Source organism: Bacteroides sp. NSJ-48 (genome assembly GCF_014287405.1).
GTDB lineage: Bacteria > Bacteroidota > Bacteroidia > Bacteroidales > Bacteroidaceae > Bacteroides > Bacteroides stercoris.
Window position 1 is genome coordinate 1 of record NZ_JACOOD010000020.1, and the last position, 57671, is coordinate 57671.

The 57671-nt window shown below is 47.2% G+C and carries 46 protein-coding genes and 1 pseudogene (1 of these 47 running past the window's edge); 16 read left to right on the forward strand and 31 right to left on the reverse strand.

Annotated elements, in window-relative coordinates:
* Positions 1-104: pseudogene (locus tag H8S52_RS10940) on the reverse strand (DDE transposase); the annotation flags it as partial.
* A gap of 58 nt (positions 105-162) precedes the next feature.
* On the reverse strand, positions 163-504 hold the full coding sequence (locus H8S52_RS10945) for a hypothetical protein (protein WP_151878731.1): 342 nt from the start codon (positions 502-504) through the stop codon (positions 163-165).
* Positions 505-830: 326 nt separating this feature from the next.
* Here H8S52_RS10945 and kduI point away from each other — a divergent pair, with 326 nt between their 5' ends.
* From kduI to H8S52_RS10960, 3 genes are all read left to right on the forward strand, one after another.
* Positions 831-1673, forward strand: coding sequence for a 5-dehydro-4-deoxy-D-glucuronate isomerase (gene kduI / locus H8S52_RS10950; RefSeq protein WP_005655670.1), 843 nt, complete (start codon positions 831-833; stop codon positions 1671-1673).
* A 33-nt stretch (positions 1674-1706) separates the two neighbouring features.
* A complete protein-coding gene (locus tag H8S52_RS10955) occupies positions 1707-2510 on the forward strand; it encodes a gluconate 5-dehydrogenase (RefSeq protein ID WP_005655668.1) in 804 nt (267 codons plus the stop codon).
* Positions 2511-2653: 143 nt separating this feature from the next.
* Positions 2654-3886: a DUF4861 domain-containing protein gene (locus tag H8S52_RS10960; protein ID WP_186909820.1), complete on the forward strand. Its 1233-nt coding sequence runs from the start codon at positions 2654-2656 to the stop codon at positions 3884-3886.
* An 80-nt stretch (positions 3887-3966) separates the two neighbouring features.
* Here H8S52_RS10960 and H8S52_RS10965 read toward each other — a convergent pair whose 3' ends face one another.
* The 11 genes from H8S52_RS10965 to H8S52_RS11015 form a co-directional block, all read right to left on the reverse strand.
* Positions 3967-4581, reverse strand: a complete 615-nt coding sequence (locus tag H8S52_RS10965; RefSeq protein ID WP_117667069.1) for a polysaccharide deacetylase family protein — start codon at positions 4579-4581, stop codon at positions 3967-3969.
* 115 nt (positions 4582-4696) lie between these two features.
* Positions 4697-8062: a DUF2723 domain-containing protein gene (locus H8S52_RS10970; protein WP_186909821.1), complete on the reverse strand. Its 3366-nt coding sequence runs from the start codon at positions 8060-8062 to the stop codon at positions 4697-4699.
* 429 nt (positions 8063-8491) lie between these two features.
* The gene (locus H8S52_RS10975) at positions 8492-9253 is read right to left on the reverse strand and encodes a metal ABC transporter ATP-binding protein (protein WP_005655658.1); all 762 of its coding nucleotides are present in this window, start codon (positions 9251-9253) and stop codon (positions 8492-8494) included.
* A gap of 4 nt (positions 9254-9257) precedes the next feature.
* Entirely contained in the window at positions 9258-10166 is a 909-nt protein-coding gene (locus H8S52_RS10980; RefSeq protein WP_186909822.1) for a metal ABC transporter solute-binding protein, Zn/Mn family, read from the reverse strand.
* Positions 10167-10237: 71 nt separating this feature from the next.
* Positions 10238-10945 carry a tRNA (5-methylaminomethyl-2-thiouridine)(34)-methyltransferase MnmD gene (gene mnmD / locus H8S52_RS10985; protein WP_117941563.1) on the reverse strand — a complete coding sequence of 236 codons (708 nt, stop codon included), beginning with the start codon at positions 10943-10945 and terminating at the stop codon, positions 10238-10240.
* 33 nt (positions 10946-10978) lie between these two features.
* On the reverse strand, positions 10979-11458 hold the full coding sequence (locus tag H8S52_RS10990; protein WP_186909823.1) for a YqaA family protein: 480 nt from the start codon (positions 11456-11458) through the stop codon (positions 10979-10981).
* A complete protein-coding gene (locus H8S52_RS10995; protein WP_186909824.1) occupies positions 11443-12438 on the reverse strand; it encodes a hypothetical protein in 996 nt (331 codons plus the stop codon). Before H8S52_RS10995 ends, H8S52_RS10990 begins: the two co-directional genes overlap by 16 nt.
* Before the next feature lie 6 nt (positions 12439-12444).
* A complete protein-coding gene (gene purD, locus H8S52_RS11000; protein ID WP_186909825.1) occupies positions 12445-13719 on the reverse strand; it encodes a phosphoribosylamine--glycine ligase in 1275 nt (424 codons plus the stop codon).
* A 44-nt stretch (positions 13720-13763) separates the two neighbouring features.
* Positions 13764-15956: a S9 family peptidase gene (locus H8S52_RS11005; protein ID WP_186909826.1), complete on the reverse strand. Its 2193-nt coding sequence runs from the start codon at positions 15954-15956 to the stop codon at positions 13764-13766.
* Positions 15957-15976: 20 nt separating this feature from the next.
* Positions 15977-17422, reverse strand: coding sequence for a class I SAM-dependent RNA methyltransferase (locus tag H8S52_RS11010; RefSeq protein WP_005655642.1), 1446 nt, complete (start codon positions 17420-17422; stop codon positions 15977-15979).
* Positions 17423-17523: 101 nt separating this feature from the next.
* Complete coding sequence (locus tag H8S52_RS11015) at positions 17524-18423, reverse strand: serine O-acetyltransferase (RefSeq protein WP_005655640.1); 900 nt, start codon at positions 18421-18423, stop codon at positions 17524-17526.
* A 158-nt stretch (positions 18424-18581) separates the two neighbouring features.
* On the opposite strand from H8S52_RS11015, the gene cysK reads away from it, so the two are divergent.
* Positions 18582-19529: a cysteine synthase A gene (gene cysK / locus H8S52_RS11020; RefSeq protein WP_117667057.1), complete on the forward strand. Its 948-nt coding sequence runs from the start codon at positions 18582-18584 to the stop codon at positions 19527-19529.
* A 126-nt stretch (positions 19530-19655) separates the two neighbouring features.
* On the opposite strand, the gene H8S52_RS11025 is transcribed toward cysK, so the two are convergent.
* Positions 19656-20135, reverse strand: a complete 480-nt coding sequence (locus H8S52_RS11025; RefSeq protein WP_022104258.1) for a pyridoxamine 5'-phosphate oxidase family protein — start codon at positions 20133-20135, stop codon at positions 19656-19658.
* 43 nt (positions 20136-20178) lie between these two features.
* Positions 20179-22338: a ribonuclease R gene (rnr, locus tag H8S52_RS11030; RefSeq protein ID WP_117941561.1), complete on the reverse strand. Its 2160-nt coding sequence runs from the start codon at positions 22336-22338 to the stop codon at positions 20179-20181.
* Between the two features lie 158 nt (positions 22339-22496).
* Between rnr and H8S52_RS11035 the strand changes: the two genes are divergently transcribed.
* The 3 genes from H8S52_RS11035 (at position 22497) to H8S52_RS11045 (ending at position 25462) form a co-directional block, all read left to right on the forward strand.
* On the forward strand, positions 22497-23411 hold the full coding sequence (locus H8S52_RS11035; protein WP_005655632.1) for a cation diffusion facilitator family transporter: 915 nt from the start codon (positions 22497-22499) through the stop codon (positions 23409-23411).
* Positions 23412-23498: 87 nt separating this feature from the next.
* Positions 23499-24506, forward strand: coding sequence for an NAD(P)-dependent oxidoreductase (locus H8S52_RS11040; protein WP_117941560.1), 1008 nt, complete (start codon positions 23499-23501; stop codon positions 24504-24506).
* Positions 24497-25462, forward strand: a complete 966-nt coding sequence (locus H8S52_RS11045) for a phosphatase PAP2 family protein (RefSeq protein ID WP_117941559.1) — start codon at positions 24497-24499, stop codon at positions 25460-25462. Before H8S52_RS11040 ends, H8S52_RS11045 begins: the two co-directional genes overlap by 10 nt.
* Before the next feature lie 119 nt (positions 25463-25581).
* On the opposite strand, the gene dusB is transcribed toward H8S52_RS11045, so the two are convergent.
* Entirely contained in the window at positions 25582-26559 is a 978-nt protein-coding gene (gene dusB, locus H8S52_RS11050; protein WP_005655626.1) for a tRNA dihydrouridine synthase DusB, read from the reverse strand.
* Positions 26560-26701: 142 nt separating this feature from the next.
* Here dusB and H8S52_RS11055 point away from each other — a divergent pair, with 142 nt between their 5' ends.
* The 8 genes from H8S52_RS11055 to H8S52_RS11090 all read left to right on the forward strand — a co-directional run bounded on the left by H8S52_RS11055 (position 26702) and on the right by H8S52_RS11090 (position 34433).
* Positions 26702-27166: a DUF2059 domain-containing protein gene (locus H8S52_RS11055; protein ID WP_117856766.1), complete on the forward strand. Its 465-nt coding sequence runs from the start codon at positions 26702-26704 to the stop codon at positions 27164-27166.
* Positions 27167-27190: 24 nt separating this feature from the next.
* Positions 27191-28483 (forward strand): peptidase U32 family protein, encoded by a 1293-nt coding sequence (locus tag H8S52_RS11060; RefSeq protein ID WP_022104263.1) that lies wholly within the window; start codon positions 27191-27193, stop codon positions 28481-28483.
* A 37-nt stretch (positions 28484-28520) separates the two neighbouring features.
* Positions 28521-28928 (forward strand): thioesterase family protein, encoded by a 408-nt coding sequence (locus H8S52_RS11065; protein WP_005655620.1) that lies wholly within the window; start codon positions 28521-28523, stop codon positions 28926-28928.
* Positions 28921-30039 (forward strand): DNA-processing protein DprA, encoded by a 1119-nt coding sequence (dprA, locus tag H8S52_RS11070; RefSeq protein ID WP_118086468.1) that lies wholly within the window; start codon positions 28921-28923, stop codon positions 30037-30039. The genes H8S52_RS11065 and dprA overlap by 8 nt, the downstream gene beginning before the upstream one ends.
* Positions 30040-30445: 406 nt before the next feature.
* Positions 30446-31411 carry a DUF3575 domain-containing protein gene (locus H8S52_RS11075; protein ID WP_117941556.1) on the forward strand — a complete coding sequence of 322 codons (966 nt, stop codon included), beginning with the start codon at positions 30446-30448 and terminating at the stop codon, positions 31409-31411.
* Entirely contained in the window at positions 31408-32373 is a 966-nt protein-coding gene (locus tag H8S52_RS11080; protein ID WP_016660910.1) for a DUF5119 domain-containing protein, read from the forward strand. The genes H8S52_RS11075 and H8S52_RS11080 overlap by 4 nt, the downstream gene beginning before the upstream one ends.
* A 43-nt stretch (positions 32374-32416) precedes the next feature.
* Positions 32417-33397: a fimbrillin family protein gene (locus H8S52_RS11085; RefSeq protein ID WP_022104268.1), complete on the forward strand. Its 981-nt coding sequence runs from the start codon at positions 32417-32419 to the stop codon at positions 33395-33397.
* Between the two features lie 145 nt (positions 33398-33542).
* Positions 33543-34433: a helix-turn-helix transcriptional regulator gene (locus H8S52_RS11090; RefSeq protein ID WP_117907077.1), complete on the forward strand. Its 891-nt coding sequence runs from the start codon at positions 33543-33545 to the stop codon at positions 34431-34433.
* A 113-nt stretch (positions 34434-34546) separates the two neighbouring features.
* On the opposite strand, the gene H8S52_RS11095 is transcribed toward H8S52_RS11090, so the two are convergent.
* From H8S52_RS11095 to H8S52_RS11110, 4 genes are all read right to left on the reverse strand, one after another.
* Positions 34547-35302, reverse strand: coding sequence for a succinate dehydrogenase/fumarate reductase iron-sulfur subunit (locus H8S52_RS11095; protein ID WP_005655609.1), 756 nt, complete (start codon positions 35300-35302; stop codon positions 34547-34549).
* A 33-nt stretch (positions 35303-35335) separates the two neighbouring features.
* Entirely contained in the window at positions 35336-37282 is a 1947-nt protein-coding gene (locus H8S52_RS11100) for a fumarate reductase/succinate dehydrogenase flavoprotein subunit (protein WP_022103336.1), read from the reverse strand.
* Positions 37283-37317: 35 nt separating this feature from the next.
* On the reverse strand, positions 37318-38022 hold the full coding sequence (locus tag H8S52_RS11105) for a succinate dehydrogenase/fumarate reductase cytochrome b subunit (RefSeq protein WP_005655606.1): 705 nt from the start codon (positions 38020-38022) through the stop codon (positions 37318-37320).
* A 162-nt stretch (positions 38023-38184) separates the two neighbouring features.
* Positions 38185-39087, reverse strand: a complete 903-nt coding sequence (locus H8S52_RS11110; protein ID WP_181978813.1) for an AraC family transcriptional regulator — start codon at positions 39085-39087, stop codon at positions 38185-38187.
* 113 nt (positions 39088-39200) lie between these two features.
* Here H8S52_RS11110 and H8S52_RS11115 point away from each other — a divergent pair, with 113 nt between their 5' ends.
* Positions 39201-39803: a phosphatase PAP2 family protein gene (locus H8S52_RS11115; protein ID WP_022103335.1), complete on the forward strand. Its 603-nt coding sequence runs from the start codon at positions 39201-39203 to the stop codon at positions 39801-39803.
* 5 nt (positions 39804-39808) lie between these two features.
* Here the strand turns inward: H8S52_RS11115 and H8S52_RS11120 are convergent, their stop codons facing one another.
* The 11 genes from H8S52_RS11120 to H8S52_RS11170 all read right to left on the reverse strand — a co-directional run.
* Positions 39809-41425 (reverse strand): S41 family peptidase, encoded by a 1617-nt coding sequence (locus tag H8S52_RS11120; RefSeq protein WP_186909827.1) that lies wholly within the window; start codon positions 41423-41425, stop codon positions 39809-39811.
* Between the two features lie 22 nt (positions 41426-41447).
* Entirely contained in the window at positions 41448-41915 is a 468-nt protein-coding gene (coaD, locus tag H8S52_RS11125) for a pantetheine-phosphate adenylyltransferase (RefSeq protein ID WP_005655597.1), read from the reverse strand.
* A complete protein-coding gene (locus H8S52_RS11130) occupies positions 41912-43816 on the reverse strand; it encodes a DNA topoisomerase IV subunit B (protein WP_016660905.1) in 1905 nt (634 codons plus the stop codon). The genes coaD and H8S52_RS11130 overlap by 4 nt, the downstream gene beginning before the upstream one ends.
* 474 nt (positions 43817-44290) lie before the next feature.
* Complete coding sequence (locus H8S52_RS11135) at positions 44291-45424, reverse strand: hypothetical protein (protein ID WP_005655592.1); 1134 nt, start codon at positions 45422-45424, stop codon at positions 44291-44293.
* Positions 45425-45481: 57 nt separating this feature from the next.
* Positions 45482-46444 (reverse strand): calcium/sodium antiporter, encoded by a 963-nt coding sequence (locus H8S52_RS11140; protein WP_005655591.1) that lies wholly within the window; start codon positions 46442-46444, stop codon positions 45482-45484.
* A gap of 281 nt (positions 46445-46725) precedes the next feature.
* Positions 46726-47658, reverse strand: a complete 933-nt coding sequence (locus H8S52_RS11145) for a metallophosphoesterase (protein WP_117742391.1) — start codon at positions 47656-47658, stop codon at positions 46726-46728.
* 102 nt (positions 47659-47760) lie between these two features.
* Positions 47761-50529 (reverse strand): TonB-dependent receptor, encoded by a 2769-nt coding sequence (locus H8S52_RS11150; protein WP_186909828.1) that lies wholly within the window; start codon positions 50527-50529, stop codon positions 47761-47763.
* A 206-nt stretch (positions 50530-50735) separates the two neighbouring features.
* The gene (locus tag H8S52_RS11155) at positions 50736-51944 is read right to left on the reverse strand and encodes an SAM-dependent methyltransferase (protein ID WP_186909829.1); all 1209 of its coding nucleotides are present in this window, start codon (positions 51942-51944) and stop codon (positions 50736-50738) included.
* A 106-nt stretch (positions 51945-52050) separates the two neighbouring features.
* The gene (locus tag H8S52_RS11160) at positions 52051-54951 is read right to left on the reverse strand and encodes a chondroitinase family polysaccharide lyase (RefSeq protein ID WP_186909830.1); all 2901 of its coding nucleotides are present in this window, start codon (positions 54949-54951) and stop codon (positions 52051-52053) included.
* Positions 54952-55127: 176 nt separating this feature from the next.
* Positions 55128-56726, reverse strand: a complete 1599-nt coding sequence (locus H8S52_RS11165) for a RagB/SusD family nutrient uptake outer membrane protein (protein WP_186909831.1) — start codon at positions 56724-56726, stop codon at positions 55128-55130.
* A 24-nt stretch (positions 56727-56750) separates the two neighbouring features.
* A protein-coding gene (locus tag H8S52_RS11170) for a TonB-dependent receptor (protein ID WP_186909832.1) crosses the window boundary here: on the reverse strand, positions 56751-57671 show its 3' portion. Its footprint extends 2223 nt past the window's final position; only the last 921 of its 3144 coding nucleotides appear in the window; the start codon falls outside the window, past its right edge — the gene reads right to left on this strand; its stop codon occupies positions 56751-56753.

Genomic DNA, 57671 nt, shown 5'->3' on the forward strand with positions numbered 1-57671 from the left:
AGATAAGCACCGATATTCTTTTCGAATAGTAGCCAATCCTCTGCATGAACAAGTTGGTCCCAATGGAGATAACCACTTAGATGGTTACGGTATTGACGCTCCAATAAATCCCCGTCAACCCCATATAAAACACCTAAGAGCTTGCAACTGATCGGATAGCTATCAATATAGTTCTTTTAAAAAAGACGCAAAATCTTGCGTCATACGAGTACCTTCAGCCACCATACGCCAGTTACGAGAGATATACTCATTATGCTTCTTTAAGAGCCAGCGACGACGACGAATATTAAGGAAGACCTTCTTGCCACGAAGAGGAAAATCCTGAACAATAATAGGATCATAAAAGCCTTTACTCTCAGTATCCTGATCTGTATACTTCTCAGGGACGATATTTTTCTCCTCAAGGTAGATCACAACTTCATTTACGCTTTCCTTCACATCAACAAGATCAAAGTAATCTAAAGTGCCTTCAGGAAGAAGAAGGCGATAACCGTTTAACTCCATAAGCTATGAATTGGGAGACAAAGATAACAATTTATAAATTTACCCCTCAGGTTTTTACATTGACCCTTTGTCTATTCTATGGCACGGGTTTGCCATGCGGATGGCACGGTCTGTAACTATAGGATTCTCTTTTACTTTTTCTTTTGATTTATTCATTCAATATTAGGACATTTCTGATGATTTTTCCTTTCTTTGTACAATATTGATAGATAATTAGGACAAAAAAGCAATGTTTTGCCGTTTTCTTTTGCTACATTTGCAATCGTGTACGTAAACGACGTACCGCTGGCTGTTAATTTTGAAAATTAAAGAAAGGTAATATAATCATGAGAACGAACTATGAGATCCGCTACGCCGCGCATCCGGAAGATGCGAAAAGTTATGATACGAAAAGAATTCGTCGTGATTTCCTTATAGAGAAAGTATTCTCCCCGAACGAAGTGAATATGGTATATTCCATGTACGACCGTATGGTGGTAGGTGGTGCCATGCCGGTGGGTGAGGTGTTGCAACTGGAGGCTATCGACCCGTTGAAAGCCCCTTATTTCCTGACCCGCCGCGAGATGGGTATTTTCAATGTAGGCGGACCGGGCGTGGTCAGAGCCGGCGATGCCGTGTTTGAAATGGATTATAAAGAAGCCCTCTACCTGGGTTCGGGCGACCGTGAAGTTACTTTTGAGAGCAAGGATGAGGCTCATCCGGCCAAGTTCTATTTTAATTCCGTAACGGCTCATCGCAACTATCCCGACAAGAAAGTGACGAAGAGAGATGCAGTAGTGGCTGAGATGGGTTCTTTGGAAGGCTCCAACCACCGTAATATCAACAAGATGCTGGTAAATCAGGTGTTGCCGACCTGTCAATTGCAAATGGGCATGACGGAACTTGCCCCGGGCAGTGTCTGGAATACAATGCCGGCACACGTCCACAGCCGCCGTATGGAAGCTTATTTTTACTTTGAGATTCCGGAAGACCATGCTATCTGCCACTTTATGGGCGAGGTGGACGAAACCCGTCATGTGTGGATGAAGGGCGACCAGGCTGTCCTTTCTCCCGAATGGTCTATCCACTCTGCCGCAGCTACGCACAATTATACCTTTATATGGGGTATGGGCGGCGAGAATCTGGATTACGGCGACCAGGATTTTTCCTTGATTACCGATTTGAAATAACACTATTTTTTCAACCTAAAATAAATAAACATCATGAATCAGTATTTGAATTTTTCTCTGGAAGGTAAAGTAGCCCTCGTAACAGGTGCTTCTTACGGTATCGGTTTTGCCATTGCTTCGGCTTTTGCAGAACAAGGTGCGAAAATCTGTTTCAACGACATCAACCAGGAACTGGTAGACAAAGGTATGGCTGCTTATGCCGAAAAGGGTATCAAGGCACATGGTTATGTATGCGACGTAACCGATGAACCGGCTGTTCAGGCTATGGTGGCTACTATCGAAAAAGAAGTGGGCTCTGTTGATATTCTGGTTAACAACGCAGGTATCATCCGCCGTATCCCTATGCACGAAATGGAAGCTGCCGATTTCCGTCGCGTTATCGATATCGACCTGAATGCTCCGTTCATCGTTTCTAAGGCTGTTCTGCCTGCAATGATGAAGAAGGGTCACGGTAAGATCATCAACATCTGCTCCATGATGTCCGAACTGGGTCGTGAGACTGTATCTGCATACGCTGCCGCTAAGGGTGGTTTGAAGATGCTGACTCGTAACATCTGCTCCGAATACGGTGGATACAACATCCAATGTAATGGTATCGGCCCGGGTTACATCGCTACTCCGCAGACTGCTCCGTTGCGTGAAAAACAAGCTGACGGCAGCCGTCACCCGTTCGATTCATTCATTTGCGCTAAGACTCCGGCCGGTCGTTGGTTGGATCCGCAAGAACTCACAGGTCCTGCTGTGTTCTTGGCATCTGAGGCTTCCAACGCAGTGAACGGACATATTCTGTACGTTGACGGCGGTATCTTGGCTTACATCGGAAAACAACCGAAATAACAGGTAATAAGGTAGTGAGGCGGTAAGTGATAGAGGATATTGCTTTACCGCCTTATTTTTTATAATAAGGTTGCTTTATCACCTGCTGCATTATTGCATTACCATCCTGTTACATTACCACTTTATCACATTATTTATTCACTATGAAGAAACTTCTTTTATTAGGTATGACGGCCTTGTTTTGCTTCGCTTGCAACGACAGCAGGACGGTGACCGTTACGGTAACCAATCCGTTGGCCATGGAGCGCTCCAATGAAATGGTAGAGGTGTCTATGGAAACTGTTACAGACCGCCTGGGCTTGGCGGACACGGCACAGATTGTAGTATTGAATGCCGACGGGCAGCAAGTGCCTTATCAGATTACGTACGACGGCAAGGTTATATTCCCGGCTGCGATAGCTGCTGGCGGCACCGCTACGTACACCATACAGACCGGTACGCCTGAGGCTTTTGATGTAAAGGCCTGCGGCAGATGCTATCCCGAACGTATGGATGATATGGCTTGGGAGAATGATTTGGTGGCTTTCCGCGCTTACGGTCCTGCTTTGCAGGCTAAAGAAGAGCGTGGTTTCGGTTATGACCTGTTTACGAAGTATAACACTACCGAACCGATGCTGGAGGCCATGTACGCCAAAGAACTGAACAAGGAAACGCTTGCCAAGATTGCCGAACTGAAAAAGACCGATCCGAAGGCTGCTGCCGAGTTAAGCCGCGAGCGTTCTTACCACATCGACCACGGTTACGGGATGGACTGCTATGCAGTAGGCCCTACATTGGGAGCCGGTGTAGCCGCGCTGATGGTAAACGATACGATTATCTATCCGTGGTGCTATAAGAACCAGGAGATTTTGGATAACGGCCCGTTACGCTTTACGGTGAAGCTGGAGTTTACTCCGCTGACTGTAAAGGGAGATTCGACCGTGGTAGAAACGCGTCTGATTACACTTGATGCAGGCTCACATTTGAACAAGACTGCCGTATCGTACAGCAATCTGAAAGAAACATTGCCTATCGTTGCAGGCATCGTATTGCATGAACCCGATGGAGCAGTCGTTGCCGATGCTGCTAACGGTTACATTACTTATGTAGACCCTACGACCGGTCCCGATAACGGTAAAATCTTTATGGGTGCTGCGGTTCCCGCTGTTGTCAAAGATGCGAAAACCGTGCTTTTCTCTGAAAAGGAGAAGAAAGAACGCAACAATGCCGACGGTCATGTGCTTGCTGTAAGCGACTACGAACCGGGTTCGGAATATGTATATTATTGGGGATTTGCATGGGATAAGGCAGATATCAAGACTGCCGATGCCTGGAACCGGTATATGGCTGATTTCGCCCAAAAAGTGCGTAATCCGCTGACGGTAAAAGTAAACTAAAAACATTGAGAGTTGAAAGTCAGGCTGCGCAATTGTGCTGCATGAAAACTTTCAACTCTCAACTTTATAACTCTATAATTCTATAACAGTCTGAACTCGTATCCTTCTTCTTTCAGAAATTCTATTGCCCGTGGCAGTGCATATTGCAGGTTGCCGTTGTTCCAGGACTTTAAGGAATCGTGAAATGTGATGATGGAGCCGTTGCGGGCGTATCTCATTACATTGGCAAGCACCTGTGGTCCGCGAAGTTTCTTACTGTAGTCACGGGTTACCAAATCCCACATTATTATCTTATAACGGCGTTTCAGTATCATGTACTGCGTCCATCCCATGTGGCCGTGCGGAGGGCGGAACAGGTCTGTTTTCATTACCTCGTTGGCTTTCTCGGCATTTGCCAGATAATCTTTGAAGTTGTATTCAAATCCTCTGAGATGGTTAAAGGTATGGTTACCGATGCGGTGTCCCCGCTCCACAACCATTTGAAACTCATCAGGGTGCTTACGGATATTGTCACCTACCATAAAGAAGGTGGCTTTTATGTCGTATTTGTCAAGCAAGTCGAGTACCCACGGAGTAACTTCGGGGATAGGCCCGTCATCGAAAGTCAGATAGACGGCTCTCTCGTCCGGGTCCATTCGCCATACGGCGCTGGGATATAACTTACGAACAAACTCGGGTGGCTGTTCTATAAACACGGTTAATCGGTGGTTAACGGTTATTGACTGATGCCGGGCATCCGGTGGCGAATGGGCAGGTTTACCGGCAGGATGTACCTGCGGTAATCCGCTCATTCGTTACCGTGTACCGGCATTATTTTTTTTCCATTTTTTGTAATCTTTCGTATCTTTCCGCATACAAATTGTACAACTCTTCTACCTTCGGAGCGTAGATTTCCGCCAGTTTGGAATTGTATTTCTTCATAATCTTCACTTCAGCATCGAGCACTGCCCAGTGATATTCAAATTCACGGGTAGAGATGGAGAAGCGGTTGTCGTCCATGCTCAGATACCAGGTGAGGTATTCCACGGCTTTGTCGGCAAGGGCTTTCATCATGTCGTCGGCTTTTGTAGAATCGCCCAACTGGTAGTATGCTTCGGCCATCTGTACGGCGCCGTTCTGCCAGTCGTATGGCACGTTGAAGGCGGGAATCATCTTCTCGGCATAGTCCAGTGAGGCTTTAGCCTTATCCTTCTTGCCTTCGCGTATCAACTGCTGTGCAAGCTGGGAGAAGATACGGCGATGCGAGTGACACATGCGCATGGCATTCTCATCAATGTAGATACCCGGTTTGTCGATGCCGCCGAACTTGAACTTGTGCATCAGGTTGTCGTACATCTTTTCGCTGTCGATTTTCACACCCAGCTTGTCGGTATCGAACGGAGTGAAACGGTAGGTGAGACCCTCCTGAATGAAGTGGTTACCCATGTTCAGTTGGTTCTCCGGCCCTACGCTGACTGCGATGTAGATAGGACGCTCCCAATTGGCTTCCGCCAGCATTTCGAGCATCATCAGCTCACTCTTGTAGAGGGCGCGTTTGCCTTTCAGCGAGATGTGCATGTAGTCGGGGATGGAATCGCCCGGTATCATCATTCCGCTGCGGCGTACGGCTTCCTTATCCACTTTCATCACGATGCTGTCGGTAGGAATTACCTTCAGGTCCTCGTTCTTGCTGCGTATCCAGTATTTCAGTATGTTCTTGAGTTCGTAAGGATTCTCGCCGAATTCTTTCTTCACGTTTACCAGTGCTTCGGTGTTGCCGCTCAGGGCCTGTTTCTCTGCTTCGGCATACAGGGCATTGATGCTCTTCTTATATTCGGGACGTACCGGAACATATTCGTTAGTACCTTCTACATACTCCATACGGTCCCACGTGATAGGCAGGGAGGGAGAGTCGTAGGCGGGACGCTTCATCTGGTCGATGTACCAGTCGGTCTGCAGGTAGCTGAGGTTGCAGGTACGGGCGTCGGTACGGAAGCCTTCCGTCTCTTGGTTGTACCACAAGGGGAAGGTATCGTTATCGCCGTTGGTGTATATAATCGGATTACCCGTTTCCTGCAATGACATCAGGTAGTTCTGCCCGAAATCGCGTGCCACATAACGGCCGCTGCGGTCATGGTCGTCCCACGTCTGGCTTGCCATCTGTATGGGAACAAAAAGGCAGGCCACTGAAACGATAGCGGCAGCCGGAAGTTCCTTCATCTTGGCATAATGCTGCAACAGGCGGATAATGCCTGCCACGCCCATACCAATCCAGATGGCGAAAGCATAGAACGAACCTGCGTATGCATAGTCGCGTTCGCGCGGCTGGCTGGGTGTCTGGTTCAGGTAGAGCACAATCGCTATACCGGTCATGAAGAAGAGGAAGAACACTACCCAGAACTGCTGGATACCCTTCTGTCCGCGGTAGGCCTGCCACAACAGGCCGATGATGCCGAGCAGCAACGGCAGGCAGTAGAATACGTTATGCCCTTTGTTCTCTTTCAGTTCTTTCGGCAGCAAGTCCTGATTGCCTACCAGCATATTGTCGATGAACTTGATGCCGGTAATCCAGTTGCCGTGTTCTATTTCTCCGCTACCCTGCAAGTCGTTCTGGCGTCCGGCGAAGTTCCACATGAAATAGCGCCAGTACATCCAGTTGAGCTGGTAGGAGAAGAAGAACTTGATGTTTTCCCACTGCGTAGGCATAGTCACCATAATCATTTCGCCGCATTTGTCGTAGGGTACGTCATATCCCTTGATGTCCTGCCATGCCTGATATTGGTTGGCATGAGCGCTGCTGTACATACGAGGGAAGAGCATATTCTGCGCATACTCGTATTCGATGCGTCCGGGAATTTCGATGTAGCTGTCTTTCTCGTCGTCAGTGGCCTTTTCCTTACGGATGTATTTGGTTCCGTTGTAGGAGATGCGCGGTTCGCAATATCCGTCTTTTACGTCCAGAGCTACCTGTGAGGAGTAAGCCGGACCGTAGAACAGCGGGCGTGTACCGTACTGTTCGCGTCCCAGGTATTCGCCCAGTGTGAAGATGTCTTCCGGAGAATTCTGGTCCATCGGCGTATTGGCGGTGGAGCGGATTACGATAAGCGCGTAGGATGAATATCCGATGACAATCATCATGGTACACAGCAGTGATGTGTTCAGTGTGCGTGCCGATACGCGGTATCTCTCCTTAATCTTCTCCTGCGTGCCCGGTTTGAGATAGAGCCACAGCAGAGCGATGACAATGATGCCGATAACAACGGAGCCGGTTCCGTGCCCGTAGAAGGGAATACCCAGCATGGCTATGGTCAGTATGAACGAGAGCGCCATACGCGACTTGCTCTTTTCATTGTAGCTTTCGTATACACCCCAGATGAGGCAAGCCGCCAGCAAGATGATATATACGATGACACCGCTGTTGAAAGACATCCCGAGCGTGTTGACAAAGAACAGCTCGAACCAGCCGCCCACTTTTACGATGCCCGGAACAATGCCGTACAGCACAACCGCTACCAGCACCATAGATGCGAGAAGTGCTAACAGCGAACCTTTTGCGTTGGCATTGGGCACTTTCTTATAGTAGTATACCAGCACGATAGCCGGAAGACAGAGCAGGTTCAGCAAGTGAACACCGATACTCAATCCGGTGAGATAGGCGATAAGAATCAGCCAGCGGTCGGAATGCGGTTCGTCCGCCACATCTTCCCACTTCAGTATCAGCCAGAATACTACTGCCGTGAACAGTGAGGAGAAGGCGTATACCTCGCCCTCTACAGCGCTGAACCAGAACGTATCACTGAATGTGTATGCCAATGCACCTACCAGGCCGCTGCCCATGACAGTAATCAGTTGCCCTTTGGTGATGTTGTTTTCATCGCTTACCACCAGTTTGCGTACCAGGTGTGTGATGCTCCAGAACAGGAACAGGATACAGGCGGCACTCATCAGCGCACTCATATAGTTTACCATTTTGGCAACGGTGCTCGGGTCGGAAGCGAATTGTGAGAAAAGGTTGGCCACTAACATGAAAAAGGGTGCGCCGGGCGGGTGGCCTACTTCCAGCTTATAACCGGTAGTGATGAACTCCGGGCAGTCCCAAAAACTTGCAGTCGGCTCAATGGTCATGCAATAAACCGTTGCTGCAATGATAAAGGTAATCCAACCCATCAGGTTGTTTACGGTTTTGTACTGTTTCATTCGGATGAAATTCGTTATGGTTTTATTTTAATTTCGGCATATATGGGCGCAAAGATAATGATTTCAGTTCTAAATAAGTGACAATAAGGCGGATTATTAGGATTGGTTTAGAGATATAGGGGGAATTTTATAGAAAAAGGGAGAGGCTGCTCAAAACTCCTGAGCTTTCCGCGCAAAAGACCGGGACTTTCGGGGTAAAACTCCCGGACTTTTCGTGCAAAACTCCTGGCCTTTTGAAGAAAATGCCTCGTCTTTTGTCTGAAAACTCCCGGACTTTCTACTGCTAAATCTTTGTCGGGTGTAAACTATGCAAGACCGCTGAGGAAGCTAAACTGTTAAGGGAGAATATCATTACTGGCTTTCGTGTCCAATATGAGAGAAATACAGTCAGAGAGGAAATAGGGCAAAATCAATTATGGAGTGTAACCGTTAATGATGATGTTCCCCCAATACCCGGTGCGGCAATGTTCCATGTCCCAGCAGTTCTATGGGGCAGTTGAAATTGCGTTCCAGCCATTCGCCGGTAATGCCGGTATCGGGGTGGTAGTCCAGTGTTTCGTTGACACAGGCAATGGATTTCACCTGCTGCAATACCGTACCTATGTCGTGGCTGACGAGTATGATGGCGCAATCTTTGTTGATTTCGGCTAACAATTGGTATAGGCGTGCTTCAAATCGCTTGTCGATATAGGTACTGGGTTCATCGAGGATTACCACTTCGGGATCGGAAATAATGGCGCGTCCCAGCAAGGCGCGTTGAAGCTGTCCGCCGCTCAATGCACCGATAGCCCGTTCTTCCAGTCCTTCCAGTCCCATGCGTACAATGACTTGATGTGCCTTTTCTTTATGTTCTTTCGTAAAACGCGAAATAAGTGACTTCTTGCTGCTGAGCCCTGACAGAATCACCTCTTCGACGGTGATAGGAAACTTGCGGTCTATACTGTTGTATTGAGGCAGATAGCCCATGGTGAGCTGTAAGTTGCCTGCCGTGCGGGAAGAGGTGAAAGATATTTCACCGGAAAGCGGTTTGAGCAATCCTAAAATACATTTGATAAGAGTGGTCTTGCCACCTCCGTTCGGACCGATGATACCCAGAAAATCCCGGTCGTAAACGGTGAGGTTTACATCGCGAAGTACTGTACGGCCGTCGTATCCGGCATTGAGGTTTTTGATTTCAATAATAGGTTTCATTGCTTCATTCTTGGTTCTTCATTGGGTTCAGCGCTTGGGCTATATTCAGCATTTCCGTTTCCCAATCGTAAGATAAGGGATTGATGTCAACGACCCGGGTTCCGGTTTGTTGGGCGATGAGTTTGGCATTGCGGCGGTCAAATTCCGGCTGTACGAAGATGACATGTACATTTTCGCTGTTGCAGGTATCAATCAAGGCTTTCAGATGTGCAGGAGACGGTTCTTTGCCACCGGCTTCGATGGGAATCTGATGCAATCCGTAGTCGCGGGCGAAATAAGAGAGTGCCGGGTGGTAAATCATAAAGGCATGGTCTGCGCCGGGGGTCGCCAGCGTTTGCCGTATGAGGCTGTCGGTATGTTCTATCTTCCGGCAAAGAGTATTATAGCGTTCCAGATAAAAATCTTCGTTGCCTTTGTCGATATTACGTAGGGCGTTTAAGATATTGCCTGCGATGATTTGGGCGTTGACGGCCGAGTTCCATATATGGGGCTCCACGCCGATGGCGTGTTGGTGTTCTTCTTTGTTGGTTGCGTGATGATGAACATGCGTGTCGTCATAAATCAGATCCACACCTTGCGACATATCGAAGAATTGCAGGTGAGGAGCGTTGTCTGTCAGCTTGTCAGTCCAAGTCTGCTCGAAACCGATATAGCCGATGCGGAAGTAAGCCTTACTGCGTGCAAGCTCTACGAGCTGTTGAGGCGTAGGGTCATAGGTTTCCGGACTTGTGCCCTTGGGAACCATGCTGACTACCGTAAAGCGGTCGCCGGCAATGGCTTCGGTGAAGTACCGCAGAGGCTCGAGGGTAACGGTGATAACCGGTTTTCCTTCGCTCCTTTTGTTGGTTTTGCTTCCGGGTTTGCAGGAAGCTATCAGTATCGTTGCAAGTAGTAGAAAGTATATCTTTTTCATTTATTCTATCTATGGTTTTTTGTATATGTGGCTCTGTGGGGCCGTTACTTTGTTTGTTTTTTGTGTATGGCTCATTCCTTTGTTTTGGATGCCCGCAGTATTTCGCGTTTGCCACCCGGCGGACCGGGAAGACGCTCTACCCTAAATCCGATGGCTTGCAAAAGCCTGCGGATAACGCCTTTTGCACAATATGTGGTCAGTATGCCGTTGTTGTTCATGGCGGCATATATGTGCCGGAAAAGCTCTTCGCTCCACATTTCCGGCTGTTTTTCGGGAGCAAAGGCATCGAAATAAACAAGGTCGAAATAGTGATTAGTGGTTAGCGATGAGTGATGAACAGGTAATCTGTCATTCATCGCTGACTGCTTGTCGCTCATCACTTTATTTACGTCTCCTTGTATCTTGTGTAACGTGAAGTACGGTGTAATGTTCACGTCTTTGTGCCAGGGTGCCGTGTGTAATTCCTTAAACAGGGGATTGTCGCTATAATGTAAAACATCCACCTCTTCCCATGACAGAGGATAAAGTTCGATGCCGGTATAGTGAACCGGCCTTTGCTCCAGTCCGGCTGTTTCCAGTGTGAGCAGAGCGTTCAACCCCGTGCCGAAGCCTATTTCAAGGATATGCGGCAAGGTAGCGGCGGAGGCTTTCAGTCCCATGTCGATGAAAATATGTTGCGATTCTGTGCGCGCCCCTTTTACCGAGTGATAATGCTCATTCAACTCCGGCACAAACAATGTGGTGCTTCCGTCTTCCGTCTGTTCTATAATCCGTTCCATACCCGCTAATCACTAAATATTAATTACCAACCGCTAAACACTCATCACCGACAAAGCGCCTTGAAGAGCCGATAACATAACGATGTACCGTATCAGTTTTCCTGTAAACATGGAAAGGGAAGTCAGCATTACGTTGCTGCGCATAAATCCCAGTGCTATGGCAATGGCTTCTCCTATAAAGGGCAGAAAGGCAAAGAAAGCCATGAGCGCTCCTTTACCTTGCAGGAAACGCTGCATTTTGTCTATTTTTTCTTGCTTCACTTTGAAATATTTTTCTATCCAGTCTGCCTTGCCGAGATGCCCCATGTAATAGCAGGTCATACCGCCCATTGTGTTTCCCAGTGTGGCGGCAAGAACACAGATGGCAGGGTTCAAGCCTACTTTGACGAGTGCCAGCATCACCAGCTCGGAACTGAACGGAATGATGCTTCCCGCCAATAAGGCCGAGATAAAGAGCCCTGCATATCCCCAGTCTATCAGGAGTTGTATGAGTGTATCTATAAAAGCGTCCATAAATTGAATCCGAATAAAGTAAATAATCCGACCAGCATAATGATGAAGAACAGGTTGGAACTCCGGCTGTTGGTCAGTACGAATAAGTGTCCTATCAAAATACTGGTGCCGATTAGTAGCAGAGAGAACAGATGGGGATACAGAGCGGGTTGCAGTCCTATATAGATGAAAATACAGAAGTTCAGGAATATCAGGAAGTGCAGATAGCTGCGCGTACGTATCTTGTCCTCATATCCGGCTACTAAACAATGGCTTGAACTGACCATATATAAAAGGAGTATATACCCGATTGTCGCCAATTCCCAAGGCCGGAAACCAAATAGGATAGAGCGGAAATTCACCAGTTCCAGGAATGGCTGGTAGAATAAATCCATGTGTCCGGATAGATAGGCATAGCCCAATAGAAACCAATAAGGTACGCTCCAGCCAATAAGCGAAGCGAAAAAACTCTTGGGATGCAGGGACTGGAAGCTATACGCGCCTATCCAAAATACAGGAACAAAGAATATCAGTTGCGGAAAAAGCAGACTCCCCATTCCTATAAATACGAATGTGTGAAACAGATAGCTTGCAGGCTTGGATTGCTGATAGCTCTTGAACAGGAAATACAGAGCAATGAGAAAAGTGACCGCTACCAAATCTCCTGCATACAGTATGTGCATGGTAGGGCAGACGGAAATCAGCAGGAAATAAATGGCTGTCTGTACTGAGGCCCGCATGCGGATGATGGCAAAGGCGTTGTTCAGCCCGATAAGAAAATATCCTATGACGGAGTACAGGATGAAGCTGAAAAGACGAGTGCCCCACGTTGGGATACATGAGCTATAGAATATGTCCCATAGGGGGTAATTGCCTTTCCGTATCTCCAAATCGGGCAACAGAATAGCGCTCAGTATCCAGCAGGCTACTGATATAAGGATGGCGGCGGGAAGCGTAAATCGTCCCGCCGTAACCCGATTTTGGAATCTTTGGCTTCTCATTGACTGTTAAAGGTCGAATCCGATATCGCGACGGAAGTATTTGCCTTCAAAACTTAACATGTCGGCCACTTTATAACTCTTTTTCAAAGCCTCTTCTTTTGTCTCTCCATAGGAGCAGACAGCTATGACGCGTCCGCCGTTGGTGACGATATGCCCGTCTTTTACGGCGGTACCGGCATGGAACAGAATGCTGTCCGTGGTTGCTGCCAAATCAAAGCCGCTCATGGGATAGCCTTTCTGATACGTTTCGGGATACCCGCCGCTGACCAGCATTACGCAGGCAGCCGTGCGCGGGTCGAGTTCCATTGCCTTGGTATCGAGGTTTACCTTGTGCACGCCTTCGAAAAGCTCTACAATGTCGCTCTTGATGCGCAACATGACACTTTCGGTTTCCGGGTCGCCCATACGTACATTGTATTCGATAACCATAGGCTCGTTCTGTACATTGATAAGTCCCAGGAAAATGAAACCTTTGTACAGAATGCCTTCTTCGCGCAGCCCGTTGATGGTAGGCTCTATGATGCGTTTGCGCACCTTTTCCATAAATACCTCATCGGCAAACGGAACGGGTGTTACGCTACCCATACCGCCGGTGTTCAATCCCTTATCACCTTCTCCGATACGTTTATAGTCTTTGGCTACAGGCAGTACCTTATAGTGCTCACCATCGCTCAGGACAAATACCGAGCACTCTATCCCGCTGAGGAATTCTTCGATAACCACTGTTGCACTGGCATCGCCGAACATACCGCTGAGCATCTCCTTCAGCTCTTTCCGGGCTTCTTCCAGAGTCGGAAGAATCAGCACGCCTTTACCGGCGCACAGGCCATCGGCTTTCAGAACGTAGGGAGCGGTGAGCGTTTCGAGAAAAGCAAGTCCTTCTTCGAGTGTTGCAGCAGTCACGCTTTTATAGCGGGCGGTAGGGATGTGATGGCGCAGCATGAATTCCTTGGCAAATTCTTTGCTGCCTTCCAATTGCGCACCTTTTGCAGAAGGACCGATGACGGCAATGTGCCGTGTAGCGGCATCCTCTTTGAAGAAGTCGAAAATACCTTGTACCAACGGGTCTTCGGGACCCACTACAATCATGTCAATCTTATGTTCAAGGGCAAAAACCTTGAGGGTGGGGAAGTCCGTAGCTTTGATGGCTACGTTTTCGCCCACTGCGCTTGTTCCCGCATTACCGGGAGCGATATACAGTTTCTCTATTTTGGGGCTTTGTGCAATTTTCCAAGCCAAAGCGTGTTCACGGCCACCTGAGCCAAGCAATAATACTTTCATTTTATGGATACGTTTAATTGTTTACTGTTGAAAATGTGTCCGGTTTATAAATAATCCTCGAAATATCGGGTTATCTTTTCGTGCAGATGTACGCGGTCGCGTCCCAAAACGTTGTGTTTATGTCCGGGATAGATAAACAGATCGGGATAGGTGCGTGCATCCACGCATGCCTTCATGAAAGAAAGCGTATGCTGGGGTACGCAAGTGTCGTCGTGGTCATCGTGGATAATGAGCAGATGTCCTTTCAGTTGCCCTGCGAGGTTCTTCAAGTCGCACTGTTCATAACCTTCGGGGTTTGTCTGCGGGGTGTCCATATAGCGCTCGCCATACATTATCTCATAATATTTCCAGTCGATGACCGGTCCGCCGGCCACGCCTACTTTGAAAATCTCCGGATAGCGCAGCATGAGTGCGGTAGTCATGTGTCCGCCGAAACTCCAGCCGTGAACGCCGATGCGGTTGCTGTCTATGTAAGGCAGGCTTTTCAGGTAGTCCACTCCTTTTACCTGGTCTTTGCCCTCTTCAATACCTAAGTGTCTGAAGGTGACGTTTTCGAACTCCAGCCCCCGGTTACTGCTACCGCGGTTGTCGAGCGTGAACATGATATAACCCTTATTGGCCATATAGATGTCCCAGCCGCGTGCGTCATTCATCCAGCCGTTGGTAATCATCTGGGCATGAGGACCGCCATATACATAGACGATTGCAGGATATTTCTTATTCGGGTCGAAGTCGGCGGGCTTTACAAGGCGGTAATATAAGTCGGTCTTGCCGTCGGCAGCCTTTATTGTACCGGTTTCTATGGCAGGCATGATAAAGCCTTCATAAGGATTCTTCGCAGTGAGCAAAGAGACGCTTTTCTTGTTTTGGGTATTGGTTATCTCTATTTTGCGGGGAGTATCCGGAGTTGAATACCGGTCGATAATATAATTGCCCGAAGCGGAAAGTATCCCGTTGTGTACTCCCTTGCTGTTGTCCAATGGAGTACGTTTGCCGGTATTGATATTGACCTTGTACAGGTTACTTTGTAAAGGAGATACTTCCGTAGAAGCGATGATAACTTCTTTCTTTCTGGCATTGAATCCTAAAATGTTCTGTACCAGCCACTCCCCTTTTGTCAGTTGCTTGATGAGCTTGCCGTCCGTATTGTAGAGATACAGGTGGTTGTAGCCGTCTTTCTGGCTCTGGTAGATAAATTGAGTATGATCCCAAGGCAGGAACAGGATGGGTTGTTGAGGCTCCACATATTTGGGATGCGTTTCTTCGATAAGCGTGGACATCAGTTCGCCGGTCTCGCTGCTGTATCGGCAAAGTTTTGCATGATTCTGGTCACGGTTCAGCTCTATGAGATAAAGACTCTTTCCGTCGGGTGCCCAACTGATATTGGTGAAATAACGGTTGGTAGGATCGCCGGTATTCAAGTAAACGGTTTTTTGAGTGTCCGGATTATAGATACCTACGGTTACCTGATGGCTGAGCATCCCTGCCATCGGATAACGTATCTTGTCCACCAGTGCTATTCTGGGAGTAATATCCACCAGCGGATAGGGAGTTACCATGCTTTCGTTCATGCAGTAAAAGGCCAGCAGGTTTCCTTGAGGACTCCAGAAGGTGCCCTTGCCGATTCCGAATTCATTGCGGTGTACGCTCTGCCCGCATACAATTCCTTCGGGTTCTTCGGTTACGGCTTTGTTGTCCACGAAGAGGTTATTCTTAACGGTATAGGCTATGTGTCCGCCTTCCGGGGTATAATCAATGTTTGCACCGTTTCTTTCTCCGGCCTGCGGCAGACCTTTGACGAATTCATCTTTCTCGAAATCATAAACGATGTATCTCGCAGGCAATTTGATAAGCATATACGGTTTGTTCGGCCATGGAAACTCGGTATTGTAGAAATGCTGTACTTTATTTCCCTTATGGCCGGGTGTTACGGTTGTTTCCGTAGGAGTTATCAGTGAGTTGAGTACTTTATTTACCTTTTCCCGGGTCGTGAGCAATGTCTCCTTCCCGTTTTTGGGATTGACGGCAAACAAAGAGTCGATGCCGGGTTTTATACATACGTCACCCCACCACTGCAAACCCGGCAGGTTCTCAGCGATACGATAGGTTGCGCCACCGGGAAGAAGGTCTTCCAGAGTGGGCATTTTCAAGTTTTGTGCCATAAGCTCCATTGAAGATAAAGCAGGTGTTGCCAGTAGCAATACCATGATTGCCTTACCGATTCTCTTTATGTTCATAGCTTTTAATTTTAACGGTTTCAGTCGTTATTCCGTTCGTTGTTCCGTTTCCGAAACTCTCCCGGTTTACGTTCTTTATTAAATTCTCGCTCTCTGTCAAATTCTCGCTTCGGTTTCCATTCTCCGTCTGCCGGTTTTCTGTATTCACGAGGCTTGAACTCCCGTTTATCATCCGATTTGAATTCTCTTCTCTCTCTCGGCTTGAATTCCCTTTTCTCTCCGGATTTAAACTCTCTTCTTTCTCCGGTCTTGAATTCTCTTTTTTCTCTTGCAGCGTAAGGTCTGTACTCTTTATTACCCTCTTCGCTTTCCTGCTTTTTGAATTCTTTGTATTTTCCGTCGAAGATTTCGTATTTACGGAACTCACATTCCAAAGCGCCGTTGAACAGAGGTATCTTGGCAGTAGGTTTCAATCCGATTTGATCGAAGCATTCTTCACGATAAGAAAGTATCCACGCGGTGTTGCCTGTAAACGCGTGTTTCAGCCGTTCGCCAATCATGGAGTATAAGCCCAGCAGGTCGTTGGTAGATATACGCTCTCCATAAGGCGGGTTGGTAATGATAACAGCCTTTTCCTTAGGTTGCTCAAACTGTTGGAAAGGTTGCAACTTCAGCGTTACGTCTTTGGATACGCCTGCTGCCTTGATGTTATGGGTTGCAATTTCGTTGGCTTTCGGGTTGTTGTCGTATCCGTATATCTTATGAGCGAATTCACGTTCCTGGCTGTCATCGTTATAAATTTTATCGAACAGCTCCTGGTCGAAATCAATCCATTTTTCAAAAGCAAACTCCTTACGGAATACGCCCGGTGCGATATTCCTGGCTATCAAGGCAGCTTCGATGGGGATTGTTCCCGAGCCGCACATCGGGTCTATCAGGTCACATTCTCCATGCCAACCGCTCATTAATATCATGCCGGCTGCCAAAACCTCATTCAGAGGAGCTTCCACGGCTTCCTGACGATAACCGCGGCGGTGCAGAGACTCGCCGGATGAATCGAGAGAAAGAGTGCATTTGGTTTCTGCAATGTGAATGTTCAATAATACATCCGGCTTGCTGATGCGTACAGACGGGCGTTTGTCGTATGCATCCCGGAAATAGTCCACAATGGCATCCTTCACTTTGTAGGAAACAAATTTGGAATGGCGGAATTCCTCGCTGAACACAACTGCGTCTACGGCGAAAGTTTTATCTATATCCAGATAATCTTCCCAGTGGATTGCCTTGATCTGTTCATACACCTCATCGGCATTTTTCGCTACAAACTGTTTGATAGGTTTCAGGATGCGGATAGCAGTCCGCAGGCAGAAATTCGCCTTGTACATCATTTCCTTGTCGCCGCGGAATGATACCATACGACGTCCTATCTGTATCTCGTCTGCACCCAAAGAGGTCAGTTCCTGTGCCAATGTTTCTTCCAGTCCCTGGAAAGTTTTGGCAATCATTTCGAATGATTGTTCGCTCATCTACTTATTTATGATTTATAATTTATGATTTATTCCGGTATGATTTCATTTTTACTATTACGCATATGGTATGGATTATAATTCTGAAATCATAAAATCTCTTACTTTTTTGCTTTGGTTTGTACTATTCTTGCGCCTGCGGGCACATCTTCCGTTACCCAGATGTTGCCGCCTACGGTAGCGTCTTTTCCGATGGTGATACGCCCTAATATGGTGGCATTGGAATAGACAATGACATTGTCTTCCAGTATGGGATGGCGGGGTATGCCTTTGATGGGTTTACCGTCCTGGTCCAGCGGGAAACTTTTGGCTCCGAGGGTTACACCCTGGTATAGTTTTACGTTCTTGCCGATGATACAAGTCTCGCCGATTACCACACCTGTACCGTGGTCTATCGTGAAATAACCGCCTATGGCAGCTCCCGGATGAATATCGATACCGGTTTCGCTATGGGCCATTTCGGTGATGATACGCGGAATGAGAGGCACGCCGAGTACCAACAGTTCGTGTGCTATGCGGTAATTGCTGATAGCGCGTATGGCCGGATAGCAACTGATAACCTCGCCAAACGAATGTGCGGCAGGGTCGCCGTTGTAAGCGGCTTCAACATCCGTAGCCAGTATGCGACGCAGTTCAGGTAAATGGCTGATGAACCGGGCGGCAATTGATGCGGCCTCCTCACGTTGAAGTTCGGTACAGCAACTGCATTCGTCATCACTGCCGAAACAGAGTCCTGCCAATATTTGCTCGGTCAGCAGGTCGAACAGTCTTTCTACATTGACTCCGATATGGTAAGTTACCGTACGGCTGTTGACCGTTGAATTTCCAAAATATCCGGGGAAGATAATGGCACGTGCAAGTTCGATAATATCGCACAATGCCTTAGCTGAAGGCAATGGATTGCCGTCCGTGTGCTGGTGAAACAGTCCTTTGTAGGATTCGCTTTCCGATAGCTCATCGACTGCCTGTGTCAGGATGTGAGTAAAATTAAGTGGACTCATTATGATATCCTTTATTAATAAAGTGGCTACAAAGGTATAAAATACTCACCAATTTTCCTACATATCCCTCATTTATAGTATGGATTTACCACATTTATGGTATTTTGAATGAACGGACTCCGCCGTACTTTTGTCTTATTAATAATTCACTGTAAGATATGAAAAAAATAGCACAACGTCTGACTGATTTAGTTGGCAATACTCCTTTGTTGGAGTTGAACAATTATGGTAAAAACAAGAACTTGAAAGCTCGTGTCATCGTCAAACTGGAATACTTTAATCCTGCGGGCAGCGTAAAGGACCGTGTTGCGCTGGCTATGATAGAAGATGCGGAAACGAAAGGACTGTTGAAGCCCGGTGCAACGGTTATTGAGCCGACCAGTGGGAATACCGGGGTAGGGCTTGCCTTTGTGGCAGCTTCCAAAGGCTATAAATTGATTTTGACTATGCCGGATACCATGAGTACGGAACGTCGCAATCTGCTGAAAGCCCTTGGTGCGGAACTTGTTTTGACGCCCGGTGCAGACGGTATGAAAGGTGCTATAGCCCGTGCCGAAGAGTTGCAGGCAAGCACTCCCAGTTCACTGATTCTGCAGCAGTTTAATAATCGGGCTAACCCTGCCGTTCATGAGCGCACTACCGGACAGGAAATCTGGCAGGATACGGACGGGAAGGTCGATATATTCGTGGCCGGTGTGGGGACCGGCGGAACGGTGAGCGGCGTGGGTGCGGCTTTGAAGAAACATAACTCCCGGATACAAGTGGTAGCCGTAGAACCGGAAGATTCTCCGGTATTGTCAGGCGGAAAACCGGGCCCGCATAAGATTCAGGGTATCGGTGCAGGTTTTGTTCCGAAAAACTATAATAGTGCCGTGGTAGACGGAATTTTGCAGGTGTCCAATGATGATGCTATCCGTACCGGGCGGGAACTGGCGAAATACGAAGGCCTGTTGGTGGGGATTTCTTCGGGAGCGGCTGTCAGTGCTGCAACCCAGTTGGCGCAGTTGCCGGAGAATGAGGGTAAAAACATAGTAGTGTTGCTCCCTGATACGGGAGAACGCTATTTGTCGACGCTGTTGTATGCCTTTGAGGAATATCCCTTATGATGAGTTATGTGCTCAGTCCTATACAGAGACTACCTATGTGACTGAAGTACTTTGAGTATAGGACTGGGATACCTTGAATATGCAGGTTAGTGGCAATCAAACTTCGGGCAAAGTTTTTTGTAGAGATTATTTCAATTCACTCGGCCTCAGCCCGAACGATTTGCAGCTTATTTCATCTACTTTCACTTCCCATATTTTCACATTGCGTACAGCCGGTTCGGCGTAGCTACATGCATTGTCCGTATATTGCTTCATAAGCAGGTCGAGTATCCGTCGCTTTTCATCCATATCTTCTATGAAACGCACTTTGCCTTTACAGATAACGCTGCGGGATTTCATGCTGTAACTGCAAGCTATCTGTTTATGCATATACACCAGTTCGTGCCCTTCACAGAAGGTGATGCAGACCTGCGGATGCCGTGCCACCATTTCTACTTTACTTCCTTCGGGGCCCGAATGCAGATAAATAGTATCATTTTCCCAGGCAAAGTTCATAGGTATTACATACGGATTACCCTCTCCGTCGATAATCCCGACCGTACAATAAGGGCATTTACGGATGATATCTTCTATTTGCGAGCGGTCTGTAATAGTAATTGTCTTCATGTATGTGTAGGTAAGCTTTTGTAACTGACAATGATAATTCCGCCTATTCAACCAGTGCAAAGTCCAACTGCTTTTTCTCCAGGTTGGCGCGTGCCACCTTGATGGTGATAGCGTCGCCGAGGCTGTATGTGCGTTTCTTCCGTCGTCCGCGCAGGCAATAATTCTTTTCGTCGAATTCGTAGTAATCATCATCGAGGTCGCGGATAGGTATCATTCCTTCACATTTATTCTCGTTCAGCTCAACGTACAGTCCCCATTCGGTAACACCGGAAATAACGCCGTCGTAAGTCTGTCCCAGGCGTTCCGTCATGTATTCCACCTGTTTGTACTTGATAGAGGCGCGTTCCGCATTGGCAGCTATCTGTTCCATGCTGCTGGAATGCTCGCAGAGGGCTTCGTATTTCTGTTCGGAAACGCTTCGTCCGCCTAAATCCAGGTATTTGGTCAGCAACCGGTGCACCAGCATGTCCGGATAGCGTCGGATGGGCGAAGTGAAATGGGTGTAATAATCGAATGCCAATCCGTAGTGACCGATGTTGTGCACGGAATAGCGTGCTTTCTGCATGGCACGGATGGATACGGTTTCAATAAGGTTCTCCTCTTTCTTTCCCTGAATATCATCCAGCAGATGGTTGATGGATTTGGATACATCCGTTTTGGTTCCGCCGGTGCGCAGTTTGTAGCCGAAGCGGGCGATGAACTGTGCCAGATTATCCAGTTTTTCCGGGTCCGGAAGGTCGTGAATACGATAGGGGAATACTTTCGGCTTTTTGTTTTTGGGTACACGTCCTATTTTTTCCGCCACAGTACGGTTGGCGAGTAGCATGAACTCTTCTACCAGTTTGTTGGCGTCTTTGGATTCCTTGAAATATACGCTGACAGGCTTGCCCTGCTCGTCAATCTCAAATTTCACCTCATAGCGGTCGAAGTTGATGGCGCCGGCGGTAAACCGTTTTTCACGCAATATCTTGGCAAGCGAGTCCAGTTTGAGGATTTCTTCCTTAAAGTCTCCCTCTTTGGTTTCGATAATCTGCTGTGCCTCTTCGTAGGTGAAGCGGCGGTCGGACTTGATAACCGTATGCACAATGCGCGAGTTCTTCACTTCTCCCTTGTCCGTCATCTCGAAGATGGCAGAGTAGGCCAGTTTCTCTTCATCGGGGCGCAGGGAACAGATGAAGTTACACAACCGTTCGGGCAGCATCGGGATGGTGCGGTCTACGAGGTAAACGGATGTGGCGCGTTTCTCGGCTTCTTTGTCGATGATGCTGCCTTCCGTTACGTAGTGCGTCACGTCGGCAATGTGTACGCCCACTTCCCAAAGATTGTCCTTCAGTTTGCGGATGGACAAGGCATCGTCAAAGTCCTTAGCGTCTTTGGGGTCTATGGTAAAGGTGGTTACATTGCGGAAATCCTCACGTTTGGCATATTCTTCTGCGGGAATTTCGGCAGGTATCCTGTCTGCGGCTTTTTCCACGGATGCGGGGTAAACATACGGCAATCCGAATTCGGCCAGGATGGCGTGCATCTCGGTGGTGTTATCTCCGGCTTTCCCCAGAATGTCGATAACCTGACCGATAGGATTCTTTGCCTTGTCAGGCCATTCCACCACTTTGACGATGGCCTTGTCGCCTGTCTTTCCACCTTTCAGTTTCTCTTTGGGGATAAAGATATCATTGGCCAGCGTGCGGTTTTCCGTAACAAGGAAAGCATATGATTTGGCAACTTCCAATGTTCCTACGAAGGTATCGTTGGCGCGTTCCAGTATCTCGATGACTTCGCCTTCGGCTTCGCGTCCGCGGCGTTTGGCATAAAAGGCGATACGCACTTTATCGCCCGTCATGGCGTGTGCCGAGTTCCGTTCGGCAATGAAGATGGGGTCGCCGCCTCCTTCGGGTATGAATGAGTTCTTTCCGTTGCTCTTGCGTTGGAAAGTGCCGGTCATCTCCACACCATGATTGTTCAGTTTGTATTTATGCTTGTCCACTTCGGTGATGTAATCGTCATCCGACAGTTCGGACAGTATATCCATACACAGCATTTTCAGCGGGTGTGTAGTGAGATGCAGTTGTTCGAAAATGTATTTCAGGGACAGTACTTCGTCTTGTTTTACGTGGAAGAAGTCCAATAGTGCTTTGACGAGCTCTTTCTTCTTCATTCGCTTGCCGGCTTTTTTCTCTTTCTTTTCCTTTTTTGTCTTAGCCATAATCTGATGTCTTTTTATCTTTCTTGCAAAGTAAACAAATAAATGTATTCACTCGTTCACTCCGGCTTCAAAATCTTTCTGTCTTACTGAAAATTATAAGAGAACGACCGGTCATAACGGATTTATGTACTATATTTGCAACAACTTAGAAAAACGTCATGGAAGTACAATCTATGGATAAGGAAGAGGTTGCGAGGGAAAAAGGCATTTACCGCGTAACGATTGTGGGGAGCGTAGTGAACTTCCTGCTGCTTCTGTTCAAGTTCTTTGCGGGCATCATGGGGCATAGTGCCGCCATGCTGGCGGATGCCGTACATTCGTTATCGGACTTTGTTACAGACATCATTGTCATTGTTTTTGTGCGTATCTCTTCCAAGCCGGAAGATGAGGGACACGACTACGGACATGGTAAATACGAGACTTTGGCAACAGCCATTATCGGCATAATATTGCTCGGCGTCGGTTTTGGGATTTTCTGGAATGGCGCTTCATCTATCTATCGGTTTCTTCACGGTGGTTCTTTGCAGGAACCGGGAATGCTGGCACTGATAGCGGCATTGGTGTCCGTTGCCTTTAAGGAAGCGCTTTATCGTTATACGGTGTTTAAGGGGAAGAGGTTGAATTCTCAGGCAGTGGTGGCCAATGCGTGGCATCATCGCAGTGATGCTCTTTCTTCCATAGGAACTGCCATAGGTATCGGCGGGGCTATTCTTTTGGGAAATCATTGGCGGGTGCTCGACCCGATAGCCGCGGTTGTCGTCAGTTTCTTCATCATGAAGGTGGCCGTAAAGTTATTGATTCCTTGCGTAGATGAGTTGCTGGAGAAATCGCTGCCCGCCGATGTGGAAAATGAAATTCAGAAGATTATCCTTTCTTTTCCCGGAGTAAGTTCGCCTCACCATTTGCGCACCCGCCGTATCGGGAATTATTACGCGATAGAGGTGCATGTGCGCATGGATGGAAAAATAACACTGGAAGAAGCACACCGTACGGCAACGGCCATTGAGAATACCTTGAAGGAACAGTTCGGTAAAGGCACTCATGTAGGTATTCATGTAGAGCCGGTGAAATGATGAGGCCGTACAGTAGGGGCGGAATGGTGAAGTAACGGGATACCGGGAGAAAATAATTCATAATTTATAAAATTCATAATTCATAACGTGGAATCGGTTTTAGTAACAGGAGCAAGCGGGTTTATCGGGAGTTTCATCGTGGAAGAGGCGTTGAGGCGGGGATTCGGCGTATGGGCAGGCATCCGTTCGTCCAGCAACCGGGAGTATTTGCAGGACAAGAAGATACATTTTCTTGAACTCGACTTTGCGCATCCCGGTGAGCTTTGTGCGCAACTTTCCGGTCATAAGGAACTGTATGGTAAGTTCGATTACATTATCCACTGTGCCGGAGCTACAAAATGTGTAGATAAGAACGACTTCGAACGTGTGAACTACCGGCAGACCAAATGTTTTGTAGACACGTTGCGGGAGTTGGACATGATTCCCAGGCAGTTTGTCTTTATCAGTACCTTGAGCGTATTCGGTCCGATACGTGAAAAGACCTATACTCCGATTACGGAAAAGGATACCCCTGTGCCCAATACCGCCTATGGCCTTAGCAAACTGAAAGCGGAGAGGTATCTGCAAAGCATACCGGATTTTCCTTATGTCATCTATCGTCCTACGGGTGTGTACGGACCGCGCGAGAAGGATTACTTCCTGATGGCAAAGTCTATCCGTCGGCACACGGACTTCTCCGTGGGTTTCCGCCGGCAGGATTTGACGTTTGTTTACGTCAAGGATATCGTGCAGGCTGTTTTCCTGGGGATAGAGAAACAAATATCCCGCCGCACCTATTTTCTGGCAGACGGCAAGGTGTACCGGAGCCGTGCTTTTTCCGACCTGATACGGAAAGAACTGGGGAATCCGTTTGTAATTCGTCTGAGATGTCCGTTAATTATATTGAAAGTTGTATCTTTGCTCGCCGAATATTGGGCGAAACACCGGAATACCACCAGTACGCTCAATTCGGACAAGTATAGAATAATGAAACAACGCAACTGGCAATGCGATATAACTCCGACTGTCGAGGAATTGGGATACAGTCCCGAATATGACCTGGAACGGGGAGTGAAGGAAACGATTGCCTGGTATAAAGATAAAGGATGGCTTTAGACTTATTCAAGAGAGTAGAAACCCGTAAAGGGCTTTTTGCGGTAGAGAAGATTACGCTGATATATAATCTGCTGACTTCCATACTCATACTGTTTCTTTTCCAAGAAATGGATCATCCGGTGCAGATGCTTGCAGACCGCGCTGTGATTGCAGGCATGACATTTTTGCTGATGTATCTTTACCGGCTTGCGCCCTGCAAGTTTTCGGCTTTCATCCGCATCGTTATCCAGATGTCGTTGCTCTCCTACTGGTATCCCGACACATTCGAGTTCAACCGTATCTTCCCCAACCTGGACCATGTTTTCGCTTCGGTCGAGCAATGGATATTCGGCGGACAGCCTGCTGTATGGTTCTGTCTGCGTTTTCCGCAGATGTGGGTGAGCGAACCGTTCAATATGGGTTATTTCTTCTACTATCCGATGATACTTCTGGTAGTGGTGTGGTATTTTCTCTACCGCTTCGACCTTTTTGAGAAAGTGTCGTTCGTGATAGTCACCGCTTTCTTCATCTACTACCTGATATATATCTTCGTGCCGGTGGCAGGGCCGCAGTTCTATTTTCCGGCTATCGGCGAGGATAACGTGGCGCAGGGGATATTCCCGGCTATCGGCGATTACTTCAACCACAACCAGGAACTGCTGCCCGGTCCGGGATATGAACACGGATTCTTTTATAATCTGGTGGAAAGCTCGCAGCAGGTGGGCGAGCGTCCGACGGCGGCATTCCCCAGTTCGCATGTCGGCATGTCCACCATCCTGATGATTATGGCATGGCGGGGTAGCAGGCGTTTGTTTGCCTGCCTGCTTCCTTTTTATCTGCTGCTGTGCGGGGCTACAGTGTACATACAGGCGCATTACCTGATTGATGCCATTGTGGGCTTTTTCTCTGCCATTGTGCTCTATGTGGTGGCAACGTGGATGTTCAAGCGGTGGTTTGCGCAACCGATGTTCAAATGATGCCAGTCCCTGACTCATTGTCTTTCACTCCCTGACTGAATGAGGTTCGCTCGGCGGATGATTGCCGACCCATAGAAAAGCAGGGCACTCTTTTGGTTGGGGTTGTAAGATAATTTAAGCTATATCAGTTTTTCTATTTCGTTGAAGATACGGTACAGTTCCTCTTTTGTCTCTGCCCGCAACATGGCGATGCGCGTTTCCCGGAAGTTAGGGATACCCTTGAACAGCGGGCTTGCTGCCAAGTGGCGGCGTACGTGCAGGATACCTCTCCGTTCGTCCAGCAGTTTTACGCTGTCTTCCACTTCCTGCCGGAGTACATTCAGTTTCCATTCGGAACTGAGGGGCGGTATCTCTTCACCCGTCTCCAGATAATGTTTCACTTCCTTGAATATCCAAGGGCGGCCGAAGCTGGCGCGGCCTATCATAACGGCGTCCACCCCGTAGCGGTCGAAGCACTCTTTGGCCCTTTGAGGGGTGGTGACGTCACCGTTGCCGATGATGGGGATGTGCATGCGCGGATTGTTTTTGACTTCACCAATCAGTGTCCAGTCTGCTTCACCCGTATACATTTGGGCGCGGGTGCGGCCGTGAATGGTAAGGGCGGCAATGCCGCAGTCCTGCAGTTGCTCTGCCAAGTCTACGATAATCTTGCTGCCGGCATCCCAGCCGAGACGGGTTTTTACGGTCACGGGTATCTTTACGGCATCTGCCACGGCACGGGTTATCTCCAGCATCTTGGGGATATTCTGCAACATTCCCGCACCGGCTCCTTTGCCGGCCACACGTTTTACGGGGCAGCCGAAATTGATGTCCAGTATGTCCGGGCGCGCCTGCTCCACGATACGCGCCGCCTCTACCATAGTGTCCGTATCCTTGCCGTATATCTGTATGGCTACGGGGCGCTCTTCGTCACTGATGTTCAGCTTCTGTTCGGTCTTGCTGACGGAACGTATCAGCGCGTCGCTCGACACAAACTCGGTGTACACCATATCCGCTCCGAAACCTTTGCACATCAGTCGGAAAGCGGGGTCGGTCACATCTTCCATGGGGGCAAGCAATATGGGGTGCTTGCCGAGGTCTATATCTTTAATCTTCATAATCTGACGGGATTTGCCTGCAAAAGTACGGAAAAAGCCTGTTTCATTCGCTATGCAGGAGTGAAATCCTTGAAAGAATATACAGCTTCTTCCTTAAATCTGTATATTTGCACTATTCATTCACTTAACAACAGAAATAATTATGAAAAAGAGTTTGCTTTCAGTCGCATTGTGCGTGATGACACTGCTCATCGGCATTTCCCCTGCTTCTGCACAAGGGCAGAATAAGGAATATCAGGAAACGTTGCATAAAATGCTGTTGCTTTCCGGCGGTCTGGCCACTGTGGATACGATGGTTCCGCAGATAATCGGTATGATGAAGCAGCAGTCCCCCTCTGTATCGGAGGCCACGTGGAACGCAGTAATGGAAAAGGCAAAGCAGTTTTTCAGCGATAATCTGGTGAAGGTGTATGTGCCCATCTATCAGAAACACCTGACATTGGACGACCTGAAGAAGATTGTAGCCTTCTACGAATCTCCGGTGGGCAAGAAGCTGGGAGCGGTTACTCCAGCCATTACAATGGAAGGGATGACGGCAGGCCAACAGCTTGGCATGGAACTTGTGACACTGATTCAACGGGAATTGGATGCGCACGGTAATAAATAATTGCATCATTAAATTTCATATTGGATGAATTCTACTACTTTGAACGATTTTGAAATCATGGCTCCGGTAGGCTCGCGCGAGTCTCTTGCCGCAGCTATCCAGGCGGGTGCGGACTCTATTTACTTCGGTATCGAAAATCTGAATATGCGTGCTCGTTCCGCCAATACCTTTACCATTGACGATTTGCGGGAGATTGCCCAAACCTGCGATGAGCATGGTATGAAAAGTTACCTTACGGTAAATACCATTATCTACGATAACGATATCCCCCTGATGCGAACCATTGTGGATGCGGCAAAAGCGGCAGGTATCTCGGCGGTGATTGCAGCCGATGTGGCTGTGATGAGCTACGCCCGGCAGATAGGACAGGAGGTGCATCTGTCCACGCAACTGAATATTTCGAATGTGGAGGCTTTGCGTTTCTATGCCCAATTTGCCGATGTGGTGGTGCTGGCGCGTGAACTGAATTTGGAGCAGGTGGCGGAAATCTACCGTCATATCTGTGAAGAGAATATCTGCGGACCGAGCGGTGAGCGGATACGTATCGAGATGTTCTGCCACGGCGCTTTGTGCATGGCGGTATCGGGCAAGTGCTATCTTTCGCTGCACGAGATGAACCATTCGGCCAACCGGGGAGCCTGTATGCAGGTATGCCGCCGCTCGTATACGGTGCGCGACAAGGAAACGGATGTGGAACTGGATATAGACAACCAGTACATTATGTCGCCCAAAGACCTGAAAACCATTCATTTCATGAACAAAATGCTGGATGCAGGCGTGCGTGTGTTCAAGATTGAAGGACGCGCCCGCGGTCCCGAGTATGTGCGTACGGTGGTGGAATGTTATAAGGAGGCCATTCGCTCCTATGTGGAAGGCACGTTTACCGACGAAAAGATAGCTGCCTGGGACGAGCGCCTGAAAACCGTGTTTAACCGTGGTTTCTGGGACGGCTATTATCTGGGGCAGCGCTTGGGCGAATGGACCCGGAACTACGGTTCTGCCGCTACCGAACGTAAGATTTATGTCGGCAAGGGTATCCGTTACTTCTCGAATATCGGCGTGGCGGAGTTCTTGGTGGAAGCCGCCGAAATCAATGTCGGCGACAAGCTGCTGATAACGGGACCGACAACGGGAGCCGTATTCACTACATTGGAAGAAGCGCGCGTGGATCTGAAACCCGTGCAGACGGTGAAAAAAGGGCAGCATTTCTCGATGAAAGCGGATAAAATACGTCCCAGCGACAAACTCTACAAACTGGTTTCCGTAGAGGAGCTCAAGCGGTTCAAAGGTTTGGATATCGAGAATAAACGCGGTTAATTATCAAATGGTAAATTGTTAAATTGCAGGTATTATAATGAATTATATTTATGAACTGAAAATGAAGGTCCGCGACTATGAATGCGACCTTCAGGGTATTGTCAACAATGCCAACTACCAGCATTATCTGGAGCATACGCGGCACGAGTTCCTGTTGAGTACGGGTGTCAGCTTTGCCGCACTCCACGAACAGGGGGTAGATCCAGTGGTAGCACGCATCAATATGGCTTTCAAGACACCGTTGAAAAGCGGTGATGAGTTCGTATCAAAGCTGGCAATGAAGAAAGAAGGCATCAAGTATGTGTTCTACCAGGATATTTTCAGGGCAAGTGACAATAAAGTGGCCATCAAGGCAGTGGTTGAAACGGTATGTGTGGTAAACGGACGTTTAAGCGACAGCGAGTTATTCGATAACGTCTTTGCCCCCTACCTCGACCATGAATAATGACGAACGTCTTTGCAGTATAGCTCTTACGCTCTGCCCCGGTATAGGACATATCGGGGCAAAGCGTTTAATAGATGCCATAGGTAGCGCCGTTGACGTTTTCGGGTATCGTAAGGAATTGCCGGAACGTCTGCCCGGCGTGAATTCCTCGATAATTACGGCTCTTGACTGTCCTGCCGCTTTTCTTCGTGCCGAACGTGAAATGGAGTTTGTGGAAAAGAACCGCCTGACTTGTCTTACTTTGCGGGATGAGGCCTATCCTTCCCGTCTGCGGGAATGTGAGGATGCTCCGATTGTCCTGTTTTTCAAGGGAAACACTGATTTTAACCGTTTACATGTTATCAATATGGTAGGTACGCGCCGTGCAACGGAGTACGGCAAACGGTTTTGTGCGGATTTCGTGCACGATTTGTCCGTGCTTCTCCCTGATGCCCTGATAGTGAGCGGCCTCGCCTACGGCATTGATATTCATGCACATCGTGCCGCCCTGGCCGATAATATGTCTACTGTTGCCGTTCTGGCTCACGGTTTGGACCGTATCTATCCTTCTGTACATCGTAAGACGGCTGTCGATATGCTGGTCAACGGCGGTTTGCTTACCGAGTTCTTATCCGAAACTACTCCGGACAGGCATAACTTTGTCAGCCGTAACCGTATTGTGGCAGGTATGTGCGATGCGACGATTGTTGTGGAATCTGCCGCTAAAGGCGGTTCTTTGATTACAGCGGATTTGGCTGACGGCTATCACCGTGATTGCTTTGCCGTGCCCGGGCGGGTGACGGATGCCGCTTCTATCGGCTGCAACCGGTTGATACGGGATAATAAGGCTGCGCTTGTACAGAGTGCCGAAGAGTTCGTAAAAACAATGGGGTGGGCGAATGCAGAGCCTGCTACCAAAGCAGCCGGTATCCAGCGCAATCTGTTTCCGGAACTGACGGATGAGGAGGAGCTGGTGGTGCGTATACTGACTCATCAGGGAGACTTGCATATCAATGCGCTGGTAGTGGAGGCGGACATACCCGTAAACCGTATGAGCGCCTTGCTTTTCGAACTGGAGATGAAAGGGGTGGTAAAGGCATTGGTTGGAGGAGTATATTGCTTATTGGCATAAAAAAAGGAGTACCGCTGTACTCCAACCTTTGTTAACCTTAAATCTAATACTATGAAAAAAATCACGTAACAAATGTATAGCTTCTTCATATATTTCCCAAATATTTACTCTTTTTCTGAATTTCTTTTAGTTTTCTTTTGCGAATATTTACTGTTTTCGTGCACGCTTGGACATCTTGACTTAAATAAAGTGTATATACTGACTATATGATAACTATCGGATAAGCGAGGCTTGCTGTTGGGGCTTTTCGTGGAATATTCCGGTTCTTTGTCTGTATTGGAAGTAGCATAAGTTGCAAAAAACTTCCAATCGTTTCACAGAATCTTCCAAGTTGCTAAATGAGTTGGTTTTTCTGTATCTTCTTTAATTTTAATGGTTTATTTTTGGCTTTGTACAAAGCAAAGTTATGGTGAACCGTATCTATATAGTAACTCTTATAATACTCTTTTTTTTATCAGTGGGAAGAGCATCTGTACGGGCGGACATATTGATGGTTGTAAACAGTGTAATGCTGGACTCGGTTATAAAACCGGACGAATGGAGAGAAGTATATCGGTGGGTACTCGCTGATAAGAATGTGCCGGACAGGAAAGAGGTTTTGATGTTAATCCGGTATCATTATGGGAATTTCGGCAAATTGACGGAACTGTTGTTCTATCTGAACGAAAGCAAGGCCTGTAAATATCTGTTGCAGTTTGTTTTTCCGCGGATAGGCAGCTATACGGTACATTCGAAGGAGTTTCCTATTGCCGGAATACGGATGCCGGAGAAGGCACTGCCGGTAGTATCTGCCGGCAGCGGAGAACTGGTTTCGACCGCGTTCCCTGAGAAAAGAAAAAGGCTGGGACCATCACATAAGGTTATGGTAGCTCTGAAGAATAATATGATATATGATTTGGCGTTGGCTCCGAATGTGGAAGTTGAGTTTTCGACAGGAAAGAGGTGGTCTTTGAATACTGAATATAAATGTCCTTGGTGGTTGAACAGTCGGAACGGCTTTTGTTATCAGCTTCTTTCGGGAGGTGTGGAAGTACGCTGTTGGCTGGGCAACAGAAATCTGTGCAACAGATTGACAGGGTATTTCCTGGGGCTATATACCGAGGGAGGAGTATATGATTTTCAGTTGAAAGAAGAGAGTGGCATTCGCGGTAAGTATTATATGACTTCGGGTCTGTCCTGCGGATATGCACGCAGAATAACCGGGCACCTTGCAATCGAGTGCAGTTTGGGAATAGGTTATTTGACAACGGAATACTGTAAATATACCTCTTATAAAGGGGAATTAGTCCGAACTAATGGAGGACACTTTCATTTTGTGGGTCCTACAAAGGTAGCGGTCTCTTTAGTATGGCATATAACGGCAGGACGATGAATGTGGTGGAAAATATCAGATATAATGTACCGTTGCCTCTGTTCTGTCTGTTGATAATCCTGTCAGGGTGCAATTTCAGGGAGGTGCTGGACGATTATCCTGTCAGTGGCGTACAGATAACGCTGGACTGGACGGGAGTTGCGGAGAATTTGCCGGAGACCGTGCGGGTAATATTTTATCCGAAAGATGCCGAGGGGCGGAAAGTAGACGGCTATTTGCCGGCTGCCGGCGGGGAAATGAAAGTACCGCCCGGCCATTATGCAATGATAGTTTACAACTATAATACGGAATGTGTCTGCATAGAAGGCGATGAGTGCTATGGTACTATCAGGGCATATACGGAACGGTGTATTGGAATGGATGCCGGAGAGGATATGATTTGGTCGCCGGACGATTTCTACGTTGTGGCGTTGGATGATGTGGAAATAGCAAAAAGCGAAGCGGCTATGGTGATGAAACTGAAACCGGAACGGGTAGTAAGCAGTTATTCGTTTGCCGTGAAGGTGGATGGTGTAGAAAATATATCGGCTGTTGTGTGCTGCGTCAGCGGGTTGAATGGCGGTTACTTTCTCGGTAGAAGGCTGTGTACACTTGCGGAAGTGCCCGTTTATGTGGAGAATGATTGTAAAAACGGACTGTTGCGGGGACATTTTTCGCATTTCAGGCTTCCGAAAAGTGCGGATACACGGGTCGATAGTCCGGTAGTGTTGACCATCAGGATTATTAAGGTGGATAAGCAGGTGCAGGAGATTCTGGTTGATATCAAAAAGCTGATAACACCTCCGACCTCCGGTGAGGAAGAAGAAATACAGCCTGCTCCTGATGGGGAAATACATATTGAGGTGCCTGTTCCCGATGGACAGATTACGGTAGAGGTGGATAAGGAAGAAGATGGAAATAGCGGTATCGGAGGTGATATAGGTGATTGGGATGATGAAACGAATGTGGATATAATCGTGTAGAAACAAGATAAGCAATTAATATATTAACTAAAAACAAATGGTTATGAGAAAAATTTTATTGGTGGCTTTAACAGCTGCAGCAATGGTAAGTTGCTCTGAAAATGAAGGGTTTGAGAATGAAAGTACAATGAACCGGATTAAATTCGGAACAGTGGTGAAGACCGGAACAAAGACATTGGTTGCCACTACTGAGAATTTCAGTAAGTTTACTGTAAGCGCTTATAAAACAACAGATGACATGGGGGGAACTGTACAGTTGAATACGGGTTTTATGGATGATATAGAAGTTGATAAATCAAGCGGGGAATGGAAGTATAAGGGCGACTACTACTGGCCTGCCTCCGGTAAATTGCAATTTTTTGCTACCTCACCGGCGCAAACTTTGGATATTACTACCGCTGCCGGTTATCCGAAATTCGAGTATGCGGTGAAGGCGGTTGACAGTCAGGAAGATTTGGTTGCTGCCAACGTAATAAATCAGGTAAAGTCTGAGTCAGCCATTTCTCTTCCTTTCCAGCATCTTCTGACGCAGGTGAACTTTACAATCAAGGGTGATGTTGCCGATTTTATTTACACCGTATCGAAATTGGTGATTAAAGGTGCAAAGGATAAGGCTACTTTTACTTTTGACGGAAGCAGCACCGTAGGGGCTTGGAGTAACCTGGCAGAGTCTGCTTCGGGTGTGACATACGAATACACCGGCACTCCCGTATCCGTTACTCCGACTGCTGCTGAACCTGAAGCTTTTGCAGCATTTGAGACTTCCGGCAATGCCTTGTTTATGCTGATGCCTCAAGACGACCTGACAGGCGTTACTTTGGAGATTACCTATACTGCTGCACCGAAAGATAAATCAAGTGAGTATACCTGGAATGATACTAAGGTCGTTAACCTTACAGGCAGTTGGGGCATGGGCAAGAATATTCGGTATACATTGACGCTGACCAACAATGCTACTCCTATTAAGTTTACTCCGAATGTTGGCATATGGACCAATGAGGACGGAACATTCACCGGGCTATAAGAGTTTGATATAAGAGTCCTGTTGATTTCATAATATTTTGATTCTTCCCCGAAAACGTTTTCAAAGTTTTCGGGGAATATGTTTTTTTGTTGGCTGCTAATGTTTATTTTTGCCAAAGCAAACAAACAAAACATTCTATCCTGTCATGTACGACTCTTCCGCTTGTGAAGCGGTTAACGCCGATTGCCTGAAATGCCCCAAGGCTGTGGACAATCTTATCTTATACGCCTCTCATAGTAGAGGGTTTCACTTTATTATGCCCAAGTGCGATAACAATATCATTATGTTTCTTTTAAAAGGTGAGGCTCTTGTCAACAGTGAAGAATATGCAGGCGTGACGTTGCATGCCGGTGAGTTTATTCTGCAGGCTGTCGGTTCAAAATACGAAGTGCTTGCCATGACCGATGTAGAGTGTGTATGCTATCGTTTTTCCCAGCCGGAATCTTTTTGTGAAGGACGCTTTCAGCATATCGTAAAAGACGTGGTTCCACCTCTTATCTTTTTTCCGTTGAAAATATGCTCTGAACTGAATTTTTTCTTGGAAGCTTCGAAGTCTTATCTGGCTGAGGGGAAGATTTGTAGGGAGCTATTGCAATTTAAGCAGAAAGAACTGGCGTTTATCCTGTGGCGTTACTATTCGGATTATGAGCTTTCCATGCTGGTGCATACGTTATCGAAATACACGGATAGTTTTCAGTATTTCGTACTTAAGAATCATGATAAGGTCAAGACGGTTGAAGAATTTGCCGAATTAGGGGGATATACAGTGACGACTTTCCGCCGTATCTTTACTTCTGTATTCCATCAGCCTGTATACGAGTGGATGCAGGAACGCAGAAAAGAAGGCATTCTTTATGAACTTCGGCATACAAACTTTACAATCTCTGAAATTTGTTATAAATATGGCTTTGAATCTTTATCTCATTTCTCTAATTTCTGCAAGAAGAATTTTGGGTTGTCTCCCCGTAATTTGAGGAAAGAGGTTGAGAAGCCATCTTTATCTGCAGCCCAGGATTCTATGTTTTTGTCTGTTTAACCTGCTTGGGATATCAAGCAGTTTCCATAATTTCTTATCATAAAAAAAAACTCCTCTACCGGTTTTCCCGATAGAAGAGTTCTTGTGATATTAATCAAATGCAGAAAGTACGGTTAGTCTTTCAATTTTGCGGTAATGAAGTCGCGGTTCAAACGTGCGATGTTGCTGATAGAGACATTCTTCGGACATTCGGCCTCACAAGCACGGGTGTTTGTACAGTTACCGAAACCGAGTTCGTCCATTTTGCTCAACATGGCTTTGGCACGGCGCAATGCTTCCGGTTTGCCTTGAGGAAGCAGGTTCAACTGGCTTACCTTAGCAGAAACGAACAACATGGCTGAACCGTTCTTACAAGCGGCTACACAAGCACCGCAACCGATACAGGAAGCGGCATCCATGGCTTCATCGGCGATAGGCTTCGGAATCAGGATAGCGTTGGCATCCTGAGGAGCACCTGTACGTACGCTGACATAACCGCCTGCCTGCATAATCTTGTCGTATGCAGTACGGTCTACCATCAAGTCTTTGATTACCGGGAAGCCGGCAGAACGCCAGGGTTCTACGGTAATGGTGTCGCCGTCGTTGAAGCGGCGCATATAGATTTGGCAGGTAGTGGCTCCTGTTGCAGGACCGTGCGGATGTCCGTTGATGTAAAGAGAACACATACCGCAGATACCTTCGCGGCAGTCATGGTCGAATACAACCGGTTCTTTACCTTCACTGATGAGCTGTTCGTTCAGAATATCCAGCATTTCGAGGAATGAGGTATCGCCCGGAATATCTTTCATTTGGTATGTTTCAAAAGCGCCTTTTGCTTTCGGACCCTTCTGGCGCCATACCTTGAGCGTAAATGATATATTTTTATCCATTTTCTTTAATTCTTTAAATGTTCAACTTCCCGATTAGCTCTTGTAGTTACGAGTCTGTACCTTGATTGCTTCGTATACCAGAGGTTCTTTCAGCAATACCGGTTCTTTTTCGTCTGAACCCTGGTATTCCCAGCAGGCAACGTAGAAGTAGTTTTCGTCATCGCGCTTGGCTTCGCCTTCTTCTGTCTGGTACTCTTCGCGGAAGTGACCGCCGCAGCTTTCGTTACGGTTCAAGGCATCGTATGCTACGAGTTCGCCCATTGTGATGAAGTCGTACAGACGGATAGCCTTGTCGAGTTCGACGTTCATGCCTTCTTTCTCGCCGGGGATGAACAGCTCTTTCTCGAATTCCTTGCGGATTTCCTTCAGTCTCTTCAAGCCTTCTTTCAAGCCCTCTGCAGTACGTCCCATACCTACATATTCCCACATTACGTGGCCCAATTCCTTATGGATAGAGTCTACAGACTTCTTACCCTTGATGTTCATCATCCAGTCGATTTTGTCCTGAATGGCTTTTTCTGCCGCTGCGAACTCAGGCAGGTCGGTAGAGAAGCGGGGAACGGTAATCTGGTCGGCCAGGTAGTTCTGGATAGTATAAGGCAATACGAAGTAACCGTCTGCCAGACCCTGCATCAATGCGGAAGCACCGAGGCGGTTGGCGCCGTGGTCCGAGAAGTTACATTCACCGATGGCGAACAAGCCCTTGATAGAAGTCATCAGTTCGTAGTCTACCCAGATACCACCCATTGTATAGTGGATAGCCGGATAAATCATCATCGGGTTTTCGTACGGGCTGACATCTGTGATTTCTTCGTACATGTCGAAGAGGTTGCCGTAACGCTGTGCAACCACATCTTTGCCCAAACGGTTGATAGCTTCGGAGAAGTCGAGGAATACGGCAAGACCTGTATTGTTCACGCCATAACCCTTGTCGCAACGTTCTTTGGCAGCACGGCTGGCAACGTCACGCGGAACGAGGTTACCGAATGCCGGATAACGGCGCTCCAGGTAGTAGTCGCGGTCTTCTTCGGGAATATCTTTTCCTTGCAGCGTACCTTCCTGCAACTTCTTGGCATCTTCCAGTTTCTTCGGAACCCAGATACGTCCGTCGTTACGCAAAGATTCGGACATCAAAGTCAGTTTGGATTGCTTGTCGCCGTGAACGGGGATACAAGTCGGGTGAATCTGTACGTAAGCGGGGTTGGCAAACCAGGCTCCTTTACGGTAGCAGGCCATGGCAGCGGAACAGTTGCAAGCCATTGCATTGGTAGAGAGGAAGTATGCGTTGCCATAACCGCCGGTAGCGATAACCACAGCGTGAGCGGCAAAACGTTCCAGCTTACCTGTTACGAGATTCTTGGCGATGATACCGCGGGCACGTCCGTCGATGATGACAACGTCTTCCATTTCATAACGCGTGTACAGTTTCACCGTACCCACGTTTACCTGACGGCTCAGTGCGGAGTAAGCTCCCAGCAGCAATTGCTGTCCTGTCTGTCCTTTGGCATAGAATGTACGTGATACCTGTGCACCACCGAATGAACGGTTGTCGAGCAAGCCGCCGTATTCGCGTGCAAAAGGAACACCTTGTGCAACACACTGGTCGATGATGTTATTGGAAACCTCGGCCAGACGGTAAACGTTTGCTTCGCGGGCACGATAGTCACCACCTTTTACCGTATCGTAGAACAGACGGTAAACGGAGTCGCCGTCGTTCTGGTAATTCTTTGCAGCATTGATACCACCTTGCGCAGCGATAGAGTGTGCGCGGCGCGGAGAGTCCTGAATGCAGAAGTTGAACACTCTGAAACCCATTTCACCGAGAGAAGCGGCAGCGGAAGCGCCGGCAAGTCCGGTTCCTACTACGATGATGTCCAAACGGCGTTTGTTGGCAGGGTTTACTAATTTTTGGTGAGCTTTATAGTTGGTCCATTTCTCAGCCACCGGTCCTTCCGGTATTTTAGAATCTATCTTAGTCATAATGCTATTACAATTTAATCATTTACAATAATTTATCAGCAAGCGCCGCTGCACATCAGTGATTTGATGAAGAATACGACAACTACCAGAGCGAAGCATACAACAACGATAGTGGAGTAGATGTTGGAGATACATTTCCAACGGTTGATCCATACTTTGTTGTTCCAGCCCAAAGACTGCATGGAGCTCCAGAAACCGTGAGTCAGGTGGAACCACAATGCACCCAGCCAAATGAGGTAAAGCACTACGAATACCGGGTTGGAGAAGGTGTTCTGAATGTGATAGACACCGTTGGCAGCGTAAGCCAGCGTGAGCATGTCGGCATGTGCGCCCATGTTGTGCATCAGTTCGGGGAGCTGCATCTTTGCCCAGAAGTTAACCAGGTGCAGGCCGAGACCTACGATTACCACGATACCCAGTACGAGCATGTTTTGAGAGGCCCATTCCACGGTTTTAGGCTTGTCTACTACTGCATAACGCTCGTTACCGCGCGCTTTGCGGTTTTGCATCGTCAGCCAGAAAGCGTAGATGATGTGGATGATGAACAAGGCAGCCAGACCTACGGTAGCTACCAGCGCGTACCAGTTTGCTCCCAAGAACTCACAAACCATGTTATAGCCATTGGCCGAAACCAATGCAACAAGGTTCATCGCCATGTGAAATGTCAGAAACAGGATAAGGGCGATACCGGTAACACTCATCACCACTTTCCTTCCTACAGATGAATTACTTAACCACATAAATGATTGAATTTAAATTATTTAATAGTTAGAAAATATATTCTTAAAAGCTCGTCAGACTAATATCCTGCAAAAATAGAGGAAATACCTTGATTAAACAAGGAATTAAAGAAATTATTCCGTAATGAGCGGGTAGCAAGATTGCCGGGCGAATCAGCGGTGTCATTCGTCCTCTTGTTCCTTGTTATGTTCTTTACAGATAATAGTTATGTTTTCGCCGTTGGCAGTACGTTTGCGCAGAGAGCGCGGGGTGTCGCCGAAAGAGTCTTTGCAGAAATGGGCAAAGTGTGATAATGAATCGAATCCGTATCGGGTGCTGATTGTGGAGATGCGTTGCTTGGTGTGTTGCAGGTCGTTTAAAATGCCCTCGCGTTTTTTGTCCAGAATCCATTCGTATACAGGTACGCCATACATATTCTTGAATAATCGGCGGAAAGTGGTTGTGGTATATCCGCCAAGGTGGGCAAACTCTTCTACGTTTTTCACTTTATCGTAGTTCTGCATGACGAAATAGTGGAAACTTTCTGTATATGTACTGATTGGATAGAAGAAAGTGGAGACTTGCTGGATCGGGTAGTAGCAAGTCAGGATATAAATTATCTCCTGGCATTTAACGTCAAGATACCTGCTGCACGTGTTCGGCTGCTCCCTGAAATATTCCGTTAAATCTCCGAATAATCTTTCCAGCTTAGGAATGATGGGCAAAGGAGTATAGGTCAGAGGGGCATAAGCCCTTTCAAGTATGTCTTTGTAGCGTTCTTCACAGAGGAGAGGAAGTTCGGTGAATCGGTAGGTAAAATATTCAACATCGGTTAGCGCCAGCAATTCTACTTTGGAGCCGATAGCTTGCAAGATACATTGGCGGGCCTGCAGAGTAGTACCGGGATATTCCTCGCTATTGACAAGCAACTCGCCTTTCAATATAAATATTATACAATTTTGTGTACACTTTTCGGCAGGGAAATGCTGTCCTTTAGGATATTGGCTATATATCAATACTCCTTGGGATGTTTTAGGACATAGCGCACAATCAATTTGCCGAGAGCAACAACTATTTAATGCCATGAATAGATATGTGAATTGTATTAATATGTAAATTGTGGCAACAAAGATAAGATAATTTTGCGAATACTCTAAGGATTTCGGCTATCTTTGCGCCAAACTAATAGATAGGTTTTATGAGAAGAACCATTTTTTTTGTATTTTTTATTTCCTTTGTTGTATCAAATCTCTTTGCACAGAATTGGGATATTAATACCTTACATCGGGTTAATGGCTGGGATAATAAATTTGTCCGTAATTACAATAAATTTATTTCCCGTTCGGAGCCTTATGTGGCCATTGGTGTCCCGGTAGCTATGGCTTTGACGGCATGGGCTAAAAAGGACAAGGACTTGTTGAAGGATGCCGTATATGTCGGAACAAGTGTGGCGGGTGCTTTTGTGGTGGCGTATGGTATGAAATATCTTGTCGACCGCGAACGTCCGTATGAACGCTATCCGGATAGGGTACATCCGTATAGCCATGAGAGCAGTCCTTCATTTCCCTCCGGGCATACCGCATCGGCTTTCGCACTTGCCACTTCTCTGTGCATAAAATATCCTAAATGGTACGTAATAGCTCCTTCTGCCTTGTGGGCTTGTTCCGTCGGAGTGTCCCGTATGAATGAGGGTGTACATTATCCCTCGGATGTACTGGCAGGTGCGGCTATCGGTGCAGGCTGTGCGATTGTGAATATCTATGTAAACCGCTGGCTGAACCGCTGGTTGTTTGGAAAGTGATAAGGTTATAACCTTACCACTTTTTCATACGCTCCTTCATTTAGAACTTTCAGGGCTTGTATTACGCTGCTGTCCGTAGTATTCATTATCTGGAAGTATTCATTCATATCCCACAGGTCGCGGGCTATTAACGCTTTTAGTTGCGTCTTGATGAGCGGCAGGGACTTCCGGTATTGCTTCTCGTCGAACTTAATCTTTTCTTGTTCCGCAAGAGTCTGCATGTTTGCTAATATCTCATCGCTGATTTCGAACTTATCGTTGAACGTTTCGAATTTCTTATATTTGCTTTGCAACTCTTTCCGATGGCTTTCTATAAATTTCATAGTTGTCTTGATAACGACACCTTTAGCAACGATATTCCGATGATAGTCTGTGTATTGGGTGGTATCTATCGGCACGAAGAAGTCGGGCATGATACCGCCACCGCCATAAACGGTGCGCGCTAATTTTTTTGTCTGGTACTTCAGGGAATCGGGGAAATGTATGCTGTCGGCATGCATTAATTCGCCATGATTAAAGCGGTCTATCAATTCCTGGTTGTATTTTTCCAGATTATTTTCCCCGCTAAGCGTACCGTCCGGGTTGGCGGTCTTGTCATAAGGCTTCTGTATGCAACGGCCGGAAGGAGTATAGTAGCGGGCAATGGTCAGGCGTATCATAGAGCCGTCCGGCAGGTCGATAGGTCGTTGCACCAATCCTTTGCCGAAAGTGCGCCGGCCTACGACTACACCTCTGTCCCAATCCTGAATGGCTCCGGTTACGATTTCACTGGCGGATGCGGAATATTCATCCACCAGAACGACGAGACGGCCGTCTTTAAACTTTCCGTTTCCTTTGGCATGGAAATTACTGCGGCGTGCGGCTCTGCCCTCCGTATAAACAATAAGGTCCTTTTGTTGCAGGAATTCATTGGCGAGGTCGATAGCGGCGTTCAGATAGCCACCGCCATTTCCTTGCAGGTCGAGTATCAGGTCTTTCATTCCTTTTTTCTGCAACTCCTTTAATGCTTTAAGAAACTCTTCGGCAGTGGTTGCCCCAAAGCGGTTGATGCGGATATAACCTGTCCGGGGCTGTATCATATATGCGGCATCCAGACTGAGAATAGGTATTTTATCCCGTTTTACAGTGAAGAATAAGGGGTCATTCACTCCGCGGCGCACGATTGTCAGTTTGACTTCCGAGCCTTTCTCTCCGCGTAACCGGCTCATGATGTCTTCCGTGCTCATTTTAACTCCGGCAATGGCGGAGTCGTTAACGGCTATGATGCGGTCGCCGGCAAGAATGCCCACTTTCTCCGAGGGACCGTTGCTGACGGGCTGTACTACAAGCAGTGTATCTTCTATCATTTGGAACTGTACGCCGATACCTTCGAAGTTGCCTTGCAGGGGTTCGTTCATTTTCTTTACTTCTTCGGCATTGTTGTAGGTAGAGTGCGGATCAAGTTGCGCCAGCATCTTGATAATGGCCTCTTCCACCAGTCTGTTCTCATCCACGGAGTCCACGTAGAGGTTGGCTATGGCAAACTCTGCCATTTGCAACTTGCGGAGGGCTTCATTGCCCATTTTCTGAGCCTGCGCCGTTACGGCACATATACATACTATAATAGCAAAAATCTTCTTCATTATTCTTGTCACTAACTACCAATCATTTCATCTCATCACTCATTTCCATTCCTTCGGGAAGGAACATGCTTATATCCTTTCCGAATTGCAGCAGTTCGCGTACGGTAGTGGAGCTTACGCAGGTCAGTTCCGGTTCCGTAAAGAGCAGAATGGTTTCAATTCCTGTCAGCTTGCGGTTTATATCGGCAATCGTTTCCTCGTACTCGAAATCCTTTACCGTGCGTATGCCGCGTATAATCAGACTGGCATCCACTTCTTTGGCGAAGTCAATGGTCAGACAGTCGTATGACTGTACCTTGATGCGCGGCTCGTCCCGGTAGTAATCCCGTATCATCTTTTCGCGCTTTTCAATAGGGAAATGCGTATTCTTATTCTCGTTGATACCTATTCCTATGACGATTTCGTCAATGAAAGTCAGCGCACGGCGCACTACCGAAGCATGGCCGATAGTGAACGGGTCGAATGTGCCCGGAAAGATTGCTCTTCTCATGATGCTAAATCTTCTTCTATAACCAGATTATCGATGATAAAGTTTTGCCGTTCCATGGTGTTTTTACCCATGTAGAACTCCAATAACTCTTTTACTAAGTCTGTTTTGCGTAAGGATACCTGTTCCAGACGCATGTCTTTGCCGATGAAATGTCTGAATTCATCCGGTGAAATCTCTCCCAGGCCCTTGAACCGAGTGATTTCCGGATTCGGACCTAATTCCTCAATTGCTTTCACCCGTTCGTCCTCTGTGTAGCAATAGCTTGTTTTCTTCTTGTTGCGCACACGGAACAAGGGAGTCTGCAAGATGTATACATGCCCTTTCTTTATCAGATCGGGGAAGAACTGCAGGAAGAACGTGATGATAAGTAGACGGATGTGCATGCCGTCCACATCGGCATCGGTGGCAACAATCACTTTGTTATAGCGGAGCCCTTCGATACCGTCTTCGATGTTCAGCGCCGCCTGAAGTAAATTAAACTCTTCATTTTCATAGACTACTTTCTTTGTCAGGCCGTAGGAATTGAGGGGCTTACCGCGTAGGCTGAATACTGCTTGCGTATTTACATCGCGGCTCTTGGTGATGGAGCCGCTGGCGGAATCACCCTCGGTAATGAAGATACACGATTCCGCTTCCTGGTCTTTGCCTTTACCGTCGCTCAGGTGGAAGCGGCAATCGCGTAACTTGCGGTTATGCAAATTAGCCTTTTTAGCCCGTTCGCGGGCCAGCTTGGTAACCCCGGCAATAGCCTTGCGCTCTTTCTCGGAGTCCTGTATCTTTTGCAGCATGACTTCGGACACTAACGGATTCTTGTGCAGGTAGTTGTCCACTTCCGTCTTGATGAAGTCGCCTACATATTTGTTTACGGTAGGGCCTTCGGGCCACATATTGTTAGAGCCTAACTTGGTCTTGGTCTGACTTTCGAACATCGGTTCTTCCACATCAATGGCAATGGCGGCTACCAGTCCGTTGCGGATGTCGGCATAATCCTGGTTCTTGTTATAGAACTCCTTGATGGTGCGGGCTATATGTTCCTTTAAGGCAGTCTGGTGCGTACCGCCCTGTGTGGTGTGCTGTCCGTTTACGAAAGAATAATATTCCTCTCCATACTGGTTGGTATGCGTAAAGGCTATTTCGATGTCTTCTCCTTTCAGGTGGACGATGTCATAAAGCCCCTCGCTGGTCATGTTGTCTTTCAGAAGGTCTTCCAGACCGTGGCGGGAGATAATCCGTTGCCCGTTGTAGATGAAAGTCAGCCCCGTATTGAGATAAGTATAGTTGCGTAGCAGTGTCTCTACAAACTGGTTCTGGAAGGAGTAATTGGTAAAGAGGGTGTTATCGGGTTCAAAGAAGATATACGTACCGTTTTCTTCCGTACTGTCCTCTGTCAGGTCGCTTTGCAGTACGCCTTTCTCGAAAATAGCCGTGCGTACTTTGCCGTCGCGGTAACTGCGTACCTCGAAACGGCTGCTGAGTGCATTGACCGCCTTGATGCCGACGCCGTTCAGACCAACGCTCTTTTTGAATGCCTTGCTGTCGTATTTACCGCCGGTATTCAGTTTGCTGACTGCCTCTACCAGCTTTCCTTGCGGAATGCCTCGTCCGTAGTCGCGTACGCTTACGCGGAGGTTTTCTTCTATGTTGACTTCGATACGTTTGCCGGCACCCATCTTGAATTCATCGATACTGTTGTCCATTACCTCTTTCAGCAATACATAGATACCGTCATCATTTTGCGAACCGTCGCCAAGACGGCCTATGTACATGCCCGAACGGACACGGATATGCTCCATGTCGTCCAAATGGCGAATGTTATCTTCATTGTATTCAACCTCACTACTGCCGGTATTTGTACCGGTTGTCTTTTCCTCATAACCGGCAGAACCTTCCAACGGCAACATCATATTATTATCTTCCATAGAAAACATCTTGTATTGTAAGCACTGATATTTCGCAAAGTTAATAAGAAAATCAATATAAAACACCCTATGTAAACAAATATATGCCCTGAAACTTTTTTCAGTTTACCGGATGTTTAATAGGAAAAAGCACGGTTGAAAAGGTTGTTAGGCTATAGGAAAAACCTCGTTTTCCAACTGCGGGCTCCACGGTTGCCAATTGCGGGCTCTTCATCCCGCATATGCAAACCGGACAGCCCGCAGTTGAAAAACGAAGAAAAGGTATAGGCAAAAGCAAGTTATCCTTGATAGATTGGTATATTTATAATGGGGAAAACGGATGTTTATCAATGGGGAAATGGTGTGTAAGACCATTATATTTGCCGGCACAATTGCAAACTCTTAGACGGAAAGGGAGGTAAGGTGATGTGTGCCGGCAAAATGCGGGTCTTTTGTATGCTGATGAACTACGTGTTTTTAGATTGCCTTGGTAAATGCTCTTCTACGCTTATGCTGTTCGGTCTTGAAATATTCCCATTGTGCCTGTACCTTGCCGTTTTGTTCCAATTCGGGGTTGCTTTCTGCAAAGACAAACCCCAGTTTCTGATAAACGGGGATTAGGTCGGAGAATAGCAAGGCGTTTACGCCCTTGTTCTGATATTCGGGTTTCACAGCTACCAGTAACAGATCCAGCATCTTGGCACGGCGTTTCATAAACAAGGCTTTCAGCAGGTGATACCAACCGAAAGGCAGCAAACGGCCATGAGATTTTTGCAAAGCCTCTGACAAGGAAGGCATGGAGATGCCTACGGCTACCAGTTTGTCTTCGGCATCTGTAACCAGCGTCACCATGCGCAGGTCCAGAATGGGCAGATACATCTTTACGTATTGGTTAATCTGGCGCTGTGACAGGGCAGAGTAACCGTACAACGGGCTGTATGCTTCGTTCATCAGCTCGAAAATGGCTTGTCCGTAGTCGCGGGCAATCTTCTTGGCAGATGAATATTTCTTGATCTTGAGATTGTATTTACGTTGGATTAGATCCGAAATACGCTTATGCTTGTCGGGTATGGCATCCGGGATATAAATCTTGTATTCTACCCAGTCGGCATCTTTCTCAAAGCCCATGCGTTCCATGTGTTGCGGGTAGTAAGGGTAGTTATAGGTGGTTGCCATTGTGCTAAGCTGGTCGTAGCCTTCGATAAGCATACCTTCCGCATCGAAATCGGTGAAGCCTAACGGGCCTTGTATATGGGTCATGCCCCGTTCCTTGCCCCATTCTTCAACGGTATGTATAAGGGCCTCCGATACTTCGGGGTCGTCGATAAAGTCAATCCAGCCGAAGCGCACCTCTTTCTTGTTCCAGGTTTGGTTGGCTTTATGGTTGATGATGGCGGCTACGCGTCCTACGATTTTATCATCCTTGTAAGCAAGAAAGTAATCGGCTTCGCAAAATTCGAAAGCGGCATTTTTCTTCTTGTTGAAGGTATTGAGCATATCATCGTAAAGATCGGGCACCGAATACGGATTGTTTTTGTATAGTTTGTAGTTGAAGCGGATAAACTGCTTCAATTCCTTTTTCGTAGAGACCTTTTTAATTGTAATTGCCATAGTTGTATGTTGTTATGAGCCGGCAAAGATACATGAAAATCTTTAAAAACGGGTGTCTTACAGGTTATAAATGAGGAATGTCGTATATGCAACGTAGCAAAGCACCATGATGCTTCCCTCAATGCGGGTGATGGTACGCTTGGCAAAGAACAGCCCGAAGAACCAAAGCAGAATGCCGGAACCTGCCAGTACCCACAAGTCCAGGTTAGTGATTCCGGTAAGGTGTAACGGAGTGATGGATGCACTGCATCCCAGTACAAAGAACACGTTGAACAGATTGCTGCCTACTACATTGCCAATGGCTATTTCCGGATTTTTCTTCAAGGCGGCTACAATGGATGTGGCAAGTTCGGGCAGGGATGTTCCGCCTGCCACCAGCGTCAGTCCGATAACAGATTCGCTTACTCCCAGGCTGCGTGCAATGCCGCTTGCACCGTCAACAAAGAAACTGCCGCCGGCAATAAGCGCTCCAAGCCCGCCCAGAATGTAGAGGACAGACTTCCAAAGTGGCAGTTGCCTGATAGTTTCCTCACTGCCGGCTGTTTCTTCGGGACTGTGTGAGGCGATGGCAAAAGTATAACTCAGGAAGATAGCGAAGAAGCAGAGCAAAAGCAAGCCGTCTGTGATACTGAGAGTATTAGCCTTGTCTCCGTTCAGGAATATGTCGTTGGCACAGACCAGTAAAGCAATGGAAGACAGGATGCACAGAGGTATTTCCTTTTGCAATGTGTTCCGGGTTACGGCAATTGGGGCGAACAGTGCGGTGCAGCCCACAATCATCAGTGTGTTGAAGATATTGCTGCCCACCACGTTGCCGATGGCAATATCGGCGCTTCCTTTCAGGGCGGAAGATACGCTGACCGTCAACTCCGGAGCTGATGTTCCGAAAGCAACGATTGTCAGTCCGATAACGATATTGGGTATGCGGAAGCGTTTGGCAACGGATGCTGCTCCGTCTGTCAGTCCGTTTGCACCTAACAGGATGAGGAGAAGTCCTCCTATAAGTAATAGAATGTTCATGAAATATATTATTTTGCGCGCAAAGATAATGCAAAATTCTGATTAAACGAGCCAAGAGGAAGTCCGTTTGCGCTTGTAAATGCGGAGAATTGTTCTGAAACCGGGGTGGAAATTATATCTCCACATTATATGGCTACGCGTGACGGAAATGTAAGTACGGCTCCGAAGGATGGTGCTACGGAAAAAGAAATAATTGAAAGAAGTCGTATCGGAATGATGGTTTGGTTCTTTCCGATACAACTTCGTATAATCAGGATTTTCCTATTGACTTAAAAAACGGGTTATTTGCTGCGTGTAACAGTGTGCAGTACATTACCTTGTTTGTCAATCATGCGCAGTTCCAGTGTTTTTTTATCGGCAGATACTATGGAAAAGCCCGGTTCGGGACTGCAAAAAACGGTACCTTCAATAGGGTTGACTTTGCGGCTGAGCGAACCTGAGGTGTTGGTGATATAATCTATATTACTGCCCGGTACGCGCACATGCTGGAAGTTATGGATATGTCCGCAGATATACATGTCTACGTTGTGCCTGCGGAGTATAGGGTCGAGCCGCGACTGCATATCCCGGCGTTCGCTTCCGTCTTTCGGTGTTTCGGCATAAATGGGGTGGTGTCCGGCCACGATTACCCAGTCTTCTTTAGCGGCGGTCAGGACAGAATCAATCCATGCGAGTTGTTGTTTGTAATCTTGTTGGCAAGCATCGGGATAAGTCTCTTTCTCATTACGGTATTTGTCTATCATCGGAGCGGTATCTACCCAAACTACCCGGATAGTCATGCCTTTGTCTTCAAAAACTTTGGTATAGTAACGTGCGGGCATTGTCCAGCGGCGGCTGATATTCGAATAATCCAGTACGGCTTGCGTGTTGCCGCGGTATTCATGATTACCCAGCAAAGGAAACCAGTCTATCATCAGTTCGGGATGGCTGTAAATCAGTTCGTAATTAGTCATCCACAACGGGTCGTTGACGGAACGTACGCCTTCAAAGTGGTGCACATCACCCGCAGCGAGTACAAACTCCGGGTCTGTGCCGTTTTCCGCCATTACTCCCATCAGTTCGGCAATGGGCTTCTGGTCATAATAGCCGTTGCGTCCCAGGTCATTGGCTACATAGAAGTTGAACTTTTTGTCGAATACGGAATAATCGGTAATTTGGGCACTTGCCCAGTTGCCCAGCAGGGCGACGAATAGTAAAAAGAATATTTTCTTCATTGTTTGGATGTTATTTATTCACTGCAGAGGGTATACAGTTGCATTGTTTTTTCATTTGGTGTGTTACAAAAGAAAATGCTCTGTCTCTCTGTGGTGATGTGTTTAAAAATTAATCTTCACTCCGGCATTCACCTTTACACCGTAGTATTCGGCTTGCATGGTACGGTCTTTCGTTCCCTGGTAGTAGCGGAGAGGCTGGTTCAGCAGGTTATTGGCTTCGGCATAGAATGTAGTCTTTATTTTCTTTCCGAACGTATAGCTTGCGTTGGCGTCCATGTAGTTCACTTTGTCGTAGTAACGGTCGTAGAAAGTGCTTTCACCCATTTCATCGATAAAGTCGGAAGCGAAATTATAGCTTACGCGGATGTTCAGTCCGGCTTTCTCGAAATAGAGCGAAGCATTGGCGGTGTGTGCCGGTGAACCCGGCATACTGAGGCCTTCTTCGTTTTCGCGCCCTTCGAAGTTGAAGTCTTCTACGCGGGAGTGCGTATAGGTGTAAGTTCCGTAAAAGCCGATGCACTTCAAGGCAGGGGCGATGAAACCGAAGTCGCGTTGGTAAGAGAGTTCTACTCCGAGCAGGTTGGCGTTGCCCGCATTCTTGGGCTGTGTGAATCGAGTATATACATTGCCCTGATATTCGTAGTTGGTGCTGACTTGGTCTACGATGAAATCATCGATTTTCTTGTAGAAGATACCGGCACTGACCAGACCGATGCTGCGGAAATAATAGTCGGCGCTCAAGTCGAAGTTGTAGGATGTGGTCGGTTTTAATTCCGGATTACCGATGGTGATTTCATTATCGGAGCGCTTGATGTTTACGCTCGGTACAAGAGCCGAGTACTTGGGACGTGACAGTGTTTGGGTAAATGAACCGCGTACCTTGAAGTCATCGTTTACATTCCACTTTACCAGCAGCGAAGGCAGGAAATTAATGTAGCTGTTGCGCTGACGTTCGGTCTTGCCGGTGATGTCTTCGTCTGCATCGTATGTACGTCCGGTATAAGCCAGATTGGTGTTCTCGATACGCAAGCCGGACATCAGCTCTATGCGGTCTGTGATTTTTGAGTCAAAGCGGACATAGCCGGAGCTGACCGTTTCGCGTGCCTCAAAGTTACCTGCCAGTTCTTCCTGTACTTGTTCTTTCTCGTACAATGCAGGGTTGTTAAGGTCTAATGCTCCGGTGTATTCCTTGCTGGCATAGATTCCTGTCTGGTATTTGCTGTTGGGCATAAAGTGCTTGTTGGATTGGTCAACAGTATTTTTAAGGCTGTTTTCCATAAAAGCATCTTCGTCCAGCGGAGAATATTCGTAGAAGTCCACAGCTTTATCTTTGGTTTTACGAACTACCTTTGCGCCGAATTTCAGTTTGTTGCCATTCTTGAACGGGAGTTTGAAGTTGGCGGAGAATTTCAAGTCCTGCTCTTTGATGTCTTCCTGTTGCTCGGTCAGTTCTTTCAGGCTGAATTCGTCATTCAAGGTCATTGTAGAACCGTCTTTGGGAGATGCGAAAGGCTGACGTTCGTTGCTCAGGTCTATATCGAATTTCTGTTTTTTGAGTTGGAAGTCGATGTAGCGCTCGTTGGGACGCTCTTCGCTGGCTTTGGCATAACTTGCATGCCAGTCCATGGAAAGAAGTCCGAAGAGATGTTCACCGCCAAGTGCAAAATCCATCGTGCGCTGGCGTTCCAGACGGGCATTACGGTTGTCGGGCGTTCCGGCTTTGGTTTGTATGCGTACGGTGGCGCTGCCGTCCGGCTCAAGGTCTTTCAGGTTAGTGCGGTAACGGTTTTCCCAGTCGTTGCGGTTATTGAAGATACCTTTGAAAGTGAGTTTGTGGTTGGTACTGATGTCCCAGTCCAAAGCGGCGGAGTAGCTTTGACGTTCGCGGGTTACGTAATACTGGCGCATTTGGTAGTCGTTGACGTATGCTTTGCCGTCTTTATCCTGCTCCCAGGTAAACTCGGTGTCGTAAGAACCGGAGGGGGCATTTTGATAGGAGGCAGATACCATCAGCCCTAATTTATTATTGAAGAAACGGTCGCCGTAGGTAAATCCCAGGTTCAGCTGGGCTTTTTCGCTAATCCAGTTGTAGCCTGTTCCTGCGGTGGCAGCAATGCTGCGCTTATAGGGTGAGTTCTTCGTTACCAGATTGATAGAGCCGCCAATGGCATCGGCGTCCATATCCGGGGTTACTACCTTGTTTACTTCGATAGTCTGAATCATGTCGGCCGGAATCAGGTCGAGCTGTACGTTACGGGTATCACCTTCGGCAGAGGGTACACGGTTGCCGTTGACAGTTACGGAGCTCAGGTCGGCGCTTGTTCCGCGTACTTGTCCGAAGCGGGCTTCTCCCTGGTCGTACTGCACGTTGATACCGGAGATACGCTTTAAGGCATCGCCGATGTTGGAGTCGGGGAATTTGCCTACCTGGTCGGCAGATACTACATTGGTAATTCCCAAGTTGCTCTTTTGGGCGTTGATGGCGCGGCGCTGTCCCTGAAATGCGCCGCCTACAACTACTTCCTGAAGTTCGACTCCTTCGTTCAGTACCACATCTTTCTCTAAAGTGCGTCCGGCGGGAATTGTAATTTTCAGTTCTACGGGTGAGTAGCCTACATAGCTCACCTTCACTGTATAGGTTCCCGGGTCGAGGTTGGGGAAAGTGTAGAAGCCGTTGACGTCGCTCGTCACGCCTGTGTGTAGTTTCTCGATGTAGATTGAAGCACCCGGGAGAGTTTGCTTGGTTACGTCGATAATACGGCCGCGTACCGTACCTTGTTTAACGATATTTGCTTTTTCGTCGGCCATTGTCGTGTTGCTGGCCGCTGCGAATAGTAGAAGGAATAAGAATGCTCTTACAATTTGTTTCATACCTGTTATTATCTGTTAATAATCTGCGGCAAAAGTATAGGTATGGGATTACGTCTGTCTTACGGAATTTTGAAGAAACGGTAACGATAATATTACAAACCAATTGCAAATGATGCATCAGGGGACGATATAATTTATCTTGTATGTACTGAATGACAGATTATAAGATTGGAATGTACTTTACTTTTATTTGCTTTAACTGTATATTAAGGCTGTTTACAGGCAATCAACAGCTTTTTCTCATCGGCAAGAGTCGTTGCAAACAGGTACATGTCTCCACCTTCCGCCAGCTTCAGGCGTTTTCGCAACTCGGCTACGCTGGCAGGAAAATTACGTACTGTGAGGTTGGCCTTCTTTTCCGTTCCTATCAGCTTTTTAAGCTCTTTCTTGTTGAGACTGCTGCTATCGGTAATGCGGAACTTGCGTCCGGGAAAGTCCGGTATATACTCGTCGGAAGTATAAAGATGACTGTTGGGGTGCAGTTTCTCTACATTATATATAGATGAAACGCTGCGGAAGGCTCCGGCTTTTAGGATGGATGCATTGGGTTCGTACAAGTATGTTTTCAATGTGGGAGTATACGGGCATGTATGTTCTTTCTCCTGTTGGCGGGTGAACAGGAGCTTTTGAACCTTCTGCGATGCAGTGAGGTTGATGCAGTGGATAGGGATTTCTTCAGGTACTAATTCCTTCCCGCGCTCTAATACAAGGAGAAGTTCCTTGCATTCGTTGTTGACGGAAACGACGTGGGCGGCTTGTACATGTTTCAAGTCATGCAGTGCAAGGGTAAGGTCCAGCATGGGAGATAACTTAACCAGAACGTGTGATGCTTTCTCAAGCAGTAAATTTTCCAAAGCGGAAACATCAGGCTCACATTCGCTGATAGCTATTGTTTTGCCTCCGTGTCCATCACGCCGGGCGGGGTCTATGAATATCCAGTCTACGGGTTCCATCATTTGCAGATAACGGATGCTGTCTTCATGGCAGACCATGACCTGTTTTAAATTTAAAAGCGAAAAGTTATGAGCTGCTATTGTACAGAGTGTTTCCTGCCGCTCCACATAGGCGGACTGTTGGAAGCAGGCAGACAGGAAGGCACAGTCGATGCCAAAACCGCCGGTGAGGTCGGTAAAGGTTTTGCGGCTGCCGTATTCCGTGTCTGAAACTATTTTGACCTTATAGTTTGCCGTTACTTCCGAGGAGCATTGTTCCATGGAAAGATGTGCCGGGTAAAGAATACCTTCCCGTGCTGCCCAAGCGGGTATTTTTTCTTCTGCTATTTGACGTCCCACAATTTGGATGATAGCGGCAGGTACGTCTACTGTCGGATACTTGTGTGCTTGTAAAGCAAGGTTGCGTACGTTGTCTTTGCGATGCTCCCGGATAAATCGGAGTGTTTCTTCAGTCAGTGTCATGGGCATTGTTTGAGTAACGGTGCAAAGATACGGATAATTGTGATATGATTGAGGAGTTTTGCCAGCAGACAATCGGCAGGAGGTAGACCGGTTGTCTGCTGAGGCTTTATTGAACCAGGGTAAACTCTACAGGTTGCCCATGCTGGCATTCCACACTCAGTTGGGTTGTGCCGGTCCGGTATGTCGTTTTCACTCTTTTGTCGTGAGCAGACACATGCCATTTACCTTTCAGTTCCAACTCTTTTATTATGATACGGCTGGGTTCTTTGGTTGTGAATGTCTTTTCCGCAATGTTGAGGTCGGGAGTACACACACTCATTACCAAGGCATTATTCTCTTTTTGATACATCACCATTGTTTCTGCAGGCAAGAAAGAGAAAACATTATCGGCAGCCGGTTTGGTATCTTCAAAGACAGCGTATGCCATGGTGCCTGTCAGAACATCGTTTACGGCATGCATCTTGCGGTCGCGTTGTATCACTTTGTAGGTGGCTGCCGGCACATGGGTCTTCAGTTCTTTTCCAGAAGGCTGTATCCATACCATGTATTCGTAGCTTCCATCTTTGGGAGCTGTTCCGTGAGCTATCCATGCCGACGCAAATGTTCCGGTAGTGGGGGTGCGTAACTTTTCGTGGCGCGATTCCTGTTCTGTGATTTGCACCTTTACCTTTCCGTCTTTCACAAAATACAGGTTACCGCAGCCGTCTTCAAGGCAGACCGGTTGTGTATCCGAGGCAGGTAGTTCCTGTTGCAGCCCTATTTGCTGTTCTTTTTCTCCGGTAATCCTGATGAAATCTTTTCCCGGTCGGAAGACGTGTTGGAAAAGCGTTGTTTCCGTAGGATAGTCGCTGTTGCTGTTTTTGATGTCTGTGCCAAGGCAGATTAAGCGGTTATCGAAACAAAATACCGACTTTCGTGCTACGAAATCGCCGGTAAAGTTTTTAAGGTCTCGTTCCATTAATTTCATGGCAAACATTCCGTTTTGGTTTTTCAGAGAACTTGCACCGGCGAATTTTTCCTTGGAGCGTGCCATGGTAGTACCAGGCAGAGGACTGTTCAACAGTTCGAAGGGTAGGTGTATGGTGGTGGTGCCGGGCAGTCGGTTCCAATCCCAGCCATTTTCATTGTAACTGCTGGCTTTGCGGGAAGGAGCCCCCATTATTTGTACCGAACCGTAACTTTGATACCGACCGTACCGGTTGTCTTTTGTGTAAATTTCCGCTCCCCATACATCTGTGTTATATCCTTTGAGCGTAACCATCCAGTTATTGCGGCGGAAAATGCCGGCAGAACCGTAATTGTATACAAAAAAGCCTTGCGGCGCTGTTGCCGGAAGTATCCCTTGTTGTTTGAAGTAAGCGGCTTCAGGGGTATTACGTTTGCAAAGGCGCAAATAGTCTGCGGCCAGTTGATGATCAAACGGTTCTCCTTTATCCGAGAAGTCTCCGGATAGGGCAAGGTAGGCAAAAGCGTCTATGTCGTCATCTTTCATGGAACCTCCGAAAGGATGCCTGCCACTGATACCTACGCCCCATTCGTATTTGTTGCAATAGTTGCGCATGGCGATAAGAGCGGATTTCAGTACCTTTCTGGCAGATAAGGTCAATTGATAAGAAGTCTTGTTAGTCAGATTGATGAATTGTCCCAGCATAGCAAGTGCTCCCGTGGTATAGGCCGGATAAAAGCCGCCATGGTGAAAAGTGGTACCGTCTACTTTAATACCTCCAATCGTACCGGGAGTATATCTCAACGATGTGGATACCCAACGTGAAAGTCCTTTCAGTGCGCGGACCCTTTCTCTCTCATCCTTTGTCATCATGGCTGAAACAATTTTAGGCATCAGCAATGTATGCCATGTATCCAGTAGCTCATCGCGGTTTTTGCCGCATGCTTTACGGGTTTCCTGTAAGGCTGCCCAGAACGATAGTGTTGAAAGGATATTATCGCATGTGGGAGCTTGCCGTATTTTGTCGCGCATCAGCCAGGCTGTGGTGTATATTTTTCTTATCTGATAGCCGTAATGGTGGTTGGTTCCCATGCCGCTTCCGAAAGCAAATCCTTGGTTCATGGCATAGTCCCAGACTAAAAAATATTTGTGTTCTGCATCTTTGGATTGATTGTAATAGGCATCATAGGCAAATCCGGAGAGCATTGTTTCCAGATCGTTGAGGGATATTTCTCCCTTTTTGCGGTTCAACTTGTCATCGGGAACTACAAGAGGAGCTCCTGTAAAGCCATTTCCGGAGCGTTGTATCTGTGCTTTTTGGAATGTAGCATAGGCTTTGTCGATTTTGCCTTGTGAAACTTTATCCGCTGTCAGGACTTTTGTCAGCCGTTCTTCTATGGTTTGTAATTCCTGCTTCTCTGTCGGAGTCAGCGTAGCAGGAAGAGGCAGGTCATATTCCAGCTGTTCCCATTGCCATACACAACACCAATGCCATAAGTCTCTAAATGTAAGTGAATTATTGTAGGGCATCTGCATGTCGGGAGTAGTGCGTTGATTCATTTCTTTTACGGGGAAAACGAGACGGTCGAAGAATACGCGTCCGTTGTTGTCCGGAGCAACGATACGGTAACCGGCGATTGTATTCTCTTGCTTATCTCCTTTCATGTGGGCAAAGCCTATCCAACAGGCACGCCAACCCTGAGCGTTTAGCCGGAAACCGAACCTATAGGATACATGACCCGTTGGAGAGAAGAATTCAAAGCGCAGTGAATCTTTTCTGACTTGTTCGTTGTAAATCCATAGTGTAATCCCGCGCTTTTCTTTTGATACGGAGTCCAGATGTAGGGGAGTATCTAGTTTGACGGTGAGCACGGAACGGGGAGAGAATTGCCATGCAAGGCTTCTTTTCCCTTCTTTGTAGAACTCTTCTGAGGAAGAGAGTTCGTTTGGTTGTACTGTGCAGAAGGATTGTGGCACTCCTTTTTCAAATCCGGTTGTCTGTGCAAAGAGTATGTTGCCAAGGCATAAAAACAAACAATATAACAAATAGAATCGGTACATATTTCGAAATTTTAGCAGGTATGCAAAAAAAAGAGGTTGTCTCCGATGTAGAGGCACTCTGCCGCCATCTCTTTCCGGACGGAACGGCAGACTGCTTCATGCCATGAAACAACCTCTTTCGGTTAAGTTAATAAAAAAAGTTGAAGGTTAGAAGAATTGTAGTTCTTTTATTTAGGTTATTGCCAATATTTATTCTGTTCCAATTTGCCGTTTACATCCAGTTCTTTTGTCGGAATGGGGAGGAACTGGTGTTTTTCTTGTGTACGTGCTGCATAATCGCGTGCACCGATAAACTGGTTTCCTGTAGCCCAGCGTTTATCTTGAGTCGCAGCTCCTAATTTGTCGTGTACGGCTTCTACATAAATACCCCAGCGTACCAGATCATATTTCCGCAGAGACTCAAAACAGAGCTCACGGGCACGTTCGTCACGGACGGCTTGTTGGAAGTCTGTATAGGACAAACCCTCCAATTTGGATATGCCTGCACGTTGGCGTATCTCATTAATGCATTCGTATGCTAAATCCGTAGGTCCTTGATGGGCTTCATTTTCTGCTTCAGCCAGCATTAAAAGGACATCACCATAGCGTAAAATCGGATAGTTTTCAGGAGTATAACTCTTCTCTTTCATAGAAGAGGTTTCCCATTCGCGGCGGAACTTTCCACATGAACGTTGGACAATCTGTTTGTTTGTCCATGTTTTCTTGTTGTCGTTTACATCATACCAATAAGGAGCGATGGACAAGTCGCGGCGCTTATCGTTTTCTTCGAATAAATCCCAAAGTATCAGAGTGGCTGCATAAAAGCCATAGGCGTATCCCTTACCGGTAGCTTTGGTGCATTTTTGAAGATTGCCTATAACATTTCCTATACGCCCATCTGTATAGTTTCCTATGCCGTCGGCAGTACGGTTACCGATAAATTCGGCTTCCCAGATGCTTTCATTGTATTCGGTATCATATTTGTCGGCTGCCATGTTCTTCCAGATAGCATAGATATCCGGATTCATCTTATGCTTATTCGACTTTTTCACTTCATTGGCCCAATATGCAGCTTTGGCATAATAAGGCTGTCCGCCGTTGGCGGGATATCCGGCACGCCACAAGTATACGCGGGCAAGGATACCCATTACTGTATTCTTTTTGATATAAGAGGGAGACTTATCATAGGTCTGGTCATCAACCAAGTTTACGCATTCTTCCATTTCTCCGATAATCCAATCCAAAGCATCGGTATGGGGAGTTGCTTCTATGGATGAATTATTCACATCTTTGAATGAGGTCTTGCGGATGGGTACTTCGTACCAACCTTGTACTAACAGGAAGTGAAAATATGCACGGAGAAATTTAGCTTCACCTTTCATTCGTGTTTTCACACTTTCATCCATGTCGGCTTTGTCAACATTCTCAAGAAAAACGTTGGCATTGTTGATTCCTTTGTAAAGAGTCTCCCATGTACCCCATACATGTTGGTTTCCCGGATTATGGTCGTTGCCATAGACTTGACTTGCCAATTGTCCGCTTTGGCGCTGGTAGTAACTCAGGTCGTCTATGTTGGATATCATGCATGAGTAATTGTTTCCGTATACCTTCTCGTAGACCAAAGTATAATAGACTCCGACCAAAGCAGCCGTGCATTCACTTTCATTGGAGTAAAAAGTTTCCGGAGCGGTGAAATCATAAGGCTTTGTATCCAAAAAACTGTCGCAGGAGCTCAGCATTATGGCAGAGCATAATGTTAAAACTGTTGCATGGAATAATTTATATACTGTTTTCATATCAGTCTCATTTTTAATATTTGGTTAGAATGTTACATTTAATCCCAATGACATACTGAAGGCGCGAGGGTATGGAGACCAGTCAAAGCCCGGTGTCAATGGAGAATTACGGGTAGAAACTTCCGGGTCGCTTCCGGAATAACCGCTGATAGTGGCAATGTTTTCGGCAGAAAGGTAAACACGTGCGCTGCTTATATGCAAGGGCTTCAGTGTTTTTGCCTCGAAATTATATCCCAATGAGATGTTCTTGAGTTTCAGGAAAGAGCCGTCTTCCACATAGAGTGAACTGTATTCATTGGAACCTTGCGCCCGGGCTCTCGGTATGTTGCTGGTGGGGTTTTCCGGAGTCCAGCGGTTAGTATAGGCAGCAAACATATTGGTATTTTGTTTGGCAGCAGGGTTTTCGAACACCATGCGGTTGGCATTGAGAATATCATTGCCATAGCTCCATTGGAAGAAGATGTTCAAGTCGAAGTTTTTCCAAACCAGATTATTGGTAAAACCACCTATGTGTTTGGGTTGACCGTTACCGATAGTGGTCTTGTCCTTATCGTTGATTTCGCCTTCACCTGTCAGGTCACGGTATTTGGGGTCTCCCGGTTGAGTACCGGCTACGTAATACGGGATGCCTTCTTTTAAGGTATATACCTCTTTGCCGTTTTCATCTATTGTTTTGTTGAAGTCCTCGTATTTGTAAGTTCCGTCATAGATGAAGCCGTACATTTTACCGGCAGATTCACCTACTTTGCTGATATATGCCGGAGTGGTTTTATATTTGTTATCCCAACTGATATAGCTAGTCATATAAGGTTGTCCTGAGTTCAAGGCTATGATTTCATTCTTGTTGAAAGCGATGTTGAAGCTGGAATTCCAACTGAAATCTTTAGTTTTGATATTGGTTGTTTCCAAAGTGATTTCCAAACCGCTGTTACGCAATTTTCCAAC

Coding starts and splice junctions, on each gene's coding strand:
- H8S52_RS10955 (WP_005655668.1), top strand. CDS start 1,707: ATGAATCAGTATTTGAATTTTTCTCTGGAAGGTAAAGTAGCCCTCGTA.
- H8S52_RS11005 (WP_186909826.1), bottom strand. CDS start 15,956: ATGAACATAAAGAGAATCGGTAAGGCAATCATGGTATTGCTACTGGCA.
- H8S52_RS11145 (WP_117742391.1), bottom strand. CDS start 47,658: ATGAAGAAAATATTCTTTTTACTATTCGTCGCCCTGCTGGGCAACTGG.
- purD (WP_186909825.1), bottom strand. CDS start 13,719: ATGAAAGTATTATTGCTTGGCTCAGGTGGCCGTGAACACGCTTTGGCT.
- H8S52_RS10990 (WP_186909823.1), bottom strand. CDS start 11,458: ATGGACGCTTTTATAGATACACTCATACAACTCCTGATAGACTGGGGA.
- H8S52_RS10975 (WP_005655658.1), bottom strand. CDS start 9,253: ATGAAACCTATTATTGAAATCAAAAACCTCAATGCCGGATACGACGGC.
- H8S52_RS11165 (WP_186909831.1), bottom strand. CDS start 56,726: ATGAAAACAGTATATAAATTATTCCATGCAACAGTTTTAACATTATGC.
- H8S52_RS11075 (WP_117941556.1), top strand. CDS start 30,446: ATGGTGAACCGTATCTATATAGTAACTCTTATAATACTCTTTTTTTTA.
- H8S52_RS11160 (WP_186909830.1), bottom strand. CDS start 54,951: ATGTACCGATTCTATTTGTTATATTGTTTGTTTTTATGCCTTGGCAAC.
- H8S52_RS10980 (WP_186909822.1), bottom strand. CDS start 10,166: ATGAAAAAGATATACTTTCTACTACTTGCAACGATACTGATAGCTTCC.
- cysK (WP_117667057.1), top strand. CDS start 18,582: ATGAAAAAAATAGCACAACGTCTGACTGATTTAGTTGGCAATACTCCT.
- H8S52_RS11090 (WP_117907077.1), top strand. CDS start 33,543: ATGTACGACTCTTCCGCTTGTGAAGCGGTTAACGCCGATTGCCTGAAA.
- H8S52_RS10960 (WP_186909820.1), top strand. CDS start 2,654: ATGAAGAAACTTCTTTTATTAGGTATGACGGCCTTGTTTTGCTTCGCT.
- mnmD (WP_117941563.1), bottom strand. CDS start 10,945: ATGGAACGGATTATAGAACAGACGGAAGACGGAAGCACCACATTGTTT.
- H8S52_RS11130 (WP_016660905.1), bottom strand. CDS start 43,816: ATGTTGCCGTTGGAAGGTTCTGCCGGTTATGAGGAAAAGACAACCGGT.
- H8S52_RS11100 (WP_022103336.1), bottom strand. CDS start 37,282: ATGACTAAGATAGATTCTAAAATACCGGAAGGACCGGTGGCTGAGAAA.
- H8S52_RS10945 (WP_151878731.1), bottom strand. CDS start 504: ATGGAGTTAAACGGTTATCGCCTTCTTCTTCCTGAAGGCACTTTAGAT.
- H8S52_RS10970 (WP_186909821.1), bottom strand. CDS start 8,062: ATGAAACAGTACAAAACCGTAAACAACCTGATGGGTTGGATTACCTTT.
- H8S52_RS11065 (WP_005655620.1), top strand. CDS start 28,521: ATGAATTATATTTATGAACTGAAAATGAAGGTCCGCGACTATGAATGC.
- H8S52_RS11010 (WP_005655642.1), bottom strand. CDS start 17,422: ATGAGCGAACAATCATTCGAAATGATTGCCAAAACTTTCCAGGGACTG.
- H8S52_RS11120 (WP_186909827.1), bottom strand. CDS start 41,425: ATGAAGAAGATTTTTGCTATTATAGTATGTATATGTGCCGTAACGGCG.
- H8S52_RS11085 (WP_022104268.1), top strand. CDS start 32,417: ATGAGAAAAATTTTATTGGTGGCTTTAACAGCTGCAGCAATGGTAAGT.
- H8S52_RS11080 (WP_016660910.1), top strand. CDS start 31,408: ATGAATGTGGTGGAAAATATCAGATATAATGTACCGTTGCCTCTGTTC.
- H8S52_RS11140 (WP_005655591.1), bottom strand. CDS start 46,444: ATGAACATTCTATTACTTATAGGAGGACTTCTCCTCATCCTGTTAGGT.
- H8S52_RS11060 (WP_022104263.1), top strand. CDS start 27,191: ATGAATTCTACTACTTTGAACGATTTTGAAATCATGGCTCCGGTAGGC.
- H8S52_RS11035 (WP_005655632.1), top strand. CDS start 22,497: ATGGAAGTACAATCTATGGATAAGGAAGAGGTTGCGAGGGAAAAAGGC.
- H8S52_RS11150 (WP_186909828.1), bottom strand. CDS start 50,529: ATGAAACAAATTGTAAGAGCATTCTTATTCCTTCTACTATTCGCAGCG.
- H8S52_RS11045 (WP_117941559.1), top strand. CDS start 24,497: ATGGCTTTAGACTTATTCAAGAGAGTAGAAACCCGTAAAGGGCTTTTT.
- H8S52_RS11055 (WP_117856766.1), top strand. CDS start 26,702: ATGAAAAAGAGTTTGCTTTCAGTCGCATTGTGCGTGATGACACTGCTC.
- H8S52_RS11115 (WP_022103335.1), top strand. CDS start 39,201: ATGAGAAGAACCATTTTTTTTGTATTTTTTATTTCCTTTGTTGTATCA.
- kduI (WP_005655670.1), top strand. CDS start 831: ATGAGAACGAACTATGAGATCCGCTACGCCGCGCATCCGGAAGATGCG.
- H8S52_RS10995 (WP_186909824.1), bottom strand. CDS start 12,438: ATGAGAAGCCAAAGATTCCAAAATCGGGTTACGGCGGGACGATTTACG.
- H8S52_RS11105 (WP_005655606.1), bottom strand. CDS start 38,022: ATGTGGTTAAGTAATTCATCTGTAGGAAGGAAAGTGGTGATGAGTGTT.
- H8S52_RS11135 (WP_005655592.1), bottom strand. CDS start 45,424: ATGGCAATTACAATTAAAAAGGTCTCTACGAAAAAGGAATTGAAGCAG.
- coaD (WP_005655597.1), bottom strand. CDS start 41,915: ATGAGAAGAGCAATCTTTCCGGGCACATTCGACCCGTTCACTATCGGC.
- rnr (WP_117941561.1), bottom strand. CDS start 22,338: ATGGCTAAGACAAAAAAGGAAAAGAAAGAGAAAAAAGCCGGCAAGCGA.
- H8S52_RS11110 (WP_181978813.1), bottom strand. CDS start 39,087: ATGGCATTAAATAGTTGTTGCTCTCGGCAAATTGATTGTGCGCTATGT.
- H8S52_RS11015 (WP_005655640.1), bottom strand. CDS start 18,423: ATGAGTCCACTTAATTTTACTCACATCCTGACACAGGCAGTCGATGAG.
- H8S52_RS11025 (WP_022104258.1), bottom strand. CDS start 20,135: ATGAAGACAATTACTATTACAGACCGCTCGCAAATAGAAGATATCATC.
- H8S52_RS11095 (WP_005655609.1), bottom strand. CDS start 35,302: ATGGATAAAAATATATCATTTACGCTCAAGGTATGGCGCCAGAAGGGT.
- H8S52_RS11155 (WP_186909829.1), bottom strand. CDS start 51,944: ATGACACTGACTGAAGAAACACTCCGATTTATCCGGGAGCATCGCAAA.
- dprA (WP_118086468.1), top strand. CDS start 28,921: ATGAATAATGACGAACGTCTTTGCAGTATAGCTCTTACGCTCTGCCCC.
- dusB (WP_005655626.1), bottom strand. CDS start 26,559: ATGAAGATTAAAGATATAGACCTCGGCAAGCACCCCATATTGCTTGCC.